General features: G+C 46.8%; 60 protein-coding genes (2 of these 60 running past the window's edge). 12 read left to right on the forward strand and 48 right to left on the reverse strand.

Features of this window, described 5'->3' with window-relative positions; genetic code table 11:
• On the reverse strand, positions 1-741 hold the 5' portion of the coding sequence (locus PPA03S_RS04595) for a DMT family transporter (protein WP_245683509.1). The gene continues 117 nt to the left of window position 1, outside the view; 741 of the gene's 858 nt are visible here — the first part of the coding sequence; the start codon lies at positions 739-741; the stop codon falls past the left edge of the window.
• A 41-nt stretch (positions 742-782) separates the two neighbouring features.
• A complete protein-coding gene (locus PPA03S_RS04600; RefSeq protein WP_062320315.1) occupies positions 783-1,748 on the reverse strand; it encodes a metallophosphoesterase family protein in 966 nt (321 codons plus the stop codon).
• Positions 1,749-2,007: 259 nt separating this feature from the next.
• Between PPA03S_RS04600 and PPA03S_RS04605 the strand changes: the two genes are divergently transcribed.
• The 3 genes from PPA03S_RS04605 to PPA03S_RS04615 all read left to right on the forward strand — a co-directional run bounded on the left by PPA03S_RS04605 (position 2,008) and on the right by PPA03S_RS04615 (position 4,580).
• Positions 2,008-2,778, forward strand: a complete 771-nt coding sequence (locus tag PPA03S_RS04605; protein WP_062320317.1) for a DeoR/GlpR family DNA-binding transcription regulator — start codon at positions 2,008-2,010, stop codon at positions 2,776-2,778.
• A gap of 75 nt (positions 2,779-2,853) precedes the next feature.
• A complete protein-coding gene (locus tag PPA03S_RS04610) occupies positions 2,854-3,384 on the forward strand; it encodes a TetR/AcrR family transcriptional regulator (RefSeq protein WP_062320318.1) in 531 nt (176 codons plus the stop codon).
• 89 nt (positions 3,385-3,473) lie between these two features.
• The gene (locus PPA03S_RS04615) at positions 3,474-4,580 is read left to right on the forward strand and encodes an MFS transporter (protein ID WP_062320320.1); all 1,107 of its coding nucleotides are present in this window, start codon (positions 3,474-3,476) and stop codon (positions 4,578-4,580) included.
• A gap of 34 nt (positions 4,581-4,614) precedes the next feature.
• Here PPA03S_RS04615 and PPA03S_RS04620 read toward each other — a convergent pair whose 3' ends face one another.
• From PPA03S_RS04620 to PPA03S_RS04630, 3 genes are all read right to left on the reverse strand, one after another.
• On the reverse strand, positions 4,615-5,646 hold the full coding sequence (locus PPA03S_RS04620) for a formylglycine-generating enzyme family protein (RefSeq protein ID WP_062320675.1): 1,032 nt from the start codon (positions 5,644-5,646) through the stop codon (positions 4,615-4,617).
• A 119-nt stretch (positions 5,647-5,765) separates the two neighbouring features.
• Positions 5,766-6,311, reverse strand: a complete 546-nt coding sequence (locus PPA03S_RS04625; protein ID WP_062320322.1) for a hypothetical protein — start codon at positions 6,309-6,311, stop codon at positions 5,766-5,768.
• Between the two features lie 120 nt (positions 6,312-6,431).
• Positions 6,432-7,544 (reverse strand): L-dopachrome tautomerase-related protein, encoded by a 1,113-nt coding sequence (locus tag PPA03S_RS04630; RefSeq protein WP_174532107.1) that lies wholly within the window; start codon positions 7,542-7,544, stop codon positions 6,432-6,434.
• 160 nt (positions 7,545-7,704) lie between these two features.
• Between PPA03S_RS04630 and PPA03S_RS04635 the strand changes: the two genes are divergently transcribed.
• From PPA03S_RS04635 to PPA03S_RS04660, 6 genes are all read left to right on the forward strand, one after another.
• A complete protein-coding gene (locus PPA03S_RS04635; protein ID WP_062320324.1) occupies positions 7,705-7,947 on the forward strand; it encodes a hypothetical protein in 243 nt (80 codons plus the stop codon).
• 11 nt (positions 7,948-7,958) lie between these two features.
• Positions 7,959-8,345 carry a spore coat protein gene (locus tag PPA03S_RS04640; protein WP_062320326.1) on the forward strand — a complete coding sequence of 129 codons (387 nt, stop codon included), beginning with the start codon at positions 7,959-7,961 and terminating at the stop codon, positions 8,343-8,345.
• The gene (locus tag PPA03S_RS04645; protein ID WP_062320329.1) at positions 8,342-9,478 is read left to right on the forward strand and encodes a zinc-dependent alcohol dehydrogenase; all 1,137 of its coding nucleotides are present in this window, start codon (positions 8,342-8,344) and stop codon (positions 9,476-9,478) included. Before PPA03S_RS04640 ends, PPA03S_RS04645 begins: the two co-directional genes overlap by 4 nt.
• Before the next feature lie 31 nt (positions 9,479-9,509).
• Complete coding sequence (locus PPA03S_RS04650) at positions 9,510-9,710, forward strand: hypothetical protein (protein WP_062320331.1); 201 nt, start codon at positions 9,510-9,512, stop codon at positions 9,708-9,710.
• Between the two features lie 11 nt (positions 9,711-9,721).
• On the forward strand, positions 9,722-10,018 hold the full coding sequence (locus PPA03S_RS04655; protein WP_062320333.1) for a spore coat protein: 297 nt from the start codon (positions 9,722-9,724) through the stop codon (positions 10,016-10,018).
• Between the two features lie 335 nt (positions 10,019-10,353).
• Positions 10,354-10,623: a SunI/YnzG family protein gene (locus PPA03S_RS04660; protein WP_062320334.1), complete on the forward strand. Its 270-nt coding sequence runs from the start codon at positions 10,354-10,356 to the stop codon at positions 10,621-10,623.
• Positions 10,624-10,814: 191 nt separating this feature from the next.
• Here PPA03S_RS04660 and PPA03S_RS04665 read toward each other — a convergent pair whose 3' ends face one another.
• The 10 genes from PPA03S_RS04665 to PPA03S_RS04710 form a co-directional block, all read right to left on the reverse strand.
• Positions 10,815-11,777: a glycosyl hydrolase gene (locus PPA03S_RS04665; protein ID WP_062320336.1), complete on the reverse strand. Its 963-nt coding sequence runs from the start codon at positions 11,775-11,777 to the stop codon at positions 10,815-10,817.
• 20 nt (positions 11,778-11,797) lie between these two features.
• Positions 11,798-12,808, reverse strand: a complete 1,011-nt coding sequence (locus tag PPA03S_RS04670; RefSeq protein ID WP_082704001.1) for a carbohydrate ABC transporter permease — start codon at positions 12,806-12,808, stop codon at positions 11,798-11,800.
• 32 nt (positions 12,809-12,840) lie between these two features.
• On the reverse strand, positions 12,841-13,740 hold the full coding sequence (locus PPA03S_RS04675; RefSeq protein ID WP_062320338.1) for a carbohydrate ABC transporter permease: 900 nt from the start codon (positions 13,738-13,740) through the stop codon (positions 12,841-12,843).
• Positions 13,737-16,322, reverse strand: coding sequence for a DUF5696 domain-containing protein (locus PPA03S_RS04680; protein ID WP_062320340.1), 2,586 nt, complete (start codon positions 16,320-16,322; stop codon positions 13,737-13,739). The genes PPA03S_RS04675 and PPA03S_RS04680 overlap by 4 nt, the downstream gene beginning before the upstream one ends.
• 14 nt (positions 16,323-16,336) lie before the next feature.
• Entirely contained in the window at positions 16,337-16,957 is a 621-nt protein-coding gene (locus tag PPA03S_RS04685; protein WP_062320342.1) for a Yip1 family protein, read from the reverse strand.
• Positions 16,938-18,404 carry an NHL repeat-containing protein gene (locus PPA03S_RS04690; protein ID WP_062320344.1) on the reverse strand — a complete coding sequence of 489 codons (1,467 nt, stop codon included), beginning with the start codon at positions 18,402-18,404 and terminating at the stop codon, positions 16,938-16,940. The genes PPA03S_RS04685 and PPA03S_RS04690 overlap by 20 nt, the downstream gene beginning before the upstream one ends.
• Before the next feature lie 11 nt (positions 18,405-18,415).
• Positions 18,416-19,279 (reverse strand): carbohydrate ABC transporter permease, encoded by an 864-nt coding sequence (locus PPA03S_RS04695; protein WP_062320346.1) that lies wholly within the window; start codon positions 19,277-19,279, stop codon positions 18,416-18,418.
• Positions 19,280-19,281: 2 nt separating this feature from the next.
• Positions 19,282-20,193, reverse strand: a complete 912-nt coding sequence (locus PPA03S_RS04700; RefSeq protein ID WP_062320681.1) for a carbohydrate ABC transporter permease — start codon at positions 20,191-20,193, stop codon at positions 19,282-19,284.
• 75 nt (positions 20,194-20,268) lie between these two features.
• Positions 20,269-23,199, reverse strand: a complete 2,931-nt coding sequence (locus PPA03S_RS04705) for an extracellular solute-binding protein (protein WP_082704002.1) — start codon at positions 23,197-23,199, stop codon at positions 20,269-20,271.
• Positions 23,200-23,315: 116 nt separating this feature from the next.
• Positions 23,316-24,692, reverse strand: coding sequence for an ABC transporter substrate-binding protein (locus PPA03S_RS04710; RefSeq protein ID WP_411835350.1), 1,377 nt, complete (start codon positions 24,690-24,692; stop codon positions 23,316-23,318).
• Between the two features lie 530 nt (positions 24,693-25,222).
• Between PPA03S_RS04710 and PPA03S_RS04715 the strand changes: the two genes are divergently transcribed.
• Positions 25,223-26,263, forward strand: coding sequence for a LacI family DNA-binding transcriptional regulator (locus PPA03S_RS04715; RefSeq protein WP_245683511.1), 1,041 nt, complete (start codon positions 25,223-25,225; stop codon positions 26,261-26,263).
• Positions 26,264-26,374: 111 nt separating this feature from the next.
• On the opposite strand, the gene PPA03S_RS04720 is transcribed toward PPA03S_RS04715, so the two are convergent.
• The 22 genes from PPA03S_RS04720 to PPA03S_RS04825 all read right to left on the reverse strand — a co-directional run bounded on the left by PPA03S_RS04720 (position 26,375) and on the right by PPA03S_RS04825 (position 47,368).
• Entirely contained in the window at positions 26,375-27,553 is a 1,179-nt protein-coding gene (locus PPA03S_RS04720; RefSeq protein ID WP_062320349.1) for a DUF4272 domain-containing protein, read from the reverse strand.
• Positions 27,554-27,577: 24 nt separating this feature from the next.
• Entirely contained in the window at positions 27,578-28,798 is a 1,221-nt protein-coding gene (locus PPA03S_RS04725; protein WP_062320351.1) for an RtcB family protein, read from the reverse strand.
• 182 nt (positions 28,799-28,980) lie between these two features.
• The gene (locus PPA03S_RS04730; RefSeq protein ID WP_062320353.1) at positions 28,981-29,403 is read right to left on the reverse strand and encodes a hypothetical protein; all 423 of its coding nucleotides are present in this window, start codon (positions 29,401-29,403) and stop codon (positions 28,981-28,983) included.
• Positions 29,404-29,482: 79 nt separating this feature from the next.
• The gene (locus PPA03S_RS04735) at positions 29,483-29,920 is read right to left on the reverse strand and encodes a GNAT family N-acetyltransferase (RefSeq protein WP_062320355.1); all 438 of its coding nucleotides are present in this window, start codon (positions 29,918-29,920) and stop codon (positions 29,483-29,485) included.
• Between the two features lie 41 nt (positions 29,921-29,961).
• Complete coding sequence (locus PPA03S_RS04740; RefSeq protein ID WP_062320357.1) at positions 29,962-30,387, reverse strand: GNAT family N-acetyltransferase; 426 nt, start codon at positions 30,385-30,387, stop codon at positions 29,962-29,964.
• 172 nt (positions 30,388-30,559) lie between these two features.
• Entirely contained in the window at positions 30,560-32,635 is a 2,076-nt protein-coding gene (locus PPA03S_RS04745; protein ID WP_062320359.1) for an S-layer homology domain-containing protein, read from the reverse strand.
• Positions 32,636-32,768: 133 nt separating this feature from the next.
• Positions 32,769-35,438, reverse strand: coding sequence for a winged helix-turn-helix domain-containing protein (locus PPA03S_RS04750; RefSeq protein WP_062320361.1), 2,670 nt, complete (start codon positions 35,436-35,438; stop codon positions 32,769-32,771).
• Positions 35,439-35,615: 177 nt separating this feature from the next.
• Complete coding sequence (locus tag PPA03S_RS04755; RefSeq protein WP_062320363.1) at positions 35,616-36,212, reverse strand: hypothetical protein; 597 nt, start codon at positions 36,210-36,212, stop codon at positions 35,616-35,618.
• Positions 36,213-36,222: 10 nt separating this feature from the next.
• Entirely contained in the window at positions 36,223-36,810 is a 588-nt protein-coding gene (pgsA, locus tag PPA03S_RS04760; RefSeq protein WP_062320365.1) for a CDP-diacylglycerol--glycerol-3-phosphate 3-phosphatidyltransferase, read from the reverse strand.
• Complete coding sequence (locus PPA03S_RS04765; protein ID WP_062320367.1) at positions 36,811-37,353, reverse strand: ClbS/DfsB family four-helix bundle protein; 543 nt, start codon at positions 37,351-37,353, stop codon at positions 36,811-36,813. It abuts the gene before it with no gap.
• A 162-nt stretch (positions 37,354-37,515) separates the two neighbouring features.
• Entirely contained in the window at positions 37,516-39,441 is a 1,926-nt protein-coding gene (locus PPA03S_RS04770) for an FtsX-like permease family protein (protein ID WP_062320369.1), read from the reverse strand.
• Entirely contained in the window at positions 39,438-40,193 is a 756-nt protein-coding gene (locus PPA03S_RS04775; RefSeq protein WP_062320370.1) for an ABC transporter ATP-binding protein, read from the reverse strand. The genes PPA03S_RS04770 and PPA03S_RS04775 overlap by 4 nt, the downstream gene beginning before the upstream one ends.
• A gap of 100 nt (positions 40,194-40,293) precedes the next feature.
• The gene (locus PPA03S_RS04780) at positions 40,294-41,298 is read right to left on the reverse strand and encodes a sensor histidine kinase (RefSeq protein WP_062320372.1); all 1,005 of its coding nucleotides are present in this window, start codon (positions 41,296-41,298) and stop codon (positions 40,294-40,296) included.
• Positions 41,295-41,984, reverse strand: a complete 690-nt coding sequence (locus PPA03S_RS04785) for a response regulator transcription factor (RefSeq protein WP_062320374.1) — start codon at positions 41,982-41,984, stop codon at positions 41,295-41,297. Before PPA03S_RS04785 ends, PPA03S_RS04780 begins: the two co-directional genes overlap by 4 nt.
• A 100-nt stretch (positions 41,985-42,084) precedes the next feature.
• Positions 42,085-42,825 carry an SDR family NAD(P)-dependent oxidoreductase gene (locus PPA03S_RS04790; protein WP_062320375.1) on the reverse strand — a complete coding sequence of 247 codons (741 nt, stop codon included), beginning with the start codon at positions 42,823-42,825 and terminating at the stop codon, positions 42,085-42,087.
• 64 nt (positions 42,826-42,889) lie between these two features.
• Positions 42,890-43,609 carry a class I SAM-dependent methyltransferase gene (locus tag PPA03S_RS04795; RefSeq protein WP_062320377.1) on the reverse strand — a complete coding sequence of 240 codons (720 nt, stop codon included), beginning with the start codon at positions 43,607-43,609 and terminating at the stop codon, positions 42,890-42,892.
• Between the two features lie 262 nt (positions 43,610-43,871).
• Positions 43,872-44,378, reverse strand: a complete 507-nt coding sequence (locus tag PPA03S_RS04800) for a GNAT family N-acetyltransferase (protein WP_062320379.1) — start codon at positions 44,376-44,378, stop codon at positions 43,872-43,874.
• Positions 44,379-44,398: 20 nt separating this feature from the next.
• Positions 44,399-44,869, reverse strand: a complete 471-nt coding sequence (locus PPA03S_RS04805) for an NUDIX domain-containing protein (protein ID WP_062320381.1) — start codon at positions 44,867-44,869, stop codon at positions 44,399-44,401.
• A gap of 28 nt (positions 44,870-44,897) precedes the next feature.
• On the reverse strand, positions 44,898-45,422 hold the full coding sequence (locus PPA03S_RS04810; protein WP_062320383.1) for a YfiT family bacillithiol transferase: 525 nt from the start codon (positions 45,420-45,422) through the stop codon (positions 44,898-44,900).
• Positions 45,423-45,473: 51 nt separating this feature from the next.
• The gene (locus PPA03S_RS04815; RefSeq protein ID WP_062320686.1) at positions 45,474-46,013 is read right to left on the reverse strand and encodes a GNAT family N-acetyltransferase; all 540 of its coding nucleotides are present in this window, start codon (positions 46,011-46,013) and stop codon (positions 45,474-45,476) included.
• Entirely contained in the window at positions 46,013-46,555 is a 543-nt protein-coding gene (locus PPA03S_RS04820) for a hypothetical protein (protein ID WP_062320385.1), read from the reverse strand. The genes PPA03S_RS04815 and PPA03S_RS04820 overlap by 1 nt, the downstream gene beginning before the upstream one ends.
• Before the next feature lie 138 nt (positions 46,556-46,693).
• Positions 46,694-47,368 carry a class I SAM-dependent methyltransferase gene (locus tag PPA03S_RS04825; protein ID WP_245683523.1) on the reverse strand — a complete coding sequence of 225 codons (675 nt, stop codon included), beginning with the start codon at positions 47,366-47,368 and terminating at the stop codon, positions 46,694-46,696.
• Positions 47,369-47,592: 224 nt separating this feature from the next.
• Here PPA03S_RS04825 and PPA03S_RS04830 point away from each other — a divergent pair, with 224 nt between their 5' ends.
• Positions 47,593-48,366, forward strand: a complete 774-nt coding sequence (locus PPA03S_RS04830) for a sporulation protein (protein ID WP_062320388.1) — start codon at positions 47,593-47,595, stop codon at positions 48,364-48,366.
• 108 nt (positions 48,367-48,474) lie between these two features.
• On the opposite strand, the gene PPA03S_RS04835 is transcribed toward PPA03S_RS04830, so the two are convergent.
• Genes PPA03S_RS04835 through PPA03S_RS04845 form a run of 3 tightly spaced genes read right to left on the reverse strand, consistent with a single transcriptional unit; the run spans position 48,475 to position 49,906 of the window.
• The gene (locus PPA03S_RS04835) at positions 48,475-48,762 is read right to left on the reverse strand and encodes a hypothetical protein (protein WP_062320390.1); all 288 of its coding nucleotides are present in this window, start codon (positions 48,760-48,762) and stop codon (positions 48,475-48,477) included.
• Between the two features lie 12 nt (positions 48,763-48,774).
• The gene (locus PPA03S_RS04840; protein ID WP_062320391.1) at positions 48,775-49,311 is read right to left on the reverse strand and encodes an AAA family ATPase; all 537 of its coding nucleotides are present in this window, start codon (positions 49,309-49,311) and stop codon (positions 48,775-48,777) included.
• Between the two features lie 25 nt (positions 49,312-49,336).
• Entirely contained in the window at positions 49,337-49,906 is a 570-nt protein-coding gene (locus PPA03S_RS04845; protein WP_062320394.1) for a DMP19 family protein, read from the reverse strand.
• Positions 49,907-50,149: 243 nt separating this feature from the next.
• Here PPA03S_RS04845 and PPA03S_RS04850 point away from each other — a divergent pair, with 243 nt between their 5' ends.
• Positions 50,150-51,310: a glycosyltransferase family 4 protein gene (locus PPA03S_RS04850; protein ID WP_245683512.1), complete on the forward strand. Its 1,161-nt coding sequence runs from the start codon at positions 50,150-50,152 to the stop codon at positions 51,308-51,310.
• Positions 51,311-51,533: 223 nt separating this feature from the next.
• On the opposite strand, the gene PPA03S_RS04855 is transcribed toward PPA03S_RS04850, so the two are convergent.
• From PPA03S_RS04855 to PPA03S_RS04890, 8 genes are all read right to left on the reverse strand, one after another.
• A complete protein-coding gene (locus PPA03S_RS04855; protein WP_245683513.1) occupies positions 51,534-52,052 on the reverse strand; it encodes an NUDIX domain-containing protein in 519 nt (172 codons plus the stop codon).
• 66 nt (positions 52,053-52,118) lie between these two features.
• A complete protein-coding gene (locus tag PPA03S_RS04860; protein ID WP_062320398.1) occupies positions 52,119-52,781 on the reverse strand; it encodes an HAD family hydrolase in 663 nt (220 codons plus the stop codon).
• Positions 52,782-53,227: 446 nt separating this feature from the next.
• Positions 53,228-53,398 (reverse strand): YHYH domain-containing protein, encoded by a 171-nt coding sequence (locus PPA03S_RS32735; protein WP_157283943.1) that lies wholly within the window; start codon positions 53,396-53,398, stop codon positions 53,228-53,230.
• Between the two features lie 103 nt (positions 53,399-53,501).
• Positions 53,502-54,281, reverse strand: a complete 780-nt coding sequence (locus PPA03S_RS04870; RefSeq protein ID WP_062320402.1) for a Cof-type HAD-IIB family hydrolase — start codon at positions 54,279-54,281, stop codon at positions 53,502-53,504.
• Between the two features lie 327 nt (positions 54,282-54,608).
• Positions 54,609-56,144 (reverse strand): PH domain-containing protein, encoded by a 1,536-nt coding sequence (locus PPA03S_RS04875; RefSeq protein ID WP_062320404.1) that lies wholly within the window; start codon positions 56,142-56,144, stop codon positions 54,609-54,611.
• Positions 56,141-56,644: a PH domain-containing protein gene (locus PPA03S_RS04880; protein ID WP_062320406.1), complete on the reverse strand. Its 504-nt coding sequence runs from the start codon at positions 56,642-56,644 to the stop codon at positions 56,141-56,143. The genes PPA03S_RS04875 and PPA03S_RS04880 overlap by 4 nt, the downstream gene beginning before the upstream one ends.
• 113 nt (positions 56,645-56,757) lie before the next feature.
• Complete coding sequence (locus PPA03S_RS04885; protein WP_062320408.1) at positions 56,758-57,318, reverse strand: GNAT family N-acetyltransferase; 561 nt, start codon at positions 57,316-57,318, stop codon at positions 56,758-56,760.
• Positions 57,319-57,403: 85 nt separating this feature from the next.
• Positions 57,404-57,671: the 3' portion of a YhfM domain-containing protein gene (locus tag PPA03S_RS04890; RefSeq protein ID WP_062320410.1), read on the reverse strand. It continues 167 nt past the right edge of the window; 268 of the gene's 435 nt are visible here — the last part of the coding sequence; its start codon lies off the right edge, out of view; its stop codon occupies positions 57,404-57,406.

Below are 57,671 nucleotides of genomic sequence, written 5' to 3' on the forward strand. Positions count from 1 at the left end.
CCCCACTTCCCGAAGCGGGCCCAGTCTCGCCATCGGCGCCTGCTGTAATGCAAATAGAAATAATAAGTACGAACCTGGATTCAGCAGCGCTCCCAGCATAATGGTTGATCGGTTCTTCTTCCACTCCTGCCGCAGTTGGCGGGAAGCGAGCAGCGCCGGAGTCAATCCGGCAACAAAGCCAATGTTTGTCACTTCAAGTAACGACAGGGGAGAAAGATGCTCTAGATTCAATTTGTCCACGAACACATAACTGGTTGTACATAACCCTACACATAAGGCCATCAGAACCGGCTTTGATCCTGTTACCCTTGAGCCAGATTTGCCGTCTCTGCTTCCCACACCACTGAGCACCGTAAATCCTGCAATCATACAGGCAATACCGACCCAACCGAGCATGGACAACGTTTCTCCTAGAAAAGCAACACCGATCAATGGCACCAACAAGGTGCTCGTTCCCCGCATAATCGGATAAATCTGCGACAAATCACCCAATTCATACGTCTGCGACAGCAGCCAGGAATACAAGGCTTGCAGCGCCATCGATAACACGAGCAGTGCATAGGCTGGCATGGATAAAGGTTCACGTACCAGCTCAACGATAAGCACAGGCAGCAGTATGACGGTCGGAATCATCATGATGGACCATAAAAACACACTTTTGTTTAAACTGCGTTTGGTGAACATACTCCAGACCGCGTGAGCCATCCCGGAAGCGAGCACCAGAACTATAGGTAAAATCATAATCAAACGTTCCTCTCTAATCCCTTGCTCTTCTAAATTCTCTACTGTGCCGAAGTGCTCTCTGGTTGATTTTCTGGCTGTTCCCTCACGACAGATCCGTCTTCCAGTCGAAGCCAGGTATCAAAGCAATGTTGCCCCGCCTGCAATTGAATGACCCGTCCTCCCCGCAGCATACCTTCCCTTCCATATGTACTGTGCCCGCTCGAACGCCCGTAACAGAGACGAATGCCGTGGTAAGTCCCTTGAAAATCATTCACATGATCATGCCCGCAAAAGGTCCCCATCACATCACCCATCTCCAGCATTGCCGAGAACAGACCCGAGTTCACTTGGGCAGAACAGACAGGTTCGTACTTGCTGCCGTAACAGATCTGCGTGTCCCACATGGACTGATATTCAGGAATCGGGATATGAAAAAACGCCAGGGCTGGGAGCTTATCCTCGCGGCTGCGGCCGGGATTGACGCGTGTGGATTCAGACATCAGCCACTGGATCTGACTCTGCTGAATCCAACCATAACCGGGAATGGACTCGAACTGGGAATAGCTCCCTGAATCGAGTAAATACAACACTGCCGCCGGACGGCCATCCGCTCCGACAACCTCCAATGTGTAGTTGCCTAGTCCCGCAATCTCACGAGGCCCTGGTTCCGTCACGGTATGCGCATGCTCCTGAATCACATCCATTAATTTATCGGGGGTAATCCGATTCTCTGTATCATGGTTACCATACACAAAAGCCCACGGAATACCACGCTCTTCCACTACCGACACGGCATCCCGGAATGCCTGCTCCGGGTGTTCACATTCCTTATTGCCAGGATCGACCGGACCCGTGTAAATGACATCGCCTGTAAATACAACCAGATCGGGTTGTTCCGCTTCAATGACCGTTTTCATTAATTGCCGTGTCCGAAGGTCTTCAGGCCGCCCGTCCTTCCAGTGCAGATCGGTAAACTGCACGATTTTGAATGTTCCATTTCCTTGAAAAGCAAGCTGATGTTTCACCCTTTTTCCTCCCTGATAATCCATTGCCTATGGACTGATTTTTTAAATGTTGTTTGTTGTGGTTTTTCGTTGTTTTATATGATCTTATCGTCACATTATATTACTGTCAATACATATTAAGTACGGAATCCATTCTTCTTCCCCTCTCAAAATTGACAAGATCTTCTCTCCAACTTAAACTAATAAAACAACAACAATCCACAATATCTCACAACATAAATATACATTAACCTTGATTAAACTTCAGGAGGCACGACCCATGTCTTTAACGTATGAAGAACGCAGACATACCATTCTTACCCAGCTTGCTACCCAGGGAAAGGTTCAGGTTCAGGTTTTGGCGGAACTGTTTCAGGTATCGACGGAAACGATTCGGCGGGATTTGGATCGACTTGAAAAGGAAGGTGAACTACGCAAAGTGTACGGAGGCGCTGTACGTGTACGCTCAGGCATGATTGAAGCCCCTTTTCAAAAACGTGCGCAGCTTCAACTGAACGAAAAGCAGGCCATTGGCGTGGCAGCCGCCTCTCTGATTGAGGATGGAGAGACTGTAATGTTGGACAACGGTACAACAACGCTGGAGATCATCCGACAGTTGCGACATCGGTCTCAGGTGACCGTCATTACCAACTCCGTGCCCATTCTTGCCTGTGCACTAGAGGAGTTTGCAGGCAAAATCATTTTTGCCGGAGGAGAAGTCACCCCGGTCATACAAGCCTCTACCGGACCCATGGCTCATGAATTGCTGAGTCAATTCAAAGTCAACAAGGCGTTCATCTCAGCAGGCGGCGTATCGTTAACGGATGGGATCACCGATTATGTGCTGGAAGAGGCACTCATCTCCCGCAAAATGATGGAACGTGCCGAAGAAGCCATTTTGGTTGCTGATCACACCAAGTTTGGACGCTCCACCTTTGCACAGATTGCTCCTTTAAATCAAATATCAATGGTGATCACAGATGCTGGCTGTCCTAGAGAATGGGTAAAGACTCTGCACCAAATGGAAATCGAAATGGTTCACAGTATTTGACAATGTGGACCCTTTTCTATACTTTGGTAATATAATGATCGTTCTATCTTATTTGAAAGGAGAGTATGACTCCTAATGAGCAGCAAAAAGGAAATGCTGTTGAACGTGGCAGAGGAATTATTCTACCTCCACGGATTCCATTCCATCGGCTTGAAGCGAATTATCACCGATGCAGGAATTGCCATCATGACATTATATAATCACTTTGACTCCAAAGATGAACTCATTGTTGAAGTACTTCGGCGGCGCGAACAGCGTTATCTGGAACAGCTGCGGCAATATGCCGACAATAAAGCGCAGCCCGTTTTCGTCAATCTGGCGGAAGGACATGCACGCTGGCTGATGGAGCATGAGTCAAGGGGATGTTTGTTTTTGCGTGCGAAGGAAGAATTTGGCGGAGATACAAACCACGTGATTGTGCAAACCGTCAATGCGCACAAAAAACATGTAATCACCTTGATCAAAAAATTGGATCCCTCCGCAAGTGACCGTTCTCTGTTGCAATTTGTCCTGCTGCTGGAGGGTTCCACCGCACTCGCTGAGACAGAAAATGTAAATAGCGTGTGTCGGGAACTTATCCACATGACGCAAAATAGTTTCAAGTAGTCCAACATCGGGTGAGTTAGTAGTTCAACTCACTTTTTTTATTTACAAGAAATTATAATGATCGTTCTATCTAAAAGGCGGTGGATTTGATGAAAAAAATTATTTTTCCAGGGATTGCCCTTATCGCTGTATGTTATGCATTCGGGAGATTCAGCTATGGTCTGTTTATGCCGGAAATTTCGGAGTCACTTCAACTGAACGATGCCCAGTCCGGAGCAATCAACTCTGCAACCTACATTGCGTACTGTCTGTCCTTGCTCAGTGCTCCACTGATTATTAATCGCATTGGGCACTACCATGTTATTCAACTAGCGGGCGTTAGTGCTGTGCTCGGTTTATTGGGCATTGCCTTGTCTCCAAACGCATTTATTCTCACGTTAAGCGTATTTCTCGCCGGATTAAGTACAGGCTTGGCCTCTCCTGCATTAGGTAACACCGTCTATGCCGAGCTTACACCTGAGCAGCAGGCCAGGGGGAACAGCTGGATTAACACAGGTACCAGCTTTGGCATTATAGTTTCAGGTCCAATCTACTGGCTGTTCACTGAATATTGGCGGTTAACTTATGTCTTCTTCGCTGTTCTCGGTGTTGTGGTGGTGTTATGGAATAGACGCGTTATTTCCACACGCAAAACGGAGCCCTGCACCAAGTCCCTCTGGGCATGCATGAAGCCGACCAGACCCGGTATGGCTCTGCTCATGGCTTCCCTTCTGACAGGCATCAGTTCTGCGATCTATTGGACTTTTGCCCGGAACTTTCTCACGGACGAAAAAGGGGCCTCCGATTCGGAAGCCGTACTGTTCTGGATTGTGATGGGGGTTATGGGGATTCTCGGCGGGTGTGCTGGCCGGATTATTGATCGTATCGGGATGGGATGGTCCTATCGAATGGGCATTCTGCTATTGGCTGCTTCGCTCGGCGTTATCCTTCTTCCATCGATGACCGCCAGCCTGGTCTCAGCCGTCATGTTTGGCAGCACCTATATTTTTCTGACCAGTGTATTCATCGTGTGGGCGACCAGACTATTTCGTCCTAATACGTCCATCGGGATCAGCCTTGCTTTTCTCGCGCTTGGTGCGGGGCAGTTCCTGGGTTCATCCATAGCAGGCTACACTATTGAAATGTTTTCCAACACGACAGCTTTTCTGGCCTTTGCCGTACTGGGTCTGTTCGGTTTGCTTATTCGGGTGAAATAGCAGAGTCTTATTCTATAAACAAGCAGACTATAGACTATAGATCTGCTGCGCATCGGAATCCGATGTGTCCAGTAGATGTATCAGGCGTGTTGGGAATTCTCGCAGCCACCCTATAGCGATTGCAGTAGGAACGGTGGCATAGATAGGAACCCCCTTTTAACACTTTGCGATCATCACTAAGAGATCGTTCAGTGTCAGTGCCCGCAGACTTCTCGTGATCTGTAACGTAGCTGTCTGCGCACCACTCCCACACATTGCCTGACATATTGTATAGTCCGTATGCATTGGGAGGAAACGATTGGGATGGAGCTGTACCTGCATAACCGTCGGCAGCATTATTTTTCGTTGGAAATACCCCCTGCCAGATGTTGCAATAGTGCTGTCCATCCGGTCTTAACGTATCGCCCCAGGGATATTTTTTCTGAATCAGGCCACCCCGGGCTGCGTATTCCCATTCGGCTTCTGTAGGCAGTCGTTTACCCGCCCAACGGCAATAGGCATTGGCATCATTCCATGAGATATGAAGAACCGGATGATCAGAGCGATCGTTCACATTCGAATCGGGTCCTTCGGGATGAGCCCAGTCCGCACCTTCAACAACCCACCACCAGGGTGTCTGTTGTACCACGGTTCGAACCTGAGTCGCCGTTTTCGGAGAAACGAACAGATGAAAAACAAAAGTCCAGCCAAACCGCTCCGCCTCAGTCTGATACCCCGTCTCACGTACAAACTGTGCAAATTCCGCATTGGTTACCGTACAAGCGTCCAAATAAAAGGAGTTCACCTGAACTTCCCTGACGGGGCCTTCCCCGTCGGCGGCAAAAGCTTCAGGATCATTCGTGCCCATCAGGAAACGTCCACCTTCAATACGTATGCTTTCTTTCTTCTCTGCTCTATTGGTTAGAGCTATCTTGAAATCCGCTGTATAACGGGTATGACTGGATGGCTTGTCCTCAACAGCCTCTACCGATGCAGCCGTTTCCAACAGCAGACCCTTTTCCTTCAGCTTGCCTTCCCGGCTTGCCGCGCAGCAGCAGGAAGGTTTCTTTGGCAGCTGTTCATGCATCTCAAGCATCCCCTTCCATGGGTAGGTATAAGAATCGTTCTCCCTATTGTACACGGCAGGGCGGGGATTGGGATACGATTGTGTTGTCATTCCTTCTCCTACTTTTTTGAAAATTTCATTCAATCACGGTAACGATATGGCCTGATCATTTTCTCGTTCCAAACCTGTACTTCGATATAACGCTCCGGGCCGAGCTCACCCTGTCCATTCCATTCCTGAGGCCATCCATAGGATTGAATAACGTCCATAATTTCATCTTTGGTGTAGACCTGCTTACGGTAGGGTTTATCATCCATATAGCGCATCGTTGGAAACAAATCGCCGTAGGTAAAACTTACGGAATTAGCAGGCAGATCCTCCCATGAGATCGTGACCCAATCAGGTTCGGTATACCATGATTCCAACCAAGCACATGCACCCAGGGTCATAAAGTGAGGATAACGGTTGGTCGGTTTCCCACCTTTGGCAATAAACTGCTCGTATGCTTTCTGCTCAAGCGCTCTGCGAATCATCATGTAATCCGCTGATCGCTGACTGGCAAAATTCCGGCCTTCCTGCCGGATATGCTGCGCAACGACTTCTGCGTCCTGTTCGGACAGACTGGAGAGATTTCGGAATGGTCCAACACTTTTTTCAAAATAATGATACGCGTTCAGGTCTGTCATTCGAAACTCGCCTCGCCTCTTGAATGATAGATACGAAAAAAGGAACAGCCTGCCAACCTTCGGACTGCCCCATGCTATTTTCTATGCAAATTGAATCAACTTTATAAAGTGGGATATTTATCAATAGGTAGGCGCAGGTAATTCATCAATTTTAATACGAAGTAAACTATAGGGTTTTTGTCTCAGGTCTTTTCCATAATGAAATCTTGCCTGCCTATGTAATTGATTCACAATTACATATAAGTATTGATCCGGACCAATAGAAAAAGTATCCGGCCATAAAATTCTCGGATCATGTGCGATGGTTTCCATTACTCCATTCGGCAATATCTTTCGAATACTATCGTTTTCATAATCTCCAGCATAAACGTTTCCTTTTGCATCCGTTATCATTCCATCAGATGCACCTTTTTCTCCCCAATACTGCACAAGATCACTTAACTTGAAATCCGGTATCGTTCTGTCTCTTAACGATTCTGTTGAGATCGAGTATAGCTGGCGACTGGTTAATGGACAATAGAATAACATTTTTCCATCAGGGGAAATGGCTATCCCATCAGAGGCCAATCGAAAGGGAGATGTCGAACCATCCGCGTTTCGATTCATCAAAATTTGACCTTCCACTTTCGGCACAAAATACGGATCGGGTGAGGTTGAGCTTGCTCCATGCAACCGTCTATACGCATTTCCGTTTTCTAAATTTACGACGATAATAGCGCCTGGACCATTGGAAGAAGAATCCGTTATATATGCGTAACCTGCTTTTCCTACACGAAAGTCAAATCGGACATCATTCAGATACGTTGTCGGCAAGACTACATCATCTGCAAATGTATATACTTTTTTTATTGTATTTGTTTCTAAATCTACCGCGACTAATTTTGCCCCTCCTTTAATTGGCTCAGAAAAATTTGGTGCAGCCGTGTCCAGTACCCACAGGGTTCCCCTTCCATCTGCAACAACACTTTGGACACTGATGAAGGACATAACGATATTCAATGGGTTGATCAAATTCGTTTCTACATTAGGATAAGGTTGCATCTGACCCTCAACAATTTCCGCTACCGTAAATCTAACGTCATCTCCCCATTTTGGAAAGCAAATAAAGATACGCCCGGTTTCGGATACACTAACGCCTGTAGGCATAGCCCCATAAAATGAATAAACGAGTTCTAACTTACCGAAATATTCTTCCATAGGTAACATAGGTTGTATGATGTCCTCCCCAAACATATTTGAATAGATATTACCTATAATATGTTCAAGACATTTTCTAATACCTGGCTCTTAATTAATCTTTATCTAACCGAAACATCTCCGGCAACCATTTCAGTATAAGATTCGATGCATTGGAAAATCTAACGTTGATGAAAAAGGAGGTGATCCTTTCTAAATGACTAATCCAACGCTTGCCCCGCACGAATCGATGGAACTGCATGAAGCGTTAAACTTCAAAACGCTCTGCCTCGCTAAGTCGAAACTTATGCAAGGCCTGGTCTTTGACCAAGAGCTAAAAGCCTTAATGCAGAAAGACGTAACTCAATCCATACAACAGATCGCCGAGCTGCAAGCAAAATATGCAAGAGCTCCTTTCCAAGCACCCGTTCCGAATAATCCGACACCTATAACACATTAAGGGGAACTCAGATGAATACCGATTATTTAGACCCGATTAATTCATTAAATATGCCGGAAATGGCTGATATGACTTTTGCCATGGACTTCCTTCTTCGTGCCAAGGAGGGTGTGCGTAATTTGTCCATCGCCCTGACGGAAACGGCTTCACCGGATGTAAGAGCCCTGCTGCATAATCATCTTAAGCAGGGGATTGCCATGCACCAAGAAATCACGGAGCTCATGATTCGCAAAAAATGGTTCCATCCTTATGAGCTGAACGAACAGTACCAACTCGACCAACTTTCGGCGAAAAATACGGTGATGATCGGGCAGATGAATTTGTTCCCGGATGATACGTCACGTAAAGGGATGTTTGATCGGACCCCAGATGAACATATGGGAGGACATAAAGCATGAAGGCAGTAACATATCAAGGGATTAAAAATGTCGTGGTCAAAGAGGTCCCGGATCCGAAGATTGAGAAACCGGATGATATGATCGTAAAGATCACCAGTTCAGCCATTTGCGGTTCCGACCTACACCTTATTCACGGGATGATCCCTAACCTTCAGGAGAACTATGTCATCGGGCATGAACCGATGGGGATCGTAGAAGAGGTAGGCTCCGGCGTAACAAAGGTAAAGAAAGGCGACCGTGTGATCATCCCGTTCAACATCGCATGCGGTGAATGCTTTTTTTGCAAAAATCAGCTGGAAAGCCAATGTGACGAGTCAAACCAACACGGGGATATGGGCGCATATTTCGGATACTCCGGAACGACCGGCGGATATCCTGGCGGGCAAGCCGAGTATTTACGGGTCCCGTTCGCCAATTTTACCCACTTCAAGATTCCCGAAAACTGCGAACAACCTGACGAAAAGCTAAGCTTGATTGCCGATGCCATGACGACAGCATTCTGGAGCGTAGATAACGCCGGCGTAAAGAATGGAGATACGGTCATCGTACTCGGATGCGGTCCGGTCGGACTCCTGGCCCAGAAATTTTGCTGGCTGAAAGGAGCTAAGCGGGTCATAGCCGTTGACTATGTCGATTACCGCTTACAGCATGCGAAGCGAACAAACAAAGTGGAAATCGTAAACTTCGAACAGGATAAGAATATTGGCAACACTCTCAAGGAAATGACCAAAGGCGGCGCCGATGTCGTGATTGATGCGGTAGGAATGGATGGCAAGATGAGCGATCTTGAATTTCTAGCCAGCGGTATGAAACTGCAAGGCGGAACCATGAGCGCATTTATCATTGCATCTCAGGCGGTCCGCAAAGGCGGCACCATCCAAGTTACTGGGGTATACGGGGGACGTTATAATGGATTCCCGCTCGGCGACATCATGCAGCGAAACGTGAATATTCGTTCAGGACAAGCCCCGGTCATTCACTACATGCCGTATATGTACGAGTTGGTTACGTCCGGCAAGGTTGACCCTGGCGACATTGTAACTCACGTCATTCCGCTCAGCGAGGCCAAGCAGGGCTATGAAGTATTCGATACGAAAACGGACAATTGCATTAAAGTTATCTTAAAGCCTTGAATATGGATAGATACATGGGAGGACAATTCGAATGAAATCCAATTACGCTTTGCATGAGATACTCGAGGTGCATGAAATAGCTGCGTTCAAGACGGTTTGCATGACTAAATCTAAAACCATGCAAGCTCTGGTTACCGACCCGGAGCTCATGCAAATTTTGCAACAAGATGCGACATTATCACAGCAGCAGCTTCAAGAGCTCGGTGGAGTGCTGTCCAAAGTGACTCAATAGGAGATAAAAAAATGAATCCAATATTAGAACACATGACAGGGCTTCATACACTGACGGATGACGTCATCGCAATGGACCTTTTGATCAACGCCAAGAGCGGAGTCAGAAACTACGCCATGGCCGTGACCGAATGTGCCACCCCTGAAATCAAGCAAATTTTGATGAAACAGCTCGATGAAGCCATAGACTCTTATGAAAAGATATCCAATTACATGATACAGCATGGCTTATACCATCCCTACCATATTCCAGAGCAAATCCAGCTCGATCTGCAGAACATTCAGACCGCTATGAATCTTCCGTCCTGACACCGTTTTTTGCCCCGGCAAATTTCAGATAACAAAATGTTTCCGAAGGACAAGAATGCAACAATGCAATAAGGGCGGATACCCTCCGCCCTTGATTTAAGACTTTAGTATTTACTCAATCCCCGCGGCAATCTGTAGAATTCATTCAACTACCCTGTCTCGCTAGGCGTTCAAACAGGAAATAAGAACGACAATCTCTCGTTCCTCGCAAAAAGAGTGTATTTCTTATTCTGTAATCATCAGGTATAATTAACCCATGTATTACCATTTATAACGTTCGAAAACACTCCTTAGTATGAAGAGGACATAGCTGGGATATTATAGGGGGCTTTATTATGTTAGGCATCAAAGTACAGCAAGTAGAGAATCAACTCATCATCCGTTGGCAGCTTTCCAAAATAGAAATTCCCATCTCTGATATTAGAGCAGTTACCCTTGATGATACATATGGTGGAAGCGAGCCTTCAGCCGTCCGAATCGGCGCAGCCTACGGCGCTTCCGAGCGAATATTCATTCGTACAACCAATCAATCCTACATCCTGTTTACTTCCAATGAGGCTTTATTTCCAAAAATCAGTGCCATGCTATCCAAGAATGCGGGGTAAAAGCCACCCCATTGATGAAATAACGTCTCTGGGATTCGTTACATCTCAAAACGGTGCAAATGAGAGCGACAACGTCTGTCAGGTTTGTTAGGCCAAATTAACGCGAACAAGGGGCGTCCACCGTCATGTTCATGACTTATGGGACGCCCCCTTTTTTTAAGTTAATATAAGTCCAGATGATCGCCCTAACTCTAACTCCAACTCCACTTCGGTAATTGATCCAGGGTTATGACATATTCGCTATGGTATACTTCCTTCAAATACGATACAGCATTATGATTACCATCCCTCAGGAATCCACCCGTCCAGGTACAGAACCAGCTCCAGTGCACGCCCTGCTCTTTCATTTGCTTCGGATCAGGCATGGAGCCATTCTCCGCCAGAGCAATGATTTTGCTGTCATTCACCAGTGCACCCAGATTTTCATAACGTTTAGCTAATGGACTGTGATCCCCTGCTTCTGGATACACATCCACACTCACAATGTCCACCACATCGTCACCCGGATACCACTCCGGTTTTTCCGAGTTCCACACCCAGATCAGATTACCCAGCTCATACTTGTTGACCAATTGATCATACAGCAGGCGATACAGCTGTTTGGCTGGTTCAGGTCCCTTGGCTCCCCACCAGAACCATCCTCCTTCCGCTTCATGAAGCGGCCGGAATAACACTGGCACCCCGGCATCCTTCAGCTCTTGCAGATGTACGGCAATGGCATCGATATCCCGGATCAATAAGGTATACTCTTCCGATTCAGGGTGAGCCAGCGCTGAGGCGAGATCATAGGTGGTGGCGTCCGTATAGAAGCCGCGCCACCATTCTTTACCGGGCTCATCGATCAGATGAGCAGGTGCATTCCAGTGCCAACATAATGTCACAATTCCGCCCTGCCGATGCCATGCAATCGCGTCCCGAATCTCTTGGGAGATCGCACCGCGTGCTTTTCTTGATGGAGAATATTCCATGAGATCGAATCCGATCACCGCCGGCTTGCGGCCTGTGATCTCATTAATCCAGTTCAGATTGCCGTAATCTTGCTGACCCGACAGCACCCTTTTTCCATAGCGCTCTGCCAAATACGTCATCAGTTCGCTGGCCTCGGAAGTTGCTGCTTCATTCACCAAAGCATTGCTAATCCTGCTCTCCATCATCGTTACTCTCCCTCTCCTTCTTATCCAACCACTCCGGAACGTTCAATACTTTCCACGAAGTAGCGCTGTACAAACAAATACAATATAATAAGCGGTGCAATTGCCAGCAAAATTCCTGTATCCACGATCATGGCGACATAGTTCGGATCTGCCTTCATCCCCGAGTTCGAGCCAAAACCCATCAATTGGGGAATTAACTGGTTCGCTTGGGCAGGCAAGGAAGACACCTTGAGGGAGATAAGCGGACTTTCACTCATGAATAATGCCGAATAGAACGTATCGTTATACTGCCAGACAAAGGAGAACAGGATAACCGTGATCAACGGTGAAATGGCGTTCGGCAGCATGATTCGGGCAAATGTCCGAAACCCGCCTGCTCCATCAATCAGCGCAGCTTCTTCAATTTCCTTGGGCATGCCCTTGAAGAACTGACGGAAAATATAAATGAACAACCCTGCCTTCAGCCCACCTGCCGTAGCCGCTGTAATCATGGATGGCCAATATGTATTCAGCAGGTTGATCCCTTCTCGCCCCGTGAATAGCCGAATCATGCCGAGAAAGTCAAAGTTGCGGAAATGCAGATACATCGGCACCATCAGGGTGCTTGTCGGTACCAGAATAGTGAGGATGACTAATACAAACAGCACATTGCTGCCGGGAAAAGAAAAGCGGGCAAAGCCGTACCCGGCTAATGCACAGGATATTGCTGTGAGCAGCGTTGTAATCGTAACGAACAACAGCGTATTCGCCAGCAAAGGCAAATAATCCATCACCTGCGCCGCAAGCTTGATATTATCCAGCGTAAAATGCTGGGGAATCATATAGATGGTCGGATTATAGATATCCTGTTTATCCTTGAACGCCACCGAGTTTTTAAGAAACAACGGATACAAAATAATAAATGAAATGCCGATAACCAGTGCATATCTGAATATGGAATACAGGAGGTCCGATGTCTTGTTTCGCACCCTCTGCATACGGTAGTTCTCTTTCGGAACCACCACCATGCGATCCGTTCCCGACACAGCCATAGTCTCATGCCTCCTTCAACGTTCGTTAGCTTTCAGTTGTAATGAACCCGTCGTGACAGTACCCATCCGACAACAACCAATACCAGACCGATGACCAGCGTGTACAGCCAGGACATGGCTGAGCTTAGGCCGAAGTTCTGGGTTTTGAACGCCGTCTGATAGATCGCCTCGGTCACCGGGCTTCCTGCAAACGAATCAATGATCGTATAAATGACATTTGTCAGGATCAACGGACTCACCATCGGAAACGTAATTTTCCAGAATGATTCATAGGCGGTTGCGCCTTCTATTTTGGCCACTTCATACATCGAGCCGGGTACGGATTGCAGGGCAGCGAGGAAGATTAGAATCTGTACGCCAGAGCTGCTGACAATATCGTAAATGCGCATAATGGCTTCCACGATATAATCCACATAAGCCATCGGCAGCCCCACATCATTCAGCATTCGCACGATTGAAATGACGTTGAACGAAGCTCCCCCTTCGGTAGACGATTCAATCGCACTGGCGTCCCCCATCAGGTTGATCAACCCTGCGGACTCAGCCGCTGCCACCGCACTGGAGGCCAGAATGACCGGCAGGAAGAAGACCGCTCGTGCCATCGTTCTGCCCTTGAATTTCTGGTTAAGCAGTGTCGCTGTAAATAAACTGAAGAACAGAATCATCGGCACATTCAGCAGCATCGTTCCGACTGAATCCACCAAGATCCGGTTAAAGGTGGCATCGACCAGGATGGCATCCTTGAAATTTTTCAGCCCGATATAATTTAGTACATATCCTCCCGGGGCCACCGACAGATTGCTCAAACTGAACCGGATGGATTGCAGCAGCGGCGTAGCGAACAGGAAGATGAAACCAATCAGCCATGGCGAAATAAACGCAATTCCAAGCAGCGCTCTCCGTGATTTCAGCGATATACGAAGGGTTCTCATCGGTTCACTCCTTCTACTGCATAGTCCGCCCCGCCAACGGTAATTCCATCCATCGTGACCGGATCATCATTGTAATTCACCAAGATCGTTGCACCGCCACTGTAAGTGACACGCACCACACCATCCTGAACTCGTTCATGTTCGATCATTGGCTTGTTCCTCAAATCACTCAATACCTCATTCGCTTCCTTGTATAATGCAGCTGCGTCATCTACCCAATAAGCAAAGTCAGTAGCATAAGACGAATCATAACTGGTCAGCTTGAGTTCGGATGATGGTTCAACCGTCCATTGAAACTGTGGAGCGGAGCCCAGCTCCAAACTGCGGAGCAGCTGTTTGCGCAGATCCTGATCCCCTGACGTATTCATTGCGGAAGCAGCATAGTCCATATATCCATGGATGACCATTTCATAAAAAGGAACTTCCTCATCGGTAATGTTGAACCGGCTGGAGCCTGAGGGAGCATCCACAATATGCTGCGAATATCCCCACGCATAAGCGTTAGCTGATGACAACATCATGTTTGGATACTCTTGCTGCAGCTTGCCCAGCTGCTCCTTCACGATGTTCTTCGCGGTCTCCCGGTGGATGACGCGACTATCGCGATAATCCGAGCTCAATACCTGCCCGAGATCACGCAGCGATAGTGCGCTGAGTTCCAGTTTATTGATTTTCCTGGCAAACTCGCTCACTACATACGGCAGTTTGGCGGCCGACAACAGATAATAACTGTCTTTGTTCTGATCCATCCGGTTGAGGGCAGGACTGTATGGATACAGTTCAGCCGTCTCCCTGGTGACCAATCGCGCAGCATCGGAGGATGGAGCAAAGTTCCAATCGTCGTGATAAATACGCTGGAATGCTACATCCGGGAATAACGCTCCGCCAGACTGTTTCAGTTGTTCCGACAGATCCTGCAGCTCGGACCGACTGCCCACTTCACGGTCCAGCTTGACCTGGGTGGGTGTATGGTGACTGATACCACCGCCAAACCATCCCTGATACCGCATCTGCACACGGTTCACACCCTCCTGCTTGAGCTTCGCGGCCATTTCAGCCGCTTGTTCATATGTCGTCATAGCCAAAGTGGTCCGATAAGGTACACCCAGGAATGAAGCTTTTTTGTCCACTGCACCTAACACATCCACGTAAAAGGGTAATGCCGCCTCGTCTCCCAGCGGTTTCAGTACGTTCTGCCCCACCAATTGCTGTTGATACAAGCGGGCCATACCGGAATAACTGGCATCCTTGCCATGAAGGAAATGGTACCGAACCTGAATATCCCCACGGAATGGTTCCTCGCTCAAAAGCTGAATCTCCTGCATTTTTTGCGAGGTATACATCTCCAGCTCATCCTCTCCCCGCAGGGAGAACGTGCCGTAGACATGGTTGTAGCTATTTTGCCTGCCTCCAATATCCGCAGAGATACTGGCCATGCCATCCCCTTTTTCAATCACGGCAAACCAGGCATGATCACCGTTCTTCAAACCGAAGACAGGCATATGGACAGATTCACTGACCTGCGGGCGACTGAGTGAATTGTCATTCGGATCTGCACCGTACACACGCTGTACGTACTGCTCCTCTTTGACCTTTCCGTTGTTCAGATGGATCAGACTGCCTGAACCGTCAGGTACAAACATATAACCTTCACCTTTCGTATCCGCGGCACCAAAGTAAGCGAGCAGATCGATATTACGAATACGGTATTGTCCGCTCTCTTTCACCTGACTTAGCGGCACGGTTACAACCAGCGATCCTTGATCCAACCGATATTCCACCGGAATGATGAAGCTTGGTTTATCTGATGTGCCTCCGCCTTCGACCCCATTCTCCTGATTGTCAAAAGCAAGATCGTCAGCGGTGTAACCCGCCGTCTCAAAGGCATCCAACATCTTGTTCAACACCAGCTGCTTGGATATCTGTCCATCCAACCGTTCCAGCACATCCGGATTGTTCTTGGTTGGATAGTAGCGGGCAGATGTATACCTGGCGACTGTGGCATCCAGTTTCGAAAGAACCTTCTCCTCCAGACGCTGTTTGCTGATCAGTTTGGGCAGAGCATCAATGCCTAGCGAGGTATCCCCGAGGGTGTATGTAACACGAATACCTTGATCCACACGGGCAGCTGCGAACTGTTTGTTGCTGATACTGGAGCTAAAATTCGGAAAGTTCTCCAACGTGCCAATCGCATCCCGAAATGACACGTTCAGCTGGGAGGACAGCACTTCCTTTTCATAACCGGATGCCAAACCATCCTGATTACGTTCATTCGGATTGCTGTACCAGATCTGCCCGCTCGCTTGTTCACGAACGGCAATTTCCGTCGTTTCCTCGTTGTAATACAGCGCCACACCCTGATCTTCGGCGACCAATTGCATACCAGGCACCCCTTGCGAAGAATCGGAAAGGAATTGCAGTGGCTCCGTCTCGGTTGGCATGGCGTCTGTTGTCGCTTCAAGATAAGCCGTTGCTTCCACGGCAGGTACTCCCCTGTTATTGATATACAGCAGCCCGGCTGTAAGCAGGATCACAGCTGCACCACTGGCCAGCACCGCATATATTCGTTGCCTTTTGTTCACGGATGCCGCCTCCTTTAGGTCCGAAAAATCAACTCACGATAGATGTTGTAACCGAATTCATATAACTGCTGCTGCATGCTGAAAACCAATGCGCCGAGGAACACGATGATGCCCATGACAATTACCGTCAGCAGCATCGTCAGGATCGTTTTGATCACCGTGTACTGGTGGACGGTCATCATGCCGATGAACAGAAGCAATATAAACCAGAAAAACGCGATCGCATTGAACAGATAATAAAAAGCTGTTTCTTCCTGCACCATAAATCGGCTAACGATAATCATCGGGGCGTAGATCAAAATAATCGGAATGAGTGAGTATCCTGTTGCCAGAAAAATATCCCTGAACTTTCCTTCACCTTCCATCAGAGTGGTTACCGCCCAGTTGGCTATGCACCAAAGAAAGAACGGCACCGCAACCGTTGCGATCTCCCCTATGCTGTTGATTGTGCGAGGATCGATGTAATTCACGAGAAATCCTGCGTACTGCTTTTGCAAAATCATCATGATAATGGTAAGCGCCAGTGCTCCAAAAGCTACGGTCAGCCTGCCCCGCTGGTCCGACTTGAGATCCCAGAATGCATCGATGGGGTGAAAAATGAGATGCAGCGGAAACTTAATGTAATCCTGCTTCACGGTCAATCTGCCTCCTCCGTCTCCATTTAACCGCCACTCGGACCAGGATCAGAATGATAATCAGTGCGATGGCAAGCGTCAGAAAGGTGCCGAAATGTTCCTTCATCATCTCTCGCCGATATCTTTTGAACGCGACAGAATAGCTTTTGCGATCCATCCCCAGTTCAAAGTAACCCAGTGCTTCCTCGTTTTTCTTCTCCATCAGCAAGGATTTGCCGATACCGATATAAGCGATATCATAGTTGGCGTTCAGCTTCAGCACTTCTTTCCAGATATGAACAGCCTCTGTATCCTCACCCTGATAATGAAGGGCAACCGCCTCATTCACGCTGGCTCCGAACCGTGTTGGCTCATAGATAACCAGATTGCTTTTCCCCCGATCCAGCACCAGTTGATGATTCCCGGATTTTTCCATGGCGACTGGTGTTTTGAGCGTTCCCACCTGGTTTCCTTTGCCTCCATATACGTAGAGCAGATGACCTTCATCATCGTAAGTAAACACCCGGTTCTGCGTCGCATCCAGCACACTGTACATACCATTGCCAAGTACCTTCACATCAATCAGTTTGGACGGACCCGGGTTGTTACGGAACCTGATGTCTCCTTTGACATCAAAATAACCAAATCGCTTCAGCACATCCTCGCCGGACGGATTGAGACGTTTGATGGGTTCGCTGGAACCGGGGTCGATATTGGTCGCATATACGAACCCTTTGGAGTCAATGTCCACATTGGAAAACTCGGTCGGTACAAACAAAACCATCTGTGCCCGCTGGGCTTTGGTTGACAACATCCGCCAGATGTATTCACCGTAGTCGCGTTCCACCTTGTTCGTACCGACGTATCCAATGAATTGACCGTGCTCATCAAACTGCATAATTCCTTCGTAGACACCCTGAGCCACAACATACACCCGGCCTACTCGATCCACAGTCAATTTCAGCGGCTGGAACTGAAAATTGGTCGCGAGGATATCAGACTCTGGCTTCGTAATGGTATGGACCAGTTGACCTTCCCTATCCAGGACAACTACGCGGCTGTTCCCCGTATCAGCGATGTATACTCGATCCTCTTCATCCACGAATAATCCACCTGGCGTATTAAAACGCTCCTCGCTGCCGTCCATCATAAATCCTTCGATCACCCGCAGCAGCTTATAATCTGCGTCCAGGACAATAATTCGGCTGTTGCCACTGTCCAAAATATAAATCTGCCCGGAGGGAGAGACGTTTACATCACCAGGGTCTTTGAATTCACCAATGCCCAGGTCGCTGCCTGAAATAGTCCGCTTGGGCAGATAGGCATCCGGTGAAGGAACGGCCTCTTTCCAGTAGTTGTAGTTATAGCTCTCATACGGCGCCGGGGAGGCCGCCGCAGGCACGGCATTCACCAGCAGCAGCGATACTGCCGCCAGGAGAACAAGCCATCTTTTCACTGTGCGTGCCATATCGTTCCCCCTTATTCCTTCATGCCCGAGCTCGCCATCGTCTCAATGATGCGGCTCTGTGAGAAAATGAACAGCGTGATCGGCACACTCATCAATATAAGTGCTACCGCAGCACCTGCCCCGGCCCGGGAGATTCCACCCTGAATGATCTGGCCCGCCGCATAGTGCAAGGTCTTGAGCTGTTCACTGTAGATGTATCCATTGCCATCACTGCCCCACAGCATCTGGAACAGCAGAATGATCAATGTAAGCCAGGCTGGTTTCACATTCGGCATGACAATGGACCAGAAAATCCGGTATTCACTTGCACCGTCCATTTTGGCAGCTTCCAGCAGCGCATCCGGGATCTGCTCCATGAACTGTTTCATCAGATATAGACCGAGCGAATAGGCGAATGCCGGAATAATGACGGCCCAATACGTATCGATCCACCCCAGCCACGACATGATCATATAGTTCGGAATGGCCGTCACGGCAGGTGTAAACATCAGGGAAAGCACAACGACCTGGAACATGAACACCTTGCCCGGAAATTTGTGCTTGGCAAGCGGATAAGCCGCTGCCGAAGCGAGCAGCACATGGCCCACGATGCCAATGCCCGTAATAAATACCGTATTGAATATATATCGTGAGAACGGAACCCACGAGTCACTCAGCAGATTCAGCAAATCGGTGAAATTGCTGAACGTTGGATTTTTGACAAATAGCGTTGGTGGAAAGGTAAAAATCTCATCCAACGGTTTGAACGCATTATTAATCGCATAGATCAGCGGCAGCACCATGAAAGCACCGAATACGAGCAGAAGGGCAAACAGGGAGATGCTTCCGGATAAGGAGCGGTTCACCCGCTTTTTGCCTGTTGCAATTGCAGCCATAGCTATTCTCCCACCCTTCGAAGCAGTTTCTGTACCAGCAGGTTGGTTCCCACCATTATCATGAACAGCACGGTTGCAATCGCCGAGGCGTATCCCATTTCAAACCGTGTTGTACCAAAGTCGATCAGATGGGTCACCACCGTCTCGGCTGCATAGTTCACACTCGGGAACCCGGCCAGTGCAATGGATACATCGGCTACGGCAAAGGAGGTTGTGAGCTGAATGACCGCACCGAACATCAGTTGTGGACGCATCGAAGGCAGGGTGATATACCAGAGCTCCTGCCAACGATTCTTGATTCCGTCCACTGCGCCTGCCTCATATAACGTCCGGTCAACGGTCTGCAAACCGGCGATAAATGCCAGGAAACCTGTGCCGAGACTGAGCCACAATTGCACCAGAATGAGAATCGGCATAATGTAGGCTTCGGTTTTTAACCACTGGATCGGCTCCAGCAGAAATCCCCATTTGATCAGCAGTCCATTGGCTATGCCATAACGATCCCCTGAGAAAATCATCAGCCAGATAAAGTAGACATTGCCCGAAATGGATGGCGCATAGAAAATCAGTGTCATGAACGCTCTCCATTTGGGTGTTAATTCATTAATGATCCACGCAAATACGAAACAGGCAATATAGCTGATAGGTCCGGTAATAATGGCAAACAGCAATGTATTTTTGATGGCAATCAGAAATACGTCATCCTCCAGAAACAGCCGGGTATAGTTCTGCCAGCCAATAAAACGGGGAAATTCCAGCATGTTGAAGTAGGTGAAGCTGAGAATGATTGAGATAACCACCGGAATCACAGTGAACATGGTGAACAGGATCATGTAAGGAGCGAGCAGTACATAGGAATGTTTGCTGGCCTTCATTTCCTTGAGCTTCCAGGACCACCACGATTTCACGCCCATGCCTGGCGCTTTCTCAGGAGGACTGTTTTGTCCGTCTCGGAGTGATATTTGTGACACTGTTAACCCTCCCTTTGCTTACGGAAGACCAAATTCATTACGCTTGATCCGAATCTCGTCCTGAATATACTGGGTATAGTCCATGATGGATTCCCTGGCTTCCACTTGGCCAACAACCGTCTTGTAAAATGCATTGAACAGATGGCGTCCGGTAAAATAACCGCCAGGCACTTCGGGAATTCCCTTCACCGTCTCGAATTGTGCCTTCAGGTTCGCATAATCCTCAGCAGGCCATGGAAGCGAATCGAGTGCCTTGATGTTGGCCGTCGGATAACGTGCAGCCGCACCCATCAGTCCTTCCATCTCGCGGCCAAACTCAGCCTGAACCGGTGTACTGGTCCACCACTTCATGAACCCCCATGCGGCCTCCTGATCCTTGGCGCTCTCCAGCATCATGACCGCGCTGCCGCCGCCTGGAACGTCCCGATTCAATGTTCCATCCGGCTGCACCGTTCCCGGAACCGGAACAAATCCCCATAATCCACGGATCTCCGGTGCAAATACGGACAACTGGTTATACATCGTGTAATCCGTCAGACCAATCGGCATCTGTCCTGTTCGGAAACGGTTGGCAAAGTCATACTCCCGCTCCAGCTTGTAATCGGTATAAAACTCGGTCCACTTCTTAAAGGTCTCAATCCCGGTGCGCGAATCCAGATCTGATTCCTTGCCGTCATTGCGATAGAAGGAGCCACCGTTCTGCAGCAGCATCGTGGCATACTGCGAGTTAGGCGGGATGTTGACACCCTGCATGTTGGCCTGGGCTACCACCGGCATGCCAAATTCCATATGATTTTTGCTTAGAATCGCCAGCAGGCTCTCGACATCATCCCACGTTTGAGGAACTTCAAGCCCAAGCTCTGCAAGCACGTCTTTTCGGTAAAACAACATATTAAAGGTCTGTGTCTCCGGCAGGGCGTACACACCTGAATCATAGGCGTACGGTACGATCGCACTATCCCTGAACTCCTGTTCCACCGTGGTATAGTCGCTAAACCGGGTGAGATCGACCGCCGAGTTCCGCATCGCAAAGTTCACAGGCAGATCATTGCCGATCTGCATCGCTACATCCGGTCCTTCACCCGATAAAGTTGCTGGCAATAACGTGCCCATGTTAACCAGCTTCAGATTGACGTTGATGCCGCTCTCCGGTGTAAAGGTCTCATCAATCATCGCTTTCATCGTGTTCGCCTGATCACGACCACTGCCGATCCAGACCGTCACCGTGCGCTGATCCTCCGATGTGGCTACGTTCCCGATCTGGTTATAATCAATGAAGAACGAATGATAGAATGTCTTCGCTTCATGCCCGAGCTTCGCCAGCGGCCCCATACCTGTGCCAGGAATGCTGCTGTCTAATGAAGCTACATACAGTGCATCAATCTCAAGCGGTTGCTCGCGAGCCTGCTGCACCCAAGTCCCCAGTCCGCCCGTGTTCGTTTTGTAAGCGGCAAGTCTTCTCGGAATGGTATCCGGCTTCTCGATCATCTCGTCCAGCTGCTGGGCCATTGTTTTGATTAACGCTTCCTGATCGCTGGACTGGCCTGACAGGAGACGAAGTTGCCCTGCCACTTCCTTCAGACGTTTGCTTTCCCCGCTGAACACCTCCAGCAGATTCGGAATCTGCTTCTCCACCCGATAATCCCGGAATTCATCCGGCTTGGTGCCTGTAATCATCAGGATTCTCCGGTACATGGAGTTCAGGTTGTACAGGCTGTCCTCCACATTACGAATAAGTGGTGCGAAGTCGCCCAGGCTGTTCTCCAGCCGAATGATATGTTTGCCTTTTGCCAACTGGAACTTGTAAGCTTCCTCGCCGCCCAGCACGTCAATGCGATAGTCGCTTTCGTAGCGAAACGGCGCCTTCGTCATCTCCGCAAACGGAATCTCGCCATCAATGGTCAGCTTGCGTGTGGAATAGATGCCTTTGACAAAATTTTGCTGAGCGGTAAAACCGATATGATAAAGTCCACTCTCGGGTACATCCACTTCCCATTCGATCCACTGTCCTGGCAGACGCCAGTTAAATCCACCAATCGTATTAATCCGCACCTGGGAAGCGCTGTAAGGAGATACGGCGGAGCTTGATCTTTCACTGGTTGGATATAGCGTAGGTGCAGATTTGGCAACAGCCGCTTCCCCTTCAATGCGGATGAGCACATTCTTAGGCTGATCGGTGGAGGAACCTGTCTGCTGTGCCGCTGCGGTTTCCGCATAAGGAACGGCTGGCTTCTCATTGAATAGCCGTATGGATCGAATTACCATGGGTTCGCGAGAGGATTTCAGCGTTAACGTGTGCTTCCCTTTTTCCAGATAGAAATTGAATGGAGCCTGTTCATACCCGTCCGAGTCCTGAAATGTTTCCTCCATCCAGCGGGGCTTCTCCACTTGTTTGGGACGAAGATCATTGCCCTGATTATCCTGTTCAACGGCCTCTTTCTCATTGCCCCATACCCGGTCAAACTGCAAATAGGCGGCTTCTGCAAACGGAAGTTCACCATCAATATACAATGCGCGCTCAATCGCCGAACTCTTGCCTTCAACTGGAAAATAGACAGCGGAAAGGTTGTACAGTCCGGTTTCAGGAACATCGACAACCCAGTCGATCTCTCCTGTCTCCCCGGTATGAAGCGATACACCTGCCAAGCCCTCATAATCATTCAGTTTGCGTACCTCATCACCTTCTGCCCGTATGTAGTCCCCTGCTTCAACGGTTATGTCCACATTCGGTCTTGAGGCCATGCCTGTTTGGGACAGATATTGTTCATATCCTTTCTTCTGCCTCGTCTGCTGCAAAATGGCATCCACCTCAATGGCAGGCAAACTGCCAGAAGGCACAACCGCACTCTTTACATCTGCACCGGAAGTAAGCAAAAGTATGACGCAGGCTGCCGCTGCTGCAATGACTGTGGGCAGAATCCATTTCTTTCGTTGTAGAATTCCAGCCATCCTACGAGTCCTCCTCATCAAGGCTGATGCCAGCAATGCCTATTTGGTGATACAGGGAATGAGGCACCCGTGCGCGAGCCCGTACACGGGGCACCCCTGTATGAATCCGGCTAATATTATGGTTTGCCCAGTTTGTCAACTGCCGCTTGTGCCTGTGCTTTGTACTTCTCGGCTGTGGCCGTAACGGAAGCATTGTTTTTGATAATGTCGTTTACATAGTCACCGATTGGATACCCTGTGTAGGCGTCATCCAGCAGGATGCGGCCCGTTCCCGCAATATGTTCGCGGATCATGGCGACGTCCTTCTCGTCGGTATAACGACTTTCCAGGTAATCCTGACCTGGGTACTCTTCGATCTGCGGAATGTCAAAAGTCTCTTCATAGATTTGATATACGATTTTAGGATCTTTCACACCTTTTGGAATGAATTTGGCAGAGGCGGCGCTGTTGGCATATGTTACATCCTTGTTGCCCTGAGGGCCGTTCGGAATCGGTACGACTCCAGCGGCAAAAGTGATATCGCCCAACTGCCATTCCGCAGCAGTGAACAAGGCCACGTCTCCATCCTTGAACGTGTTGCTTTCCTCCCAGTTCGTTTTGTCACCCGTTTTGACTTTCACAACATTCTCCACGTTATACAGGCGTTTGACGAATTCGGCAGCTTCAATCGTTTTCGGATCAGACAATCCCTCTTTCGAGTGTTCGTCATCTACGATCGTGCCGCCATTGGCTGCGGTAAAGTGACGAAGCACGTCAATGGCCCAGCCGGAGAACCCGTATACGTCTATTTTTCCGTCATTATCCGTATCTTTCGTAGCCTGTTTCGCCAGTTCCATGAACTTTTCCCAAGTCCATTCCCCTTTGTTGTACAGATCCTGGGGATCAGGTAACGACAGCTTCTTGAACAAGTCACGGTTATAGTGAATTCCCAGACCGATGCTGGTCGGTGAATCGAATGCATAGGAGTTGCCTGCAATGGCAGGGTATTTCGTGATCAGGTTGGCCTCTTGGTTGATGTTATTCTCAGGTGTGGTGAATTCGGAGATTTGGAGCAATTGGCCTTTGAGGATGGCGGGAAGTGCGGATTTGTACTCCATCTGAACGATGTCTGCGAACGGTTCGCCAGCCAGCGCAGTCGTTGTGAATTTATTCATGTATTCTTCGAATGGTACATTCACGAACTCGATTTTCACATTGTATTTCTTTTCGACCTCAGCGATTTTATCCAGTCTCGCCTTGTCTGATGCGGTCTCTCCCGCCGGCTTCAGATCCCACCAGGCCGCAACCTTGATGACACGTCCACCTAAATCCGGCACATCGACTGCCACTTCTTCTGTCCCGCTTTCTGTGTCTGTTTCCGCGGTCCCCGTACTGTTGCCTGAATTGGTTGTTGCATCCGTTCCCGGCTGAGCTGTCCCCCCACCACTGCAAGCGGATACAAAAAGCATCATGACCAATAACATCAGCGGCAAAACATTCCATTTTCTAATCATGAATTTAACAACCTCCCGAAAATGTGTACAAATCATGGCCCAACCAACATCTTTCCACCCATTCCAACACCCCTAATAAAAATAAAATAACCACCACCATTTGTTATTTATTCGTTTGGTTTTAACAAACAAAATTTAACATAGTAAAATGTAAGCGTCAACATTTTTGTTGTTAACATTTTCTAATTATTCTGATAGAATACGGATGTATCAGTTAAAATCCTTTTATATCAATATAAAATAAAATAATATTCAGAGTACTTTCAAATTCAATCGATAACAAATACGTTTTAATTTGTTATTTTACAAAATAACAAAAAGATAATAAATAATACAAAATACACTCTTTTCTCTTGAAACATGGCTATTACCGAGTCTATTTCCGTCGTTATATGTATGGAGTTCTGGATACTCACATTTTCACTTCTTCAGCCGTTATTAGATTAAGAGAAATACATCATGATATACTAGAACCAGTTTCTCATGGCTCCATGTAAAGAATACGGCAGAATTATGAGTGTAAGGATGATATGATGAAGACGAAGGTAACAATTCAGGAAATTGCACATTTTACGGGTCTGTCGAAATTTGCAGTATCCCGCGCACTGTCTGGAAAGTCAGGGGTTAGTGAACAGACACGGGACGTTATTCTTAAAGCTGCTGGCAAGCTTGGATATTTCAAAGATAACAGCATGTTGTCTAGCGAGATGTATAGCAGCAATGAGCTTCAGGACCCTCAGAACATGCGATGGAGCGGTACGATTTTGGTGTTGTTTCCCAATATTCGTTATCAGAATCAGGAATCCGTATACTGGGGACCTGTCTTTAACGGAATATCTTCCAGACTGAATCAGAAAGGCATCAATATCCTCACCTTGACAGAGCCGTCTGCGGACCAATTATTCACGTTACTGAATCCGGATGCTATTCGGGGCATTATTACGGTTGGTTCAATCTCGACACCTATTCTGCTTGAAATCAAGCGTCTGGGCATTCCTGTCGTTATGGTGGATCATCTCGACCCCGTCTTTCACAGTGACAGTATTTTTACAGACAATTTTGCTTCCATGCGTGACATTATGCTCTACCTTCTGCGCAAAGGATTCAAACGATTTCAGTTTGTTGGAAATACCAGTGATGCCCATAGCTTCTATGAACGATGGGTCGCCTATACTTCTGTGTTAATGGGACATGGGGTGGAAATGAATCAGATTCAAGAGCTGAGCAGCCCGGATGTGGATGATTTCCACAAGACGTTTACTTCGGTTATTAACGAGGAGAACTTGCCTGAGGTTTTTGTCTGTGCCAATGACTCCTTTGCGCTCTACACCATTGAAGCCCTGGAGAGTATGGGGATTCGCGTACCGGATCAGTGCGTTGTCACTGGTTTCGATAATGTGTATGACAATATCCCGCTGCTTGCCACAGTTAATGTGAACAAGGAATTGCTTGGTGCGCGTGCCGTGGACCAGATGTTATGGCGTATAGTAAATCCGGAGAGTAATGTAGAGAAAAAGCTGATTCTTGCTGATGTGCTGATTCGGGAACAACATGGAAGGCACAGCGGATAAACGTTATGGTATCCAGAGACACCAAAACACCCCCATCACCAGTGCTCGACTGGCGTGGGGGATATTTGAGTCTGGATATCCTATAAACATAGTCGATTTCAGTACTTTATTCTACGTATCTGTCCGTACATCATCCCAGTCCTGATCCAGATAACAGATCAGCCAATTGAGTGCACGATGACGTTCGTAGGCAACTCCACCATTCAGACCTCCGGGAGGTGTTTGGCCCTTCACACGACTATCCACACACACCCAGTTGTATCGGTAGATCAAGTCTGCTGCATCCAGTATCTCGCTTTTGGCGCGAAGCTGTGCCCCGGCTACAAAGGCTTCAACATCGTCACATTGCTGCAAATACCCTACATCCTGTCCTACGTTACAGAGCTTCACCGGAGCGCCAAGCTCCTTGACGTAACCAAGTGCCCATAACATCACATGATAAGCTTCATATCCCCATGAAAAGGAGATGACCTCCTGATGCTCTGCCCCATGCTGCTCCACAAATCTTCTCTCCACAGGTGAGAAAAATGAAGTCGCATCATACTTGTCGATCACTTCCTGGACCAGCGCTGCTGTATCTTCTGCGCTCTCCCCCGCTCCCAGGCATTCGCCCTTGAGTGCTGCAATACAAAGGGCTACCGCACGCCGGGCCACTTCTTGTACGCTACGGGTGGTTGTATGCTCCTCCCCTGCTCTTGCAGGCAAATGAATATTGAATGGAATTCCTTGTTCTGTTAAAAGCTGCTCCGAACGCTCTTTTCGCAGCATTGCAGATTCCGACGGGGGTCTGATATCATCCAGGAAACTGGTGTGTGCTGTCACGTTGTAATCCTCTACTTCGGATTCTCCGTTGACATCCAGCAGGAGATTACCCTGCGCATTCAGCAAGGAGCCACCTCCCCAGAAGATGACTCCGTCAAGGGCATCGGCCAGATGCAATAATTCATTGAAGAATTCCTCTGAGATATCTTCTTCCGTCTCGATCCCAACAACCATATTCAGTGTGGAGCATTTAATCAGTACCTTTTCCTGCAGCGGTGGATTCTTTCCCTCAATCTGACTCAGAAACCCCAGCATTCCCTGAATCATAGTCGTAAATTCTTCCGGGTGGGTCTGGCTGGTCATGATATTGAAGCCTTTCGTCTTTTTACTGAATAACTTCTTGCGTGTGACTTGAATATGGGTTTTATCTTCCCTACACTCAATGGTATCCTGAGGATATATGGATTGAATCATGTCAAACAGCTGATCCAGATCAAACTGGGAGCTGTATATCGCGCAATTTCTCATGAGGTTCACCTTCTTCTTTTCAAACTAGTCCTTATACGGGTCGAATTCGTTGCCTCCGGCCATCGCGACACCTACGGGGCGAAAGGTATGGTTGATTTTCAAGGTATGCGCATGCGCATTCAGCACGTCCTGCAGCTTCTTGTACACAAATGGACTTTCATCCGTTCCTGCACCCCGAAGCTCCACACCATAGGCACGAATCGCCGCTTGCATCTGTTCTTCGCTGATCTCGCCGCCCATGCGTGTACGCAGCTTGTAATTCATTTTGCCAGCAGCTTGGGTTCGGCTCATGATGCGTCCTGCACCATGAACGGTGCTGCGGAAAGACTCGGTATTCTCTTCGCTGTGGATTCCTTCCACGATTACCGAGATATCTCCCATGCTTCCGCCCACAAAGCCGAGCTGGCCCGGTGCCAGCGGCGTTGCTCCTTTACGGACCACCACCACTTCTTCCCCCATATGCTGTTCTTTCCAGGCAAAGTTATGATGGTTATGAACCGTGTATTCTGAACTCGCCCCGAGAATTCCGAGAACCTGTTCAATCACATAATCCCGTCCTGCGTACGCATATCGACCGGCCAAAGTCATCCCGTCCCAATACATATCACCCAATTCACTTTTGAGGTCAAACAATGTCGGTGGTTGATCCATTGATTCTCCAGGCGCTTTGCCACTGAATGCACGTCCGGCAGCCAGATTCAGAAAACCACTCGCGACCTTATGCCCGAAGCCGCGGCTTCCAAAATGATTCGCTATCCATACTTTTCCCGTCGTCTCTTCCACAAAAATATCTACAAAATGATTCCCACTGCCCACCGTCCCGAGCTGATTGCGCGCGAGTGTCTTCAACTTATGCTGTAATCCAGGCTCAATGGAATCAAACAGCTTCCAGCTGGCATCCTCGAACAATTCATGATCTACAGGTGTTGGATTGTTGCGGCCTACGCCGAAGGAAATGGTCGAATTAATGTCATCCATAATGACAGCGATCTGATCCCGGATATCATCCCACATCAGGTTGGTGCGAACGGCTTTGTTACCGCAGGCAATATCATATCCAACCCCTGACGGACTGATCATGTTCCGGTAGGCAACCACGCCCCCAATGGGCTGTGAATAACCTTTGTGATGGTCCGCCATCAGAGCCACACCCAGTACGTCACCATGCTGCGAGCAAGTCACTGCCTGACTTACCGCATTCTCCAGCGGCTCCCCCCAGACTTTAATGTTATCTACGATACGCATGATCTGGTTAACCTCCTTTTGTCTTTACTAAAACTTTCAATGAAATATATACGTCCCTACCCATAACTTTCTTTATTTTACCAAAGAGACACCGTTCCCGAAACTATACAATCCTTCCGTTCAACGTTATCCCTACAAATTAAAAAAAGAGCCAGGCTCCCTTTTCATGATCAGTCCCTATTTTATTTCTTGCTGATCTTAAACTTGAACTCCCACGTCGCTGTGTTACCCGAATAGCGGCCTCTGTTCTCCGTCACGACAACGGACAGGGTCTTGTTAATTGATTTGGAGATGGAGGAAACCTTAACGTTCATACTTTTGCTCCCCAGATCAGGAATTTTGTCCTGTTCTTCGGCATTTGCTTTTAATTTCACCGTATCTGTTGGTTTCAGATTTAACGTGACGGACGAACCTTCCTTCAGGTCCTTCCCGTTCACAGTTGCCCCAATGGCCCATTCATTACCAACGGAATTGTTCTCCACCAGTTCAGCGCTGACAAGCGTCACGGTCACTTTGGCCGTTTTGGCAGCAGCATAGGATGTTGGGGAGCATACAGCGAATACCAAGCTCAGAATTATCAAGACATTAGCCCATTTTTTGAACACGAGAGTGCCTCCCTCATATCAGTTCATTTAATTTCGAGACTATGCCTTACTCGACCTGCTCCTTAAGTAGTCCTTCTACCTAATTAAAATGCTTCCGATAACCCTGAACTTTCTCATCTTTAAAGCCCAGCTTTTCATAAAAAATATGAGCCTCTTTGCGCTGATCGCCAGACACCAGAATCATGTATTCACATCCAAGATCTCTCGCAATGTGCTCAATCTGAAGCATAAGCTTCTGACCAATTCCCTGTCTGCGTACCTGATCGGATACAATCACATTCTCCACAACCATGAAGGGATTGCACTGACCCGCCAGATCCATACATTCAATACCCATAACCGATCCGGCCAGTTCACCGTTGTAAAATGCACCAAGTACATGGTAATGTCCGTTTTGTTGAATATAGTGAAACATCTTCTGCATCTGTTGTTCATTGGTCGGTGTACCCATCAACTCGTTGTATAGCTTGCTTAGTGCCGGTAAATCTTCAAGTTCGATTGCTTTAATGGTAACCATTATGATCCTCCTGACTGTGGTCGTATTGCCTATATTCCATCTTAGTTTAGGTCCTTCTTAAAATAATAATGACTGTGTCCGGTCGGTGCATTCTCAATCGTTAAGATCAATTGGTAGCCATGCTTCTTGTAAAATTCAGGTGCCTGATATGAGAACGTGTTCAGTTGGATGAAATCACAGGATTTCTCGCGCGCAATACGTTCAACCTCACTCAGTAATCGGGAACCATAACCCTGATGCCGCTGCTCTGCTTCTACCCAAAGAAAGTCGATCTCCAGCCAGTTCCAGCAAAGTGTACTGATCACACCGGCAACAATCTCGCCAGCCTTATTTTTGATATGGAAATTCAATTCTTCATAACGATTCCTTAATTCCTCGCTCACATGTTCAGCATTATATGCGATGAGTTGCTGGCGAACATATTTCGTATCCTTTGAATTACTCGGATTAATGTGGATCTGGGACACGCTCTTCTCCTCCTTCTCGTCATTACTTATTCAAAGCCGCGTTCATTTCCTGCATATTTTAACATTACTTTGCTCCAGACAACATAAAAATAACGTACTTCCCCCATGGAAAGTACGTTCGATTAACTTCAACACTTATAGTTTTAGTGTCGTTTATACCCGAGTCAAAGCTCTACTCTATTCCCTTCAGCTCAACACAAACATGACCTATGCCAATTCTGCCCAGAGGATCCGTGGCCTTTACCTCAATCCGAATAGGCTCACTACTCGTCCCGAGTGCTGTAACATATAATTGCTGTCCAACCATTCTGACTTCTGCCAATTGCGGATCAGGTGAGGTAGCCATAAGTACGAGGGTTGAACTAGCGTCATCCTCATCTTCAAACATGAAGGATAGGTCGATCTCAGTCTCATCTCCATTAACATAAGCGATATTACCTGCAGGTGCCTCCACCAGCATAGGGGGAGCATCATCAAAATAATACGAGGACAAACGTTGCAGCAGCGTCTGGTGCAGCGTGAAATCAGGCTCTTCTCTCAGGAGTATGGAGTTGTCACTCACATCCAAGTATTGCAGATCAGACAGTTCAGCAACTCCATCAGGTACATGAACAAGTTTATTGTTGTTCACATTAAGTTCCTGCAAGGAATGTAATCCGTCCACATTCAAGAAAGCCAGTTGATTGTTCGCCAGATTTAGATACTCCAGCTGATCCAGTGCCGTAACATTGATCTCCGTCAGGTGGTTACCGGATAAATCCAGCCATTTCAAGTGATCGAATCCAGAAGCATCCGCCTTGCTTATTTCGTTTCCGGTCAGATCGATTTCGGTTACATTCATTCCTTTGAATATCTCGACTCCCGTCAAATCAGAAATGCCTGCATCCCTCGCATACAATCCCCCATTCGTCTGAGTGAGAGCTGCCACCAATTCGTCTTTGGTCAGCGGATCATTCACATCCTTTTGCAACCAATGAGCCATGGCTCCTGCCAAATGTGGATCAGGAAATTGGCGTTTTATTGTATTGGCCTGCACCTTAACCTTAAGTTGTGCTGTAACACTCGCGCCATGCACATCGACAGCTTTGATCGTTAGCACCGTTTCTCCAGCAGCCTGTGGTACAAGTCGAATCCTTTGGCCTGCCACAGTGGAGGACACGATGGTTTTATCTCCTGTGATGACACTGTATTGCAAGCCATCCCCATCTGGATCACTAAAGTAAGAGGAGACTTGCCAGTCCAGTGAGGCGTGATCCAATGTGAGTTCCTGATCAGGCAAACCGCCACTAACGACTAGTGGAGCCCGGTTTCCGGGCTGTGGATTGGACGGAGTGGAAGGATTCGTCGGATAGGTAGGCGCAGATCCACTTCCTCCACCCGTGCTTCCATTTCCACTCCCTGGCGTCGCCACGGAATTACCGTTTGTGTTTCCTGTACCGTTCCCTGCGTTATTGCCGCCTGAAGTTGTACCCTGCACCTCAGTTACCTTTCCTGGCTCATTGGAATGGGTAGACTCTGGATCATCCCCCTGACTCGCAGCTTCTTCAAGTGCTTGAATAACTTCAGTTGTGCGTAATGCGATCACGGCCATTTCCTGTCTGGAAGTGGAGCGCTTGGGAGCAAAGTTTCCATTTTCCCCCTTCAAAATCCCCCATTCAACAGCCTGTTGTATGCTTGGCAAAGCCCAGGCACTGATCTTGGATGTATCTTTAAATGACAATTCTTTGGTCGAATTGAACTCTGCATCATATCCCTTAACCTTCAACGCCCGAATGATCGTCGTTGCCAGCTCTTCCCTTGTCACCAGCCCGCCTGGACGGAACGTACCATCCGGATAACCGTTGATGATTCCGGTCGATTTAAGGGCGTTAATATAGGATGCATTCTCAGCGTTACTATCCAAATCCTTGAATAACGAAGTTGGAAGCTGATCTAACGATGGTACGTTCAATCCTAATAGTTTTGCCAGCGTGTACGCAAGGTCCCCTCTTGTCAACATTCCATTCGGATTGAAATTCCCTGCTTTGTCCGCCAGAATGATCTGTTGTTCGGCAGCCCTTTCAATGGCTTGCTGGGCCCACGGTGCTGCCTCCCGCAAGTCATGAATACTTACATCATCGGCTGCTGCACTAGCTGTTACAGGAACAGCAATGACAGATAAAGACAAAATGGCTGTCAAATAAGGCGAGACTCGACGGTTCTTAGGTTTATTAGAACGATCTTTTGGTTTGGATATACGTGTTGACATGGCTTAACGTTACCTCCCACATGAATATAACCCTGGAATCCAAAGACTCGTCAGTGTTCATTGATTTTCTTCATTGTAGGAGACACCTTGGTTGGAAAACAGTCTACAAAAGAGTAGACAGCGTATCACCACATCATAGCAATCCCCGCTGTTCCGCCATTTGTACAGCATGGGTACGACTACTCGCACCCAGCTTCGCGAACACTCGGCGAATATGCGTATTGACGGTTCCTGGGGAGATACCAAACTCAGCAGCAATCTGTTTGCTGGTCAGTCCCTCAGCAATATAACCGAATATTTTTTGCTCCATCGGGCTGAGTCCCACTTCCTTCGTATCCAGGTTTGCCTCCCCTACAGAGGAGAGACCCCTTGCCCGTTTGTCTCTTGCGAATGCCGATAACAACTGCTTCACATAAGCCATTTTCACACCATGATCCTGTATCGCCTTCGTTCGGCGCAGATACAGATAATGCTGGAGCAACAGCTTCATCTGCTCACCTTCAGCAATGAATGAACGGATATATCCTTCCGGTCCTCCCAGCATCAGAGCACGGGATAACGCTGCAACACTGGCATCTGTGATTCCTTGCTTTTGCAGCATAATTGACTCTAGCAGAGCACATTCTACCTGTTCAGTCAGCCAATCCCGTTCATCAGCTTGGTTACGAATCCGTCTCAATTCCTCTTGTGCAAGATCATACTGCTCAAGGACGATCATCGCACGTATGCGAACGATGGCATGGTGCATCTGATCACAGCTGGTCTCAGCTGCCACACTTCCTTCTCTTACGGACTTAGCCAAAATGGTTTCAGCCGCTTCCACGGGACTCATTTCAAGTAAAATTCGATGTTGATGCGCTTCCAGTGCTGGATGCCAGTATTCCATATCCTCCACAGATAACAACCCTGTGACCTGTTGAAGCAGCTTCATGCCTTCCTCAGGTCGACCCAGTGTAAGTTCAAGTCTGGCCTTGAGCACATACGCAGGAACGAGCAGCGCAGCCACCTTGATCTGCAAGGCCACTTCAAGCGCGCGGTCGGCATAACATATCGCTTCTGGTAACCGATCCTTCTCCATTAAAATTTCACCGTATCCCACACCATAATAGGACGTTACATAGGCATGCTCGGCATACCAACGTTCCGTAATCGCTCCGAAACAAGCTTCTCCACGCCTCAAGTAGCCATTAACACCATGAAAGCTGCGCAGGCGCATGCTCTCTCTCCGATCATAATCCATATACTGAAAGGCAATATCATCAGGATATCCCTGATCAATATAGGACACCAAATAAGATGCCAGCCCCTCCAAATCTCTGTTCAGATAAGCCATGTAAGCTCGCATCACACAAATGACCTGCAGCAAATACCCGACAATCTCAGGTTCAAGCTGTCCTTGAAGATGCACCCGGATAACGTGTTCCAGTTCATCAAGCTGCTTCACCATCTGTCCATAGGGCATTTCGCGCGCAAACAGGAACAGGTAGGACATATATAACTTCGGACGTGCTTTCACGATCTCCAGTGGCAAAACATCGAAATATCGCCGGAGCGTCCACCACTCTCCCATAATAAAGTGGGCGAACAGTTCTTCCAGCAGTCTGGCTGCATCCTGCATATACTGTCCGAGAATATAGTGATCCAGTGCTTCAGCCGGGTACCCTTGCTGCTCATACCAATGTGCAGCAAGAGCATGTAATTCATTCACATGTTCAGTGCCATAACGAGCCAACTCACGCCTTAGAAATGCAGAGAACAAGTGATGATAACGATACCAGCGTGCTTCCCGATCCAGCGGAACAAGGAAGAGATGTTCCTTCTCCAGCTGCCTTAACAACTGCGGAGCTTCCTCCATATCACTTAATACCTGGCATAGATCGCTGTTCATTCTTCTTGTAATCGAAGTCCGGAGCAGAAATTGCTGCATTTCCGGTGACTGACGCTGGAATACCTCTTCGAGCAGATAATCCGAAATCGTCCTATCTCCATGTTGTCCGTGATCTTCTCGAGACAGAGGTGACGATATCGAATTCATAGGGCTAACCAACGAGTTTGCCCCGAATGCGTGAGATAAAGCAAGCAGCTTCAATCCGGCAGCCCACCCCTCCGTCTGCTGTACCCAGCCATGCGCTTCACCTCTGGCAACATCCAATCGCATGATTTTTTGGCAAAATTCAATGCCTTCTTCTGTCGTAAACGCCAGCTCCTGAAGCGTAAATTGCTTCACTTCACCTCTCAGGCGCAGCTTCTCAAGCTTGAACGGAGGGTAGGTACGACTGGACAGTACCAGATGAATGGACAGGGGAAGATTTTCGATAAAGTATTGCATCTGCTCATGAATCTCAGGCTGCTTTACCGCATGATAGTCATCCAGAATGAGCAGTACAGGTTGACGGGACTCGGCCAAACGGTTCAACAATATGATTAATGCTGACCTTGGTTCTATCGGATACCGTTGCAAAAAGTGTGGCAGGACATCCCCGCAGAGCCCCTCTCTCACTCGGTCCAGTGCATGAATCATGTAGAGCCAAAACTGAAGCGGGTCCTGATCCTGCTCATCCAGACAGACACAGGCCGCTTGTACGGCTTCACTTCTTACCCAGCTGCCCAGTAGTGTTGATTTTCCTGAACCCGCCGGAGCAGTCAACAAAGTGACTTTGGATTGGAACAATTCTTCGTATTGCGAACTAAGCCTTGGACGGTCCAGTGTATCCGCTGGCAATGGTGGCAGTTCCAGTTTGGTTGTTAAAATCATAAATTGAAGCCAGTCCCCGTGAAGACCAGCGGTGTGTTCCTGTTGCATGGGATCCTCCTGAATCAGCACCATGGTGCCTGTTTTCCGATTTGTTTCATGATGTTTCAACTACTATAAGTATACTTGGAACACTGCCGTGGCCCTATATTTTTTTGGGTTCTGTTGTAACGACAAAGAAACCCTGCGACTTTCACGCAGAGTCTGCCTTTATTTTTTTAAATGTGCCTATTCCGATAATTGAAGCAACCATTTGCGCAAAGAATGGATCTCTATAAAAATGTCTTCCCCGCCGTTCTTCGGCATGGATATGTTGGGTCTGCCAAGTGTATGATGCTCTTGCAGCATCTTGCTCCACAAGAATTCAATCGCTCTCAAAAGCTCCAACAAAAACTCTTTTTCAGATGTAATGAACTGTGTGAGTATATTCTGAGGAACCAACTCCAAACGAATAGCAAACCTTAATCTGCCCTTTGCCAGCTGCTCCATTTCTAGTACGTAAGGATCGATTCCATAACTCACACAGGCTTTACCCCGCTCCATCAACTTGCGAATAGCTCGCAAGTAGTCCTGCCATATATTCAAGCCACTTGGAACCTCATATCCAATCAGTGGTTGTCCGCCCTCATCGAATACATGAATGGCCATCTGAAGAGAGTCCATTCCAAATTTTCTACTCATGATCAACCGTTCTACCTGTATTCGATCATTCACATCCGCGTATTGAATATCAGGTCTTTGTTTTACAGCAACCAGCCAGTTATCCATTCCACTCTCTTCTTCAATCATAGATCCCGATTTAGCCAGGTACACTCTAGCTTTCATGACAAGCCCCCTACCTACCCAACCTAAGCAACTTATAGTTCACTACAATATAGTTCAAACCCGATAACAGCGTAACTCCTCCCGCCAGCCACAATAAAATCAAATCAACCCGCACATCAGTCAACAAACGAAAGGGAACATTATTCAATAACACAGCGACAATGGCCGCCACCTGCAGTACCATTTTGATCTTGCCATATCGGTCAGCAGCGAGGACAATTCCCTGTTCACTGGCAATCATGCGCAGCGCTGTAATAACAATTTCTCTCCCTATAATGACCACAGCTATCCATGAACCGATCATATCCACCTGAACCATCATAATCAGCGCAGCCGAGATCAACAGTTTATCCGCCAGCGGGTCAAGCAATTTCCCCAGATTGGTGATCTGATTATATTTTCTAGCCACGTAGCCATCCAGCTTATCCGTAACTGAAGCGAACACAAAGATAATCACTCCAATCACCACATCATGCTGATCCAAAAAACGCAAAAGTTCACTCGATCCCTGCATCCATGACGGAAAGGGAATGAAACACAACATAAACAATGGAATCAATGCCATTCTCGCCAGGGTGATTTTGTTAGCCAGATTCATTTAAATTCCTCCCTTAGAACCCAAGTCATCGGAATGTATCTTTTTCCATTTGCGAATCTTGGTACGAAACGACTTGAATGGCGCAACTGAATTAATCTGTATCCACTTCACCATGGCCCATCCAGGCTTAGTCCCCGTCCACTTCCTCATCCCCTGCACAAATAACTCTTCCTCACGAAGTGATTCAATCCAGTTTAACCATTGTTGCTCCGTTTCCCGAAACAAGGACCGCAGTTGCATAAGGGAAAGATCAGCATATTTGTCGTAAAAGGATGCATTCAATGCCCCCAGTTGGTTCCATTGATAATCTGGTGCTGGCATCATGACCACCTCTCCCGCCCTTTCCTTCCTATCCCATCCCATCACAAGATTCATCCATCCCAACTGATAGGCAATCATCTGTGCAGGTGTGCGGTCTACGCCCTCCACAAGTTTATCTTTGCTGCCCTCGCTGATTTCATTAAACTCGACTTCAAACAGCAGATATACACGATGAATGGTTTCGATCAGCTCTTGTTTGGATTCATATATCGGACCAGACATGTTCCCCCTCCTTGGCAACAACCCTATTTCCATCCTCCATCAACATTTCTCCCTTCATCCGTGATCCTCCTTTTTTTCCACAAAAAGAAAGGACAACCTGTATCCCATACAGCTGCCCCTAAAAAATGTATTTTGTTATCTGGCTATCCGAACAATCCTGATCTACAACGATTCCTTAATCACACGTTTGTAATACCATACGGATAATAGGCCAAAGATTGAATACAACAACGTATACACGATCATGACCATGACCGTAGGTGTCACCAGCTCCGTACCGAAGAAGAACCAGCCTGATTTCACGGCAAAATAACTATGACTCAATCCCACGACAAGTGGGATACCAAAATTAAACAATTGCTTGAACTGGATTCCGCGCAGCAGATTGCCTTGAGTAAATCCGAGTTTCCGAAGAATGGTATAGTTCGGTCTCTCTTCTTCACTCTCATTCATTTGTTTGAAATAGAGGATACACCCTGATGTAATCAGGAAAGTCAGACCCAGGAAACCGACAATAAACATAATCAGCCCCATATTGGTAATTTGGTTATTTTTAAGTTCCATCTGCGAGAAGTTAGGTATCGTTAATTTCTGGGCTTTGAAAATGCCATACGCTTCCTCTGCCTGATCAGGATTAAGAATCCGCACCCCGTAATAGTCGGACTCCATCTTCTCCTGCAGCTTGGGATCGAGGTCTTTCAAAAGCTGCCGATATACCGATTCATCCACTACAGCTACCGGCGTGCCAAGAGTATAGTAAACGGGAAGAACCCCTTGTTTAGTTGTGCCTATCAGTTTCTGGTCAATGGTTTGCTTCAATCCATGCAGCACGATTGGACCTTTTTCCTGAATGGAAATTAACTGCTGAATGGCACCCCCGTAACCCATAAAGACCACTTCACCCGGTTTCAGATCGATGTTATCTACCATGCTGTCGGTAACCACACTGCTGAACAATAGTTCTTCCGTTAGGGAATCATCCATAACCTCTTTTGCATCAATTTCAATATATATAGGCTGTCTGTGCTTCTCCTCATATGGAATCTGTTTGGCTTGCAGTTCAGCTACAAAACGATCTTTCACTTCTGCCTGGGCAAAAGAAAAATCTTCCGGCATGCTTTCCTTGGCCTGGGCTTCTGCCGAATAGTATGAGATGTAACTGAGTGACAGCATGCCGATGGCCAGGGCAGATACCGTCGTGATAATGGTGAGTAATAGTGCATTCGACTTCATACGGAACATGATGGAGGATACCGACAGTACTTCATTGATGGAAAGGTAACCGTTTTTGCTTTTGCGAATCAGATTAAAGAGAAAACTGACCGACCCTTTATAAAACATATACGTCCCCAGAATGACCGAGAACAGAATCAGGATCATCGTGTACATCAATTGCTGCATATCCATTACCTCGCCGCTGAACATTCGTGCAGACAGAATATATCCAAATACAATCAGGGCGATGCCCAGAATCCCGATCACAACCTGTCCTGCAGACATCTTCTGCACTTGTTGCTCTGTTGTGGACGTTACCCGAAAAAGCGAGAGAATGCTCTGCGCTCTGATAAAGATGTAGTTCATCAGCATGATGAGCAAGTACATGGCCGCAAATACAATCAGCGTCTGCACCAGGGCCATCGGTGAAAAGTACAGCTTCGTAATTGCGTCAATGCCGATAATTTTGAACAATATCATCAATATCAGCTTGGAACCGAGAAACCCGATCAGCACACCAATGACCATGGAGCCAAAGTAGAGAATACAATTTTCCGCACTCAAAATGCCAAAAATTTTTCCCTTCGTCAGGCCGATCAGCTGAAACAAACCAATCTCCTTACTGCGTCGCTTAATAAAGATCGTATTGGCATAGAGTAGAAAAATGCCCACAATGACAATCAATAACACAGAGGAGGCGCCAATTGCCGCCGCTCCTTTGGTTGATTCGGCAACCTCATCCATCGACGGATCATACTGTAACGTCACAAATGAAAAATAGAGCGCCACACTAAAGATGAGGGCAAAGACGTAAAGATAATAATTCTTCAGGTTTTTCCTCAGATTGCGAAAAATGATGTAGTTCAGACTCATGGCTGCACACCACCCAACACGCCCTGAGTTTTGATAATGTCGTTGAAGAAGGATTGCCGAGACTCGTCTCCTTTATTTAATTGGCTGTAGATCTGACCGTCCCGGATAAAAATCACCCTGCTGCAATAACTTGCGGCAAACGGATCATGGGTAACCATAATAATTGTGGCCTGATGTTTGCTGTTCATATCACTCAATTTCCCAAGCAGGTCCGAGGCCGATTTGGAATCCAGTGCGCCTGTCGGCTCGTCAGCGAAAATAATGCTAGGATCATGCACGAATGCACGTGCCGCCGAAGTTCGCTGCTTCTGTCCACCCGAAATCTCGGACGGATATTTATCTTTCAACTCATAGATGCCCAGTTCACGGGCAATTTGTTCGAACTTCAGGTGGGCCTCATGCTTTGGAATGTTTGTAATGGAGAGCGGCAGAAGTACATTTTCCTTTACCGTAAGGGTGTCCAGCAGATTATATTCCTGAAAAATAAAGCCAAGATGATGTTTCCGGAATTCAGCGAGCTGTTTCTCCTTCATGCCGGTGAACTCCTGACCCTCTATGTCAATCGTGCCCTGACTTACCCGATCGATCGAGGAAAGAACATTCAGCAGCGTCGTTTTCCCCGATCCCGAGGGCCCCATAATACCGACAAATTCGCCTTTACTTACGCCGAGATCAATCCCCTTCAGGACCTCCTGTTTATTTAATTTGTTGCCATAGACTTTATGAATTTTTTTGGCTTCCAGTATCCACATTTCCCACTCACTCCTCTTTGGTATATCTCCATCATAGGCGGGATGCTCCAATTTATCGTGCGATTCACCGAACAAAACCAAAAAGCATGTGACAATGTTGTCACACGCCTGCAAGATGGATCATGTCATTCTTTCGCGGGAAGGTTAGCTTGACGCCGGTTCCCTCTCCGGGAGCAGACTGTACCTGAATATCTATATGAAGTGTTTGTGCCACCTGCCTTGTCAGATACAATCCCATTCCCGTTGCCGACCCCTCCAGCCTGCCTTTGGTTGAAGTGAAGCCTTTATCAAAGATACGCGGTAAATCCTGAACCTCAATCCCTCGTCCATGATCCTGAATGGTCAGCATGATGTGCCCGTCCTGTTCCCTGCTTTCAATGACAATGTCAGCGGAATGACTGTATTTCACCGCATTGCTAAGCAGCTGTCGTATGATAAAGCCTAACCATTTGCTGTCGGTCAGCACTTTGGTCACATGTAACGAGACGTCGAAGCCAATCCCTTTGGATATGCACCACGACTTCAAAGCTCTAATCTCACCATTCAAAACCCGTTCAAGTTCCGTTTCTTCCACAAACAAATCATTATGCATAAATGGAATACGCTTCTGGTGAAGCTGCTGATCAAGCAGTTGGTGAATTCGCAGCCATTCATACGTCATCTGACCCTGCAGCTTGTCATCCGGCATACGTTCAATCATCAATTGCAGCGCGGTTAGGGGCGTCTTCACCTCATGAATCCAGGCCAACATCTCATCCTTCTCCTGCTCCAGCAAAATAAAATGAGACGAAGACTCCTTCCGATGACGTTCGGTCTGGGAAGTCACGGCATCGTGCACAATTCGTTCAAAAGGGCTTTCAGCGATATCCAGATCCCCCGAATCATAGGTATGATCCCAGGTGGTTAATCTTTTGTAGAACCGGGTCTCTCTTGGATATCTCGCCCAGATAAAAACGAAGCATACGACTACATTCAGCACGACCATATACGCTACAGATCGGAATGGAATGGACGTGTCGATATAGGCCACAAACAAAATGATGAGCTGCATGCTTACGAGTAAACATAGCCAACTAAGCTTTTCCCGGATGTACTTGCCAATCATGCTTCCGCCTCTTCCGTTGCCATATAGCCCTGCCCCACCTTGGTTTCGATATAACCATCCAGACCCAGCGGCTCCAGCTTTTTGCGAAGTCGATTGACGTTGACCGTCAGCGTGTTGTCACTCACAAAATGTTCATGATCCCATAAGCTGCGAATCAAATCTTCCCGGGTCACAATCTGATTTTTGTGCTCAACCAGCACTTTGAGAATGAACATCTCATTTTTGGTCAAAAGGACCGATTCATGGTCATGGGTAAGTGTATTTTTCACATATTCAATGGTAGCCCCGCGCCATGTGCGCAGCTCTATCCGTTCTGTATTGTAGTTGTATACTCTGCGCAGGGTGGCCTGAATTTTGGCAATCAGCACATCGAAATGGAAAGGCTTCTGGATAAAATCATCTGCGCCCAGATGCATCGACATGACCATATCCGTAGGATGATCCCTTGAGGACAGAAAGATAATCGGCACATTGGAATGAGCGCGGATCATGCGACACCAATGAAATCCGTCATACTGGGGAAGCTGAATATCAATAATGACCAGCTGTGGCTGAATGGCACTATATTCCTGCATGACTTTGCCAAAATCCTGCACACCATACACGTCATATGACCACTGGGATAGTCGTTCTTTGATTTCACTGAATAACGATTCATCGTCTTCAATGAGCATAATTTTAAACATATACCTTCACCACGTTTCTGTTCTTCTTGGGCAGTTAAGTTATTAAGGTAGACTTCTCCGAGATAAACGTTACGGGTACGAATCGTTCTTTCGATCGCTGTTATCCCTCCATAGCATGTAGAACCTTGCTTGGATCGCTGATTTCTTCCAAACGTTCAATCAGTTGCTTTGCGACATCCTCTGGCGATCTTAATTGACCTGCTTCATACACCTGACCGAATACCTCAGACAATGCGAATTCCTCTGCACTCTTGCCTCTTGCCACAGCCTGCAGCTCAGTATCTACCATCCCCGGATCGAAGGCAATCACTTCAACGGGATTGGATTGCCCGGATTGCTCCATCGCTACGCACTGGGTGAACATGTTCATCCCTGCTTTGGACGTACAGTAAGATGCCATTGAAGGTGCCGGATAACTTCCTGAACCGGAAGACACATTGACTATTTTTCTTCGTGTGCTCAGGTGGTTGGTGAGTTGTATAAAAGATGAGGTCATGATCATGGGTGCTGCCAAACTGATGTTCAGATGAAGACGGATCTCCTCGGCGTTGCAATGGTCTATTGGTTTCAACGGCTCCAGCATCGCTGCATTGTTTATGAGCCCAATGAATTCAGCCTCTTGCAAAGGAATCTTTTTCAAAATGCTTGAGACAAGGTCGGCGATGCTATGGATATCTGCAAGATCAAACTGAATATGCTGGTAACGCATATACGTTTCCTCCAATTCAGACGTTCCGCGTGCAATACCATAGACGTGATCTCCCTTTTCCAATAACAGCTCGGCGATCTGTTTGCCGATTCCTTTGGATGTACCTGTAATAATAAAATACCTTTGTCCCATTTTCTAGCCGCCTTTCTCTCGCTTTGTACAATACTGGTCAAACCTACGACCTTTAAATCGATAACTATACGTTGGGTTTTCTCCATAAGGTCACCCACAAAATGGGCAAGCCAAAACACATATCCTCCTGGCCCTTCGTCTTCATCGGGCGCAACTCTACGCACTCAAATGGATCTTCCAGCAAATAGCGAAGCTTTTCCTCCGTAAAAGCCAGACCGCCTTTCATCGACTTCTCACGATATACCTCCCAATCGTCCATAACGCTCTCCGGTCCACCCTGACCACCAAATCCTGGAGCAAAGCAGGTCATCCCAAAATACCCTCCAGGTTTGAGTCCGTTGTGAATCATCTGTATGTAGGGAATTCGCTGATGTGGCAGCAGATGATGCAGACAGCCCGAATCATAGACGAGATCGTACTCTTCCTGTGGCGTAAGTTCAAATGCGGATTTACATTCAAAATTCACTTCAAGCTGTTCTTCCGCTGCTCTTTCTTTCGCCCAAGCAATGGCTTGCTCCGAGAGATCATAAGCATCCACTTCATAGCCTTCGCGAGTTAGATACAGTGCATTTCTTCCCGGACCACATCCGAGTTCCAATGCTTTGCCCCCAGCTAATATTCCTGAATTCACATGCGCTACCAGATTTTCGTCCGGTTTGTTTGGAAAAAAGGGGATTGGACGGTTCCGATCTTCATAAAACGGCTCCCAAAATTGCTTTGCTGATCTGAACTCTGCATCGAGCATGTCATATAGATCTTGGACACTTTTAATCGTATTTTTCACAGATACATTCCTCCTCATATTCACAAAACAGCCTTCATATTCCCTCTTATGTATCGACCTCTGTACACACCAATTGCCCGCTTCATCACGGTTTATGCGCAAATTAACTACACTCTATTATAACATTTTCACCCAATCTTACTCTATTTTCCTTGTACAATTCTAGCCGGAAATAGCCTGTATCCTATTGAAAAAACGACGTTCAGAAGAAAGAAATCCTCTATCTCCCAGACGTCGTTATTCATCATTGTTGAGGGTCCAATTAGCTTAACTTCTTCGTAAGATACAGTACGACATCGTCATCAATGGTCGTTTCATCGCCCCACTTGAGATAACGATCATGCTTGTGAATACCCTGACCATCCGGAATATATCCACGACGGGCATACAGAATTTGAGCTTTGCCATAATCGGAAAACACCCCGACACCAATCCCTGCTGTATCGGCTCTCTCCTGAATCACTTCTTCTGCCCGGTCCATCAACCGTGTGCCTATTCCCTGACGCTGATACTTGATCAGCACATTAAAATCATTGATTTCCGGAATGCCCTTTTCCCTGAATGATGGGTAGTACGACTTCCACAATACATTCACGTATCCGGCAAAAACTCCATTAAGCTCCGCTACCAGAGTCACCCGCTCACCATTCTGCTGTTCTGCAAGATAGTGCAAATACTGCTCTGCTGATTTCTCCCAGCCCTGTTCCTGAAACGCTTGAGATATGATCACTGGGTCGCTTTCATTCAATAGTCTGATATGTATATTCATTGAAGTAATCTCCTTAATAGTTATAGATATTCAGACAAATTTAGATCCACAAAGTGTTCGCGTGTTCCTTTGGCAGAATACCCCTTCCACTGATGCAATAAAGAATAAAACATGTCTCCAAAACTCATACCCTCTGGCAGTATATCCACCATTTTTATCGCACCAATTTCCGAATTAGGTTCCATCGATACAGCACGGAATTCCGTAATATTCGCATAATAGACCATGCCAAGTTTTCCGTTCATTTCATAGATTCCGAAAGGTTCAAGCATAAACTTCATTGCCCCTGTCTCTTCATACAGTTCTCTTCCAGCAGCTGTAAGAACAGATTCGCCAGCTTCGCGACTACCTCCTGGGAATTCCCATCCTCCACGTTTAAGGTTATGAACCATGACGTATTTTTCCTGGAACTGAGAAACCATGATGACAAACTGAATCTCTTGTTCCAATTCATGAAATTCACTTAGTTCCAGCCACTGTTGCTCTATCATTAGTAATTACACCTCACATATCTCACTGTTAGATTCCCAACCTGCTTCTAAGCGAGGTGATATGGGCAACGTGATGTCTACCATGCCAGGCGTATACGCCCAAATTATAGTCCAATCTGGTCGTTTCTTTGGATGCGGGATGATAAAAGGTTTTGGCATAGTCTGCATCCGTTAATGTGTCTAATAGCGCTACCCAACGACGATGTAACGCATCTAGGATCTGCAAGGAAAGCTCGACGTCCAGCTCCCGCGAATCACTCAGTTCAGCCCACCGCTCTTCGTAATATGGTCTTATCGTGGGATTATCCTCGGTCAGCGCCAGCTTGAAACGAACCATGCTGTTCATGTGGCTATCTGCCATATGGTGTATGACCTGTTTGAGCATCCAGCCCCCTTCCCGGTAAGGCAACCTCAATTGTTCTTCACTCAATCCTTTGACCGCTTCGCGGGCACGCTCCGGCAGCTCGGCAATATCCTGAATCCATTGCTTCCGCTGCTCTGGTGTGACCTCGCCCGTATGTACAAATGATCCAATCGGGTATCTCAAATCCATCGATCATTCCTCCTTGGTTAATTGATTCAATAAAATACCATAGTGCTCTGCCTAAGGGGCATACTCCATCAGCCAGCAGTCTCTCATCTGCCCTTCGTGCAGCTCATGTTCTGGTAAAAGTCTGACCTTCCTGAGACCACACTTCTCGTAACAGGCTATGGCACGATCGTTCCACGTTTGCGGGTCCATGACCACTTTCCGGGCTTGCCTCTCGTTGACCAGATAGGCCAACATGGATTGTACTAGTTGTGTGCCAATACCGCGGTTCCAATAATCAGCCTCTCCAATAAACTGATCTGTTCCATAGATGATTTCATCCGTGTCTCCGTAACCATACTCATTTCGTTCTTCCTCCTCCAATTCATAGAACTGGATATAGCCGATTGGTTTACCTTCATATTCAACCATACAACGATACTCAGCATCGTCCTGTGTATAAAAATTCGCTCTGACCATATTCAGATCATGCGGCCGATCACGGCCTTCGTAATATTGGAGCACTTTAGGGTCAGACAACCATTGAACAAGTCGCTGCTCATCTATTTCATCCAATAAACGTACGATAATCTCATTCGATTGATAAATTAGCATCATTCCGCATACTCCTTAATGATTTCCAATGGCTCTCCAGAGACCCAGCTCAGGTCCTTGCCTAACACTTTTTCCTGATGAACATAATAGATCATGGGTATCCGAATCGGTTCTGCTTCATCACCCAAAGGATGAATGGTAAAACGCATCTTGTAAGTACCCACTGCATCAGGTATGGAGAACCCTGCAAATTCAGTAATCGCCGTTGACGACTGCCCCTGTAATGCCTGACGAAGAATTTCTTCCATTGCACCTGTGCTGCCGACGGAAGTAGGTTGAATAAATCGGTTATCCTCTTTGTCATTAAAAGATATTGAACCCCAGCCTGGTACAAAGGGATATACCATGTGCAAGCCCTTCTCTTCTTTTGTGCGAGTAATGGTTAATTGCACCTCGTATTCATCCGTTGCTGTCTGCCGAATCGTGCCCTTCATGTTAACATCCTGCGCTGTAACGCCTGGAGCCAGATTATTATATACAAGAAACACTGCTACAATAATAATTGCAATGCCAGTCATCCAAAATATCGTACTTCTTCGCATGCATTTAACCCCCAAGCTGATTAACCGTAAGTCTGAAGTAATTCACTCTCCATTAGGGTCTGTGTAACTCTGTCCAGTTCCTGAGAAGCAGACCAATCACTATGTGTATTCAAACCATATTTAATCGTATGGATAACGCTATTTGCTGACATGGGCCTTCCAGATATATTTGTGCTCACGCACAGCAATTCTCCCCTCAATCTGATTTTCCTTCAGCTTAACTTGAAGCTGTTCATGGTACTCAGGCCGCGTGTAATCCGGGTTTCCGGGAATATCGGAAAGAAAGATAGCAAACTCTTTTTCATCCGAGAAAACCATTAAGGCCTCGTTGAATTCCTCAATCTCAATGTCTTCATACTGATTCGTGCGCAACCTTTCCTGTACTTTGCTTACATCGGTATGAATACCAAAGATCACGCCACCCTTTCGGAGCAATCTCCCATGTTCAATAATGGACGTAGGTCCTCTCCGGTCATAGATCAGGTCGAACTGTTCGTCTTCGAAGGGCAACTCCGTTTTGGTTGTGGCGCAGACAAAATCAACATTTCTGATGTTACTGGCTTCAAGGCTAGCCTGTGCAATACGCAGCAGCTCCTTCGAGTTGTCTAAACCCGTAATATGACCGGTATAAGCCGACACTTTTAATGTAAATTCACCATGACCACAACCCACATCAAGCACCGAATTATGCTGAGGAAGCAACTGCATCAAACGGGCTTCAAATACATCTTCTGCCGAATTACCCTCCCAGGTAAAAACCGACCTGCCCTTGTATCCTCCGTTACGCCGTGCGATCATGTCATACCATTCCATGCCCAATAGATATCCCCCCAGAAGAAAATCCCATATTAAACAACATTCGACACAGACAAGTTGATTCCCCTGTTCCTCAGGTTAACTTTTTTTTCGTCAAAGAGTTTTAACCATTCTCATCTTATGCTTGTTAAAATTTGAAACGCTTCTCTCGTAGGCTCCGTATTAAGGTCGAAGTCGTATTTTTCCCCTGAATAAACCAATAGGATGTGGAGGTTGAACGAATGTCTTTTTTCAAGAAAATGTTAGCCAGTGTAGGTGTTGGAGCAGCCAAAGTAAATACAGAATTACATACACCTGAGGTTACGCCTGGAGGAGTCATCTCTGGGATCGTGTACATCGAGGGTGGAGACGTGGAACAGAATGTAGACCGAATCTACCTTACGATCAAAACCCATTACCTACGGGAGCACAATGATCGAAAAGTAAATGAAACTGCCGTTGTAGCCAAATACTTGCTTACAGAAGGTTTTATATTACAGCCTGGTGCCAAACTGGAGAAATCCTTCTCATTCGATCTGCCCGAAAATCTTCCAATTACACTGCACCGTGCAGAAGTATGGGTTGAAACGGGCCTCGATATCTCAAGCGCCATGGACCCCTCAGACCGGGACAGACTGCACGTCGTTCCTACAAAAGATATGAATACCGTGCTTGATGCAATTGACCTCCTTGGTTTCAAGCTGCGTGAAGTGACCAATGACTATGCTCCAAAGCTTGGTGGTAATCTTCCCTTTGTACAGGAATTTGAATTCGTGCCCACGAGCAAGTTCCGCGGTTATTTGGATGAGCTGGAAGTACTGTTCTACCCGATGGGGGATTCGCTGGAACTGTTACTTCAGATCGACCGCCGCGCACGTGGTCTCGGTGGCATTTTCTCTGAGGCGATGGGCACAGACGAGAGCTTTGTCCGTCTGCATCTCTACGAGAGACACCTTGCACGGGGTGCACATTCGGTCGCTCAAGGTCTGGAAGAAGTCATTTCCAAGCATCTATAATCTATTAAAAATAGACCAAAAAACAAAAAACAGTTCTCCTACCAACTTTCATTGGTATAGAACTGTTTTTTGGCTATGTTTTTCTTTTATTAATAAACAAAGCCTACCTCAAGAACGCTGTGTCCAGCGCTGTATCCCCGAACGAAGACCATAGTATGCAGCAGCAAGCAAGAGAAATCCAACAGCAGCGATCAGAATGGAAGTCATATCCCAACGGGCAATAGAGCCAAAAGCAACCTTGGACTGCAACATCGTGACGGATGAATCGTTGTTCATTTCAGGTACATAATTAAGCGTCATTAACATGCCTTGAACAACATTCCAAGCCATAAAACCCAGTGTAAATAGCAAAGTTACCAACAGGGATTCCACACCTAATCGTTTATTGATACTCATTATTTTGCCTCCTCATTTACGGTTTGGCAACACTTTGGAAATGATAACATTCACCACATCATCTGTTGTTTGGTCATCCGTTTGAATGTACTCTTCAAAGCGTGCTCCATGGAATGCTTCGACACACTTAACCGCTTGTTTAAAAGTCCATCCTCCAGGCTTATCCCCGCGCTTCAACAATCTCTCATGTAATGTTTCCATCGATGTCATCAGGGTAAAATGTAAAAGATCCGCGTCCAGCTCCCTCAGACCACGATGGATATAACTGAACTGCTCTGACTTGTAGATGGTCATCGGAACAATCAGATGTTTGTCATACTTCTGTCTGATTTCACGGGCGACCTTCACGGTAAGGACTTTCCACAGCTCCATATCCTGAAAATCGTCCGTTTTCTCCACTTCCATCTTGACGTCATCCACAATCACGTTTCTTAACATGTAACCAATCTCTTCAGGATCGTAGATCATGCTGTTCGGAATTCGCGGCTGCAGCTTGGTTGCAGCAGACGTTTTGCCCGAGCCAAATGCCCCATTAATCATCACAATCATAGTGACGCCCTCCTGCCTGTCAGATTCAATTCGACAAGAGCTGCTCCAGCTCCTGTTTCAGGCGCTCTTTGTTCGTATCCACATATTGATAAAGGAGTTCAAACACCTCTTCATTATCCGATTGCATGCTTAAATGACCCGCTTCCAGCTCCACCCGTTGCAAAACCTCATGGATCTGTTGTCCATGCGTATTCAGGGTCGTCGTTACATCCTGTTCGGAGAGTGCATTCACATTCTCTCTTAATTGCTCAGGTGTCACACCACTTTCGGATAACATATGCTGGATGTTCTTCAGAATCTCTGCATCCGCATCATTACCTATGCGCTGCATTGCTTCCGTCGTTTCACCCAGAAACTGTCCGCTTGCATTTTCAAGAAAACCAGTGATGCCACTCATGGACAGCTCTGTATCCAGATCTACGATTAGAATAGTATCTCGCAAAACCTGTGGAAGTTCAGGTCCGCATTCCCGAATAGTCGCAAATTCCGCACGATACAGATCCATGGCTACACTTCCCACCACTTCTTCACCCGACATGCTTTCAAGCTGATCCAAGGGTAACAATTGCTGTAATTCTTCCTGTAATTTGTTCATCTCTCTCTGCCTCCTGTATCTCTCTCTATATATAAGTTGGACGAATGATTTCACACGGGTCCACTATAACTAAACGCCTTTACATCATAGCAGAATAGGTTATATAAGTTTATCCGTTGTACGTTTGCACCCAATCAATCGCCTGCACACTTTACACGAAATACAGATAAAGTTAACCTGCATTTGACTGCTGGAAAATGATCCGCTGTTATGATCTTGTCATCAAGAGTCTTGGGAGGGGTTATGATGCGCCTGGCCTTGTTCACCGACACCTATGTTCCGGATACCAATGGTGTTGCCGGTACGCTGCACCGCTTGAGTAATCACTTGAACCGCAAAGGAATTGAGCATCTGCTATTCACACCGCAGTCTGTTATTGAAGGCAACGATGCCGCTCCGGTCCGTTCGGTTACCAACATCCCCTTTTTTCTCTATCCGGAATGTCGTATTGCCTTACCTAATCGAGCATCCATCCATCGGGAGCTAAAGACCTTTCAGCCAGATCTGCTGCATATCGCCACTCCGTTCAATATGGGTCTTTTTGGTCTCAGGTATGCGCTCAAGCACCAGCTTCCACATGTCATCTCCTACCATACCCACTTTGATCGTTACCTCGAATACTACAGGTTAAACAGCATTATCTCTCTCTACTGGAAGTACATTCAATGGTTCCACCGGGCTTGTGATGCAACATTAACACCGTCTCAGGAGACCTTAAACTCATTGCAATCCAAAGGGATTCAGCGTCTGAAGCTATGGTCTCGCGGGATCGATTGCAGCCTGTATTCACCTGATAAACGAAGCTCCGATATCCGCAGCCGTTATAATATAACAGCGCCTCTAATTTTACTCTACGTTGGACGAATTGCCCCAGAAAAAGATATCGCTACCTTCACCCTTGCCATGCAGCAGTTGCCAGAACATATGCAATCCCGTGTTCACTGGATCATTGTAGGCGATGGGCCTTTACTTCCCAAAATGCGTGTGCAATCCCCACCCAATGTCACCTTTACAGGGTACCTGCATGGTGAGGAGCTTGCTGTTATGTATGCTTCGGCAGATCTCTTTGTGTTTCCTTCCCCAACAGAAACATTTGGCAATGTGGTGCTGGAAGCGATGGCTTCAGGATTGCCGGTTCTCGCAGCGAATGGAGGTGGTGTAAAAGACTTGGTTGCACACCATCAAAGCGGTGTTTTGTTTGAGCCTGGCCGTGCGGATGCATTGATTCGGGAGATATGCCTCTGGGAAGATCATGTGGATCATCTGAGGGGGATGGGACTTGAAGGGCGAAAACTTGCTCAACAGCGTTCGTGGGATGACATTTTTGACAGGTTGGTCGAAGATTATGAGGAAGCCATCGAGAATCGGAGAAGACGCACGAAAGATCGAATCATCACAGCTTGATTTTCATTAAATTATCAAAATGAATAACGGGTGATTACTACTACCCCGAACCCACCTGTTGAAGTTTGGATATCAACATCCTTCCTCCTTCCAATGATTACATCATAAAAAGAGCGGGGATGTGCTGACATCCTCACTCTTTAGATCTGCAGACTACAATCGGTTGAAGTATGGCTTTTCCCAACAGAAATAGATCGCTTTCCTGGCCAAGGGGGTCTTTTTTTTATACAACAGGTTCAAATGATATCGTGTCTTGCAAGATGCTCCATGCTACCCTTGGTTTGGCTGCTGCCCCTTCTCCATTCAGAACATTCCCGATCCAGATCTCGTCGGTCCCCTGGTTCTGCAAAAAGTGCCGGATCGCAGCTTTAATCAGAATGGATGTATGTAAATCCAGCAGCTCATCCAAAGGTATCCAAAATAAATCTCCTTCATCTGATGGAATAAATGCTCGATGTGTCGTCTCACCAAAATATACAAACTGCTGCCGAACTTCACCGTCACTATACTGCAACAGCACATATCGAAGACGGAAATTATCAATTTCCGCTTGCTTGAACCCCGTCTCTTCTTCAATCTCCCGGTAACTGGCGGTCATTGGTGAGTTAAGCTCGCCGTGCTCCAGATGCCCGCCAATACCACCCCAGAACTCAAAATCGAACAGCTTGCTGCCTGCCTTCTTCATCATCAACATGTCTTTTCCATTACTCAAAAAAGCAGTAGCCATTTGTCTGATCTCCATGTGCACCTTCCTTTCGTGTTCTATTATGTAATAGGACTGTTTCAATCGAATCTGTGTCTATCTGCCCTAAAGCAAATCCTTTAATTCACCAAGATGCTCAATAGCATGCAATGGTTTGATCGTAATGCTGTCCTGCCAAGGTTGGTTGACCTTCATCCAGATCGTGCTCATGCCTACCTTTGCTGCGCCTTCAACATCATTTACGGGATGGTCTCCAATGTAGATACACTGCTCGGGTGAGAGGTCGAAATGATCCAGTGCCAGTTTGAAAATACGAGGATCAGGCTTTTTGACCCCAGCCTCTTCCGAAACGATAATATGATCAAAATCATCCCGAATGCCAAGTTGGTCGATTTTGCCGTACTGAATCTCGGTCTTACCATTGGTGATTAAACCTGTTTTATATTTTCCTCTGAGATGCTGAACCACTTCTCGCGCCTGCTCCATCAGTACAGCACTTCTCACATACTCTCTGCCATAGAACTTCATCAGCTCCGCGTGAGGTGGGTTCTCAGCCCAAGGTAATTCATGCAGCAGTTCGTTGAACAACACCCCTTTGTCCTTGTAACCGTCCTCATCCAGCTCAATGATTCTTTTGAGGATATCATCCGTAGTCTCAAGATGAGCAAAATAAGTCTTGATCAAGCTCTGGCCGAAGCCTTCAAAGGTGCTTGTTCTGTTGAGAATCGTATTGTCCAGATCAAAAATAATCGCTTTAATATGATCCATCGTCATTCTCCTCCTGTCTAATCTGCAAAACGTTTTCGGGCTGTATCGAAGTCAATTTCAAAAAATGGATATTCCGGATCAAAACAGATGACTCATCTACAAAAGAATGCTCTTTAGCGACCTGCCATATATGCGGGATATCCGATGCTGTAGCGGGTTCGATCGCACATCGATTCTTTGTCATCAATGTTCTTTTCTCAATAATAGCTCCAGTTTCCGATTCGTTTCGACCTGCTCTTGAACTAAGTGTTTAGTTTTACTTTCTATGCTGATGAGTGTGATCGTTATAATAATCATACAAATAATTCCGATAAACATCATAATACAGCTCACCTCTATCGTAATGTTTAGTCTATTCTGTTAGCTGCAACACGACCATGAATTATAAACATGCAAACCCAACCATAGATCAGACCCGGGCCGGGTTTACCTTGTAAAGCTCATTTTCATTTCTTCTTTTTGTGATAATGGTAGCCTGTGCACAGGCCCTTTTGTTTGGATTTCGCGGAACAATTATGTCCACCATTTTTATCCAGTCTGCCTGAATGGGCATAAGCTGAAGAAGATACACCAATAAGTACGACAAGAGACAGGATTACAATAACAACCTTTTTCATAAGTCACCCTTCGATCACACCCTATGCTTTAGGGCTTAATTCATCCTCCATCATTCTACAGGAAAACCCATAATTAGGATATCCCTATTACTCCAAAATTTGCTTATTCTATCATTTTAAACTCCCTTAACGCATGGGTGATGCCATCTTCACTTGCTCGCAGCGTGACATAGTCTGCACTTTGTTTGACACGTTCTCCCCCGTTTCCCATCGCAATGCCGAGACCCACGTACTCTAGCAAATCAATATCATTTTCACCATCCCCAAAAGCCATTGCTTCCTCTTTCGATATATTCAGGTGGGCGAGCACTTTCTCTGCCGCTATCGATTTGGATACTACGTTCTCTTCCAGTACGTTAGACACATAAGGATGAAACCTTACGAATTTTAATACAGGGAATCTGGAATGGAATTTCTCCGCCTCGGCTTGATCGGCATATAAACAAATGCAATACACTTCTTGTTCCAAAGAAGGGATGGCCACCGGATACTCCATCAGACCGAGCGTTTCTCTCAATGCATCAGTGACACGCACATCCGTTGTGCATAAGCCATTCATCTCGAATGACTCTGTAAAATAAGAAATACTGCTTCCATTCAGCTCGGCAAATTCACTGAACTCTCTAACCATTCGTGCAGAAAGCACCGATTTATGTATCACTTCTTCACCGATCTTGATCAATGCCCCGTTAGCTGAAATTATGGTGTCTATTCCAAGCTTCATGAAATCTCCACATAAATTATACGGTCGGCCAGTGACCAGAACGACTCGTATCCCTCTACGAACCAATTTTCGAACCGAATCCTCTGTTCCTGGGGAGAGACTTCGATCCTTCTCACTAAGTAACGTACCGTCCACGTCCATAAATACGATTTTAATCAATGGAACACCTCCTAAGCATATCAATTGAACTAAAGAATATTTACACTTGCCACTCCTATGACAGAGCAACCTTCCGATCGCTGTTATCCCCAGATTTTTTGGATTCCTATTTTTCAAAGGGGAAAATCCGGGGATAAAGGCGAGGGATATGCTTCCGATGCAGCTTTCTTTACAGAAAGCTTGTAGCTCCGCTTCTTCAGGTTATTTCTGTCCTCTCCGTTCTCGTGTAAATATTTAGTTCAATTGATATAGCAAGTAAGCATCGATCTTCAATAAAAAAGACAAGTGCATAGTAAACTTGGCAGTCTTCCTGCACTTGCCTTTACCTTAACGGGTCTGGACGTTCTGCCTTCGCTCCATGTACCACAACTGAAATGCCTCTACGGCTTCAGGCGGAATATCATTTATCGTGTGATTTAGAACAGGTTTGGCACGATTTACGGTTTGAATCGAAGCAACACCAAACCAGCGCTGCAGCAGATGACGGGTAATCTGTACCTCAATGACTTTCTCCCGCTTGGAGATGTATAGTGTTGAGGTTAACGCACCGGTTCGCAACTGGATGAAATTCTGATTCAAGGTATATCGTGTATGGGAGAAATCAGCTATTCTGCATATGACAATCCACAGTAACAGAATAATGGAAATCATCCACCATGCCTGATTCTGTCCCAAAATCACCGGTTTGAAATAAAACAATAACCCAGATGCAATGATCCACACCCAGCTTGGTGTCAGCAAGCGCAGCCATAATGATCTTCGTGGAAGCTTTTGCATCTCCTGCGTAACCTGATAGGATGGCAAAATCTCGGAGATCATATCATACGCTTGCTTCACAGGCAGAAAGGGATAGAGCGTATTTACCTCCTGCTCGGATTCACCTACTCCACCTGCGGTCGTTAGTTCCACTTCTGCCAGTCCAAGCATCCTTTTCATCGGAGACTGCGTGATTTTTACTGCCTGAACCCGTTCCTTTAGAATCGAAAATGCAGTCTGTTCCAACATGCCTTTCGTAATATAGATCCGTTTGCGATCAGAGGATATTTGGAAATCGCCATACTTCACAAAGGTTCTGACAATACCAAGCATAATGGAAACAGCAATAAGTCCTGTGATCATTAATGCGGCAATCCACCAAGTGTCCAACCACGTTAATACGAGACTTTCCGTTACTTTTTCATTAGGAAAGAAATCTTTTATCGAAGAATAGAGAGATCCCAGAATCGGAATAAGTACCAGAAAGCTGAGTGAAGTAAACGAAGCTTTGAATATATCCTTGCGGGTAGACTGATAGTGGACATCCCGCTCAAGCTCCTCTTTTATGGGCAGCGAAATCTCTTCTTCCGTTGTTACGTTTTCGGGCTGATTTTCTAATTCCACGATTTGTTCCGTAACATCACTGCTCACAACTGCTTCCGACACATGTCCTGCTACAATCCTATCAAGCCGATCTGCTTCAGAACGCGTAACCGCTTGTAACTGAAAAGAAGCATCTTCTCCCTTAATTCCCGTCTCAAAACGAATGGAAGTGACTCGGAACAAACGATGAAACAACGATGTATGCCGGTTCGCGTTCTGAATTTTGGTATAAGGTATCGTTCTCCTTGTCCGATTGAACACTCCACTGTAGATCTGGAAAGCCTTCTCATCTGCGGTATAACGTAGCGTAAACCAGCTCCAAATTATGCTTATCACACTAAGCCCGATAGCCACATAAAAGACGATTCTGCCATACATAATCCACGTAGACGCCGAGCCATGACGGAGAATAAATAAAAAAACGATAAATGCAAAAGAATTTTTCACCAGTTTCCACAAACTCCAAAGCATGGCTAACGGGTGCTGTCTCTTCATCTCGTTCATTCATCCACCTCGTTAATCCTCGCATAGGAAGCAATCTGATGGCGCAATTCAAGTGCAACTTCCTCTGGCAGCACCGGGATCGTATGAGATGAACCCATCGTGCCCACCGATACAGAATACAGGCCATATTTTCTCAAAAGGGGGCCTTGGTTCGTCGTGACGGATTGTATTTTGGCCATAGGGATGATCTGATGTACCTTTTTCAAAGCCCCGTGCTTCAATTGCAAGAACTCCTCATTGGCATCGTAATACCAATGCTTGTATAACAATGAAGGTCGGATGAAAATCTCCCATACCGCATAGAGCACTGAAATGACAGTCACTCCCCACAACAACCAACCAATCCACGCCTTCCATCCATAGATGGAATCCAGAACCAGCAGTGCTGCAAGCACGATCAATCCTATTCCGTTCGATATAATCGCACTGATTCTCCATATGGTTATGGCATTCGGCGATAAACGTTGCTCAGGTGTATTCCACTGTATTTGCTGCTGCATATATTCACTCCTTTTCTTACAGTACGAAGCATAGTCCTCTACCGATGCAGAAAGATTAGCTTAGTAAAAGAGATGACCCCTGCTCAGTACAGGTTGTCATCTCTTGGGTCATTTTATTTTGCAACAAAATCCTTCACTTCACATAACCACACCATATGGTCTGTTCCTTCACCCCAATAGTTCTTTGCCACGGCGTAGGGTTCTCCGAACTTTCGCTGCCATTTCTTCTGTGCTGTCCGGTAGCCGCTATCCAGACAAAATTGCGTAATCTCACGCCTGTGAAGTTCAGCAGCGAGGGCCTGAATAAGAGCAGAACCAATCCCCTGACCTTGTACCTCTGGCAAAACGTAGAGACTGCCCAATTCCCCTACTTGGTTCAGTTGGTTGGCTGTGCATTCTTGAATCTCCTTACCGCAAGGCCCATAGGAAATGGTTCCCACGACGGTATCTTCCCTTTTGGCAAGCAAAAAGAAGACACTCGATTCCTTGTTGTTGTCAGGATGTAAAGCTAGGTGAAGCATCGCTTTTTTGTGTTCAATTTCATCGCGTATGTCTTCGTGCAGGGACCCTAGCCCCTCCTTTATAAATGCATTCGTAATGGATGTCTCGAATACCTGGCAGGCACTCTTCGTATCCGATGATGTTAAAGGTTGAATGGTAATCAGGTGACTCATATGACTGTCTCTCCGTTATCGTGTAAATTATTTTGTTAAACCTATATAGTAAACTGCTTACCGATGTATTCAGTGATCTTCTATGTTAGTCCGTATGACTCTGAATCAGTTTTCTTACCTGGTTAGAATTCTCGATGGGTATACTGTATCCGACGTGGGTTTCCTCATGGCTGACCAGAAGGGCTGACTGCTTGGAATCTTTGCCTATGGACAAATCATACTTGGTTATGGAGTCATCTGCATTTGTTAAATCCATATTGTACTCCACGCTATAATCAAGGCTTCCTGATATACGTTCTGCTTTGTTTATAGCCTCGATAACGATTCCAATCTCAACAGGATCTTCGAATTCC

The organism is Paenibacillus pabuli NBRC 13638, from assembly GCF_001514495.1.
Lineage (GTDB): Bacteria > Bacillota > Bacilli > Paenibacillales > Paenibacillaceae > Paenibacillus > Paenibacillus pabuli.

Bases quoted from the DNA above. Each gene is read 5' to 3' on its own strand.
- PPA03S_RS04605 (WP_062320317.1), top strand. From the start codon at position 2,008: ATGTCTTTAACGTATGAAGAACGCAGACATACCATTCTTACCCAGCTT.
- PPA03S_RS04610 (WP_062320318.1), top strand. From the start codon at position 2,854: ATGAGCAGCAAAAAGGAAATGCTGTTGAACGTGGCAGAGGAATTATTC.
- PPA03S_RS04615 (WP_062320320.1), top strand. From the start codon at position 3,474: ATGAAAAAAATTATTTTTCCAGGGATTGCCCTTATCGCTGTATGTTAT.
- PPA03S_RS04620 (WP_062320675.1), bottom strand. From the start codon at position 5,646: ATGCATGAACAGCTGCCAAAGAAACCTTCCTGCTGCTGCGCGGCAAGC.
- PPA03S_RS04625 (WP_062320322.1), bottom strand. From the start codon at position 6,311: ATGACAGACCTGAACGCGTATCATTATTTTGAAAAAAGTGTTGGACCA.
- PPA03S_RS04630 (WP_174532107.1), bottom strand. From the start codon at position 7,544: ATGTTTGGGGAGGACATCATACAACCTATGTTACCTATGGAAGAATAT.
- PPA03S_RS04635 (WP_062320324.1), top strand. From the start codon at position 7,705: ATGACTAATCCAACGCTTGCCCCGCACGAATCGATGGAACTGCATGAA.
- PPA03S_RS04640 (WP_062320326.1), top strand. From the start codon at position 7,959: ATGAATACCGATTATTTAGACCCGATTAATTCATTAAATATGCCGGAA.
- PPA03S_RS04645 (WP_062320329.1), top strand. From the start codon at position 8,342: ATGAAGGCAGTAACATATCAAGGGATTAAAAATGTCGTGGTCAAAGAG.
- PPA03S_RS04650 (WP_062320331.1), top strand. From the start codon at position 9,510: ATGAAATCCAATTACGCTTTGCATGAGATACTCGAGGTGCATGAAATA.
- PPA03S_RS04655 (WP_062320333.1), top strand. From the start codon at position 9,722: ATGAATCCAATATTAGAACACATGACAGGGCTTCATACACTGACGGAT.
- PPA03S_RS04660 (WP_062320334.1), top strand. From the start codon at position 10,354: ATGTTAGGCATCAAAGTACAGCAAGTAGAGAATCAACTCATCATCCGT.
- PPA03S_RS04665 (WP_062320336.1), bottom strand. From the start codon at position 11,777: ATGATGGAGAGCAGGATTAGCAATGCTTTGGTGAATGAAGCAGCAACT.
- PPA03S_RS04670 (WP_082704001.1), bottom strand. From the start codon at position 12,808: ATGGCTGTGTCGGGAACGGATCGCATGGTGGTGGTTCCGAAAGAGAAC.
- PPA03S_RS04675 (WP_062320338.1), bottom strand. From the start codon at position 13,740: ATGAGAACCCTTCGTATATCGCTGAAATCACGGAGAGCGCTGCTTGGA.
- PPA03S_RS04690 (WP_062320344.1), bottom strand. From the start codon at position 18,404: ATGGCACGCACAGTGAAAAGATGGCTTGTTCTCCTGGCGGCAGTATCG.
- PPA03S_RS04695 (WP_062320346.1), bottom strand. From the start codon at position 19,279: ATGGCTGCAATTGCAACAGGCAAAAAGCGGGTGAACCGCTCCTTATCC.
- PPA03S_RS04700 (WP_062320681.1), bottom strand. From the start codon at position 20,193: ATGGGCGTGAAATCGTGGTGGTCCTGGAAGCTCAAGGAAATGAAGGCC.
- PPA03S_RS04705 (WP_082704002.1), bottom strand. From the start codon at position 23,199: ATGGCTGGAATTCTACAACGAAAGAAATGGATTCTGCCCACAGTCATT.
- PPA03S_RS04710 (WP_411835350.1), bottom strand. From the start codon at position 24,692: ATGATTAGAAAATGGAATGTTTTGCCGCTGATGTTATTGGTCATGATG.
- PPA03S_RS04715 (WP_245683511.1), top strand. From the start codon at position 25,223: ATGATGAAGACGAAGGTAACAATTCAGGAAATTGCACATTTTACGGGT.
- PPA03S_RS04720 (WP_062320349.1), bottom strand. From the start codon at position 27,553: ATGAGAAATTGCGCGATATACAGCTCCCAGTTTGATCTGGATCAGCTG.
- PPA03S_RS04725 (WP_062320351.1), bottom strand. From the start codon at position 28,798: ATGCGTATCGTAGATAACATTAAAGTCTGGGGGGAGCCGCTGGAGAAT.
- PPA03S_RS04735 (WP_062320355.1), bottom strand. From the start codon at position 29,920: ATGGTTACCATTAAAGCAATCGAACTTGAAGATTTACCGGCACTAAGC.
- PPA03S_RS04745 (WP_062320359.1), bottom strand. From the start codon at position 32,635: ATGTCAACACGTATATCCAAACCAAAAGATCGTTCTAATAAACCTAAG.
- PPA03S_RS04750 (WP_062320361.1), bottom strand. From the start codon at position 35,438: ATGCAACAGGAACACACCGCTGGTCTTCACGGGGACTGGCTTCAATTT.
- PPA03S_RS04755 (WP_062320363.1), bottom strand. From the start codon at position 36,212: ATGAAAGCTAGAGTGTACCTGGCTAAATCGGGATCTATGATTGAAGAA.
- pgsA (WP_062320365.1), bottom strand. From the start codon at position 36,810: ATGAATCTGGCTAACAAAATCACCCTGGCGAGAATGGCATTGATTCCA.
- PPA03S_RS04765 (WP_062320367.1), bottom strand. From the start codon at position 37,353: ATGTCTGGTCCGATATATGAATCCAAACAAGAGCTGATCGAAACCATT.
- PPA03S_RS04770 (WP_062320369.1), bottom strand. From the start codon at position 39,441: ATGAGTCTGAACTACATCATTTTTCGCAATCTGAGGAAAAACCTGAAG.
- PPA03S_RS04775 (WP_062320370.1), bottom strand. From the start codon at position 40,193: ATGTGGATACTGGAAGCCAAAAAAATTCATAAAGTCTATGGCAACAAA.
- PPA03S_RS04780 (WP_062320372.1), bottom strand. From the start codon at position 41,298: ATGATTGGCAAGTACATCCGGGAAAAGCTTAGTTGGCTATGTTTACTC.
- PPA03S_RS04785 (WP_062320374.1), bottom strand. From the start codon at position 41,984: ATGTTTAAAATTATGCTCATTGAAGACGATGAATCGTTATTCAGTGAA.
- PPA03S_RS04790 (WP_062320375.1), bottom strand. From the start codon at position 42,825: ATGGGACAAAGGTATTTTATTATTACAGGTACATCCAAAGGAATCGGC.
- PPA03S_RS04800 (WP_062320379.1), bottom strand. From the start codon at position 44,378: ATGAATATACATATCAGACTATTGAATGAAAGCGACCCAGTGATCATA.
- PPA03S_RS04805 (WP_062320381.1), bottom strand. From the start codon at position 44,869: ATGATAGAGCAACAGTGGCTGGAACTAAGTGAATTTCATGAATTGGAA.
- PPA03S_RS04810 (WP_062320383.1), bottom strand. From the start codon at position 45,422: ATGGATTTGAGATACCCGATTGGATCATTTGTACATACGGGCGAGGTC.
- PPA03S_RS04815 (WP_062320686.1), bottom strand. From the start codon at position 46,013: ATGCTAATTTATCAATCGAATGAGATTATCGTACGTTTATTGGATGAA.
- PPA03S_RS04820 (WP_062320385.1), bottom strand. From the start codon at position 46,555: ATGCGAAGAAGTACGATATTTTGGATGACTGGCATTGCAATTATTATT.
- PPA03S_RS04825 (WP_245683523.1), bottom strand. From the start codon at position 47,368: ATGGAATGGTATGACATGATCGCACGGCGTAACGGAGGATACAAGGGC.
- PPA03S_RS04830 (WP_062320388.1), top strand. From the start codon at position 47,593: ATGTCTTTTTTCAAGAAAATGTTAGCCAGTGTAGGTGTTGGAGCAGCC.
- PPA03S_RS04835 (WP_062320390.1), bottom strand. From the start codon at position 48,762: ATGAGTATCAATAAACGATTAGGTGTGGAATCCCTGTTGGTAACTTTG.
- PPA03S_RS04840 (WP_062320391.1), bottom strand. From the start codon at position 49,311: ATGATTGTGATGATTAATGGGGCATTTGGCTCGGGCAAAACGTCTGCT.
- PPA03S_RS04845 (WP_062320394.1), bottom strand. From the start codon at position 49,906: ATGAACAAATTACAGGAAGAATTACAGCAATTGTTACCCTTGGATCAG.
- PPA03S_RS04850 (WP_245683512.1), top strand. From the start codon at position 50,150: ATGATGCGCCTGGCCTTGTTCACCGACACCTATGTTCCGGATACCAAT.
- PPA03S_RS04855 (WP_245683513.1), bottom strand. From the start codon at position 52,052: ATGGAGATCAGACAAATGGCTACTGCTTTTTTGAGTAATGGAAAAGAC.
- PPA03S_RS04860 (WP_062320398.1), bottom strand. From the start codon at position 52,781: ATGGATCATATTAAAGCGATTATTTTTGATCTGGACAATACGATTCTC.
- PPA03S_RS32735 (WP_157283943.1), bottom strand. From the start codon at position 53,398: ATGAAAAAGGTTGTTATTGTAATCCTGTCTCTTGTCGTACTTATTGGT.
- PPA03S_RS04875 (WP_062320404.1), bottom strand. From the start codon at position 56,144: ATGAACGAGATGAAGAGACAGCACCCGTTAGCCATGCTTTGGAGTTTG.
- PPA03S_RS04880 (WP_062320406.1), bottom strand. From the start codon at position 56,644: ATGCAGCAGCAAATACAGTGGAATACACCTGAGCAACGTTTATCGCCG.
- PPA03S_RS04885 (WP_062320408.1), bottom strand. From the start codon at position 57,318: ATGAGTCACCTGATTACCATTCAACCTTTAACATCATCGGATACGAAG.